The sequence below is a fragment of the Devosia sp. GW821-FHT12F11 genome (genome assembly GCF_058806655.1).
Genome location: NZ_JBXAPX010000002.1, coordinates 452,260 through 508,795, shown reverse-complemented (window position 1 = coordinate 508,795; position 56,536 = coordinate 452,260). Strand labels below are relative to the sequence as shown.

Sequence of the window (56,536 nt, the reverse complement as noted above, 5' to 3'; positions counted from 1 at the left end):
CGATGCTGCACGAGAGCGAACGGTCGGGCGTTGCCTGGACGCTGGAATGGCTGACCCTGCCGGCCCTGCTCGTCAGCACCGGCGCCAGCTTGAGGCTGGCGTCAGCGCTGTTGCAGGAGGTTGTCGGCTTTAATGAGACGGCTCCCTAATCGGTCAACTGAACGACTGTAGCGCCGGCCCAGCTGCCTTCGCTGCGATGACACCCAATCGGCCGGGCCATCGGCAGCGCTGCCGCGCCTTACGCGATCCGCCCGAACCACAGCATCGACAGCGCGGCGGCGGCCATGGCCAGCAAGGCGCCAACGCCGGCGAACAGGAAGGCGATTTCGGTCAGCTTCTTTTCGCTGATCAGCCGGGTGGAGAGCAAGTCGTAGACCCCGGCGAGGTCGGCGGCGCTGGTCGCCTCGTAATACTCGCCTTCGGTGGCATCAGCGATCGCCTGCAGTGTGGTCGCATCGAGCTGCGCCCGCATCGAGCGCCCGCCAAAATCCACCACATCGCCCGAGGCCGAGCCGAACCCGACGGTGAACACCTTCACCCCGTAGTCGCCAGCCAGCCGCCCCGCGGCCACCGGATCGGGTCCGGTGGTGGTGGCGCCATCGGTGAGCAGGATCACCACGGCGCTGTCATACGAGCCGGGCTCGACCGGGATATGCTTGGCCGGCGGCTCGGTCGCTGCCCCGCTCAGCAGCCCGTCGGCCCCGCCGGCCGCGCCGAGGCGTTCGCCGCCGAAGCTTGGCAGCCCAAGCTGGTCGCGCTGGTTGCCGCTGCCGTCGAGGTCGAAATTCTGGTCCGGGAAGATTGTCGCGAGCGCGACCAGCACGCCGGAGCCGACGGCGGTGCCGCGCCTCAAATCGAAACTGTTGATCGCCTGGTACAGCGCCTCGCGGTCGATGGTCGGCGCCTGCACCAATACGGCCGCCGAGGCAAAGGCGACGATGCCGACCTGCACATCGGCCGGTTGCTTGCGGATGAACTCCTTGGCCGCCTCCTGCGCCGCGACGATGCGCGACGGCTCGACGTCGCGGGCCCGCATCGAGCCCGACACATCCATCGACAGGATCACCGTCGCGCGCGACGAAGCGAGTTCCACCACGGCGGCCGGCCGGGCCACGGCAACGATCAGTACCGTGAGCGCCGCCAGCAGCAGGGCAGGGGGCACATGCCGGCGCCAGCCGACGCCCTTGCCCAACGCCTGCTTGACGATGGCGAGGTTGGCGTAGCGCAACGCCGCCTTCTTCCGGCGCCGCAGCAACCAGATGTAGGCGCCGATCAGCAGCGGCACCAGGAGCAGCAGCCAGAGCATGTCCATCCAGATGAAGGTCATCGCATCACCCGTTCGCTAAACTCGCCATCTCGGGCAGGTTGCCGCCACCGCCCAGCCGCGATTGCACCTTGCGCATACTGGCAAAGCGCATCACCGCATCGACCAGATCGTCCGAAGTCGAAAGCTCCAGCACGTCGAGGCCCGCCGCCGCGAAGGCCTCCATCTGTGCTTCCTCGTTGGCTGCCGCCGCGGCGACGAAGCGCCGCCGAAAGCCCTTGTCCACCGTGTCGACGAACAGTTGCTCGCCGGTCTCGGCGTCTTGAAACAGCAGCATGCCGACATCGGGCAGCGCCATGTCGAGCGGGTCGAGCAGCCGTACCGCCACCGCTTCATGCCGCTGGCTGAGCCGGAACAGCCCGCGCTCCCAGCCCGGCTGCGAGATGAAATCGGAGACCACGAAGCAGATCGAGCGGCGTCGCATCACCGACATCGCCCGGCCGATGAAGGCGTTGAGATCGGTCTGCGGCGAGCGCAGCAGCCGCGGGTTGGCCAGCACCTTGTCGATCAGGTGCAGCACATGCCGCCGCCCCGTGTGCGGCGGGATCACATAGTCCGATTGCCCGTTGAACAGGATCGCCCCGACCTTGTTGCCCTGCCGGGTCAACAGCCGCGTCAGCACCGCCGCGAACTCGGTGAGCATCTGCCGCTTGGTCACCTGGTCCGAGCCGAAGTCCACCGACGGGCTGAGGTCGAGCAGGAACCAGGCGGTGACGTCGCGGTCCTCGTTGTAGATCCTGACATGCGGCACCTGAGTGCGCGCCGTGACGTTCCAGTCGATATGCCGGACGTCGTCATAGGTCTGGTATTCGCGCAGGTCGGCGAAATCGAGCCCGAAGCCGCGGAACAGCGTGCGATAATCCCCCTGCAGCAACCCGTCGAGCTTGCGGATCACTGTCCACTCGAGGCGACCGAGGAGCTTTTCAGCCTGCTGCGGCGATGCGGACATGCGCCTCCAGGGGTTTGTCGGGTGCGGGAATGGCCTTGAGCACCTGGCCGATGATCTGGTCCGGTGTGATCGATTCCGAGATCGCCTCGTAGGAGAGGACAATCCTGTGCCGCAGCACGTCGGGGGTGACGTCGAGTACGTCCTCGGGCAGCACGTATTCGCGGCCGCGCAGGAACGCCAGCGCCCGCCCGGCCTCGATCATGTTGATCGAGGCGCGTGGGCTCGCGCCATAGGTGAGGAACCGCTGCATGTCGCCCAGGCCCGCCGCTGCAGGGTTGCGCGTGGCGCTCACCACCTTGACCGCGAACTGGATCAGCGAGGGGTCGACGAACAGGCTGTGGCATTTGGCCTGCAGGGCAACCAGTTGTTCGGTTGTCGCCACTCGCGTCACCGCCTGCATGAGGCCGGTGACGCGCGAGACGATGACGAATTCCTCCTCTTCGCTCGGATAGCCGACGAGGACCTTCATCATGAACCGGTCGACCTGCGCCTCGGGCAGTGGATAGGTGCCCTCGGTCTCGATCGGGTTTTGCGTCGCCATGACGACGAACGGGTTGGGCACCTTGTGCGTTTCGCCGGCGATGGTGACCTGACGTTCCTGCATCACTTCGAGCAGGGCGCTCTGCACCTTGGCGGGGGCGCGGTTGATTTCGTCGGCGAGCAGCAGGTTGCAGAACACCGGACCGAGCGTGGTCGAGAAGTCGCCGGTCTTCTGGTTGTAGATGCGGGTGCCCACGAGGTCCGACGGCACCAGGTCGGGGGTGAACTGCACCCGCTTGAACTTCCCCTGGATCACGTCGGCCAGCGTGTTGACCGTCAGGGTCTTGGCCAACCCCGGCACGCCTTCAACCAGCAGGTGCCCCTTGGCGAGCAGCGCCACCAGCACCCGCTCGAGGAAATGGTCCTGCCCGACCACGACTTTCTTCACCTCGTACAGCACCTGCTCCATCAGTGAAGCGACGGCGGTGCCGGAGTCTTTCGATGTGTCGACCATTTTCTCCGTCGGGGTTTGCGTGAACTAGAGCGGGTTTTCTCCTGCCGCCGCGGCGGCGTTTTCAATCGGCACGGCAAAGCCGATACCGGCAAAGGTCCTGAGGCCGGACGGGTTCAGGATGGCGGTGACGATTCCCACCACCTCGCCGTCGCCATTGACCAGCGGTCCGCCCGAGTTGCCCGGGTTGGCCGCCGCGTCGAACTGAATGAGGTTCTGCAGCTTGGGCTGCCCGTCCTCGGCCAGCGCCCGCCCGAGCCCCGACACCACGCCGGCCGAGGCCGACGGGCCGATGCCGAACGGGAAGCCGACTGCCACCACTTCGTCGCCTGGATTGAGGCCGGCGCTGGTTGCCAGCGTCGCCGGCTCGAGTTCGTCGGGCAGGTTCAGCGGCCGGATGATGGCGAGATCGCTCTCCGGCCGGGCGCCGACGATCATCGCCTCGGATTCGCTGCCGTCCCAGAACTGCACCCGGAGCTTCTTGGCAGCGCCGGCGACGTGCAGATTGGTGAGGATGGTGCCCTGGTCGTCGATCACCACGCCGGTGCCGACCGCGGTGAAGCGTTCGTGGAAATCCTCTTCCACCTTGCCTTCGGCAGGGATCTCGGCCTGGCCCTCGGGCTTGGCCGCAGATGGGTCGTCGGTACTGTCCTCGTAGCCGTCGACCCGCACGACCGACTTGATCACCGTCGCGTAGGCTACCGACTCGATCGATGGCCCACGCGGCCGCTCGTCCACCACCTTGTTGACCGCAGTCATGAACTGCCAGTCGCTGATCCGCTGCGGGTCGGGGGTGACGAGGTCATAGACGCCGATCAGCACAAGCGTCACCAGCGCTCCGGCGCCCACCAGCACCGGACCCTGGTGCCGCTGGTAGAGCCTGCTCCACCATCGACTGGCACGTAACCGCCATGTCAGCTGGGTATCGTCTTCGGGACTGTCGAGGTAGACCGGGCTGACACCATCGCGCCCCACCCAAGCGGAACCGACCCCAGCAGAACCGGCCAAGTTCCGCGGCCTTTGTGACCGGCTATAGAGTGGTCGCCGTCGGGTCACCAAACGCTCCCGCGCTCGAGTACAGGCAATCCCCTCCCTCGATCAGCAGGCTAGTCCCTGCCGCAGCCATGCAGCAAGGCGCAAGGTTGCATCAGCTGTGGTCGCTCTCTGAAATGTGAGAGTTGTGTCAGCCCGTCGGGCGAGCCGCGGCGCGCGCCATTTCCTGTGTGCGGGTCAGCACATAGGCGAGCCCGACCAGGAGCAGCAGGCCAGCGCCGAGCAGCAGCGTATCGAGCAGCAAGCCGCCCGCGATACCGGTCTTTACCACCTGCAGGAACAGGCTCAGCACGGTCCCTGTCGCGAACACCGCCAGCCCCTGCCGTCCCATCAGTCGCAGTGGCGCCATGAGCCGCGATTCGGCGATCCGGTACATCACGGTAAGCGAGGCGACGACATAGAAGAGCGCCAGCGCATGCAGCAGCCGGGGCAGGGCGAGAAAGGTCTTGTCGAACCAGGTGACATAGAACGGCAACCCGAGCTTGCTGAGCAAGCCGAGCCCCTGCCGGCCCACATCGCCCAGTGGTGGGACCTTCACCCACAGCAGCACGAACAACAGGAACGCCGAGGCGAGCCCGAACAGCACAGGGCTTTTCGGCACGAACCGACGCCCCTGCTTCATCGCCATGCCCGACAGCAGGCCGATGACGAACAGGATCTGCCATGAGAACGGATTGAAGAACCAGCCGCCCTGCGTCGGGAAGTTCGGCAGGTTGATGCGGAACTGTCCGGCGATCACCCAGACCAGGATCGAACCAAGCATCGTCTGCACCGGCCAGCGCAAGCCGGCGACGATCACCAGCGGCGTCATGAGCAGCAGCGTCATGTAGAGCGGCAGGATGTTGAGATAGCCCAACTGGTGGGTCAGCAGCGGCAGCCCGATCATCGTCTGCAGCGGGAAGCCGAAGATCGGCGCGATATTGTTCTTTTCCAGCACCTCGTCGAGCCCGAACCACCACGCCGCACCGGCAAAGATGGCGAGCGCGATCATGGTGATGCTCAGGTGCACGAAATAGAGCTGCCGCGCCCGCGCCCACACCTTGGCGATCGCCGGCCATAGCGGCCCGCTGACGAAGCGCCCGGAATAGGCAAGCCCGGCGGCGAGCCCCGACATGAACACGAACGCCTCGGCGGCATCCGAGAAGCCGAAGTTCCGGCTGGTCAGATTCTCGTAGAACGTCCCCGGCACGTGGTTGATGAAGATCATCACCAGCGCCAGTCCGCGGAACATGTCGAGCCGCGCATCGCGTCCTGGGCGCGGCGCCGCAGTGGCCGCATCCGTCGCGGCGAAACCGGCAAAAGCCTTGAGCCGCTCCCGCAGCGGAGCGCGCTTCAGCGTGGCGAGAGTCTCAGGCATGGACGGTGGCCGTTCCGGCAATGGCAGGCTCGGCAAGGGTTGGGCCCGGCTGCGTCCAGCTCAGGAAAATCCGCTGCTGCTCGATGATGATGGGCGCCGGCGCGCTCTCACTGGTGGTGGTGAAGAGGATCGGCTTCCGCCCGCTGGAAATACCATGCGAGGTCGCTGCGATCAGCAAGGGCGCGCCGATCGCCGGCAGCGCCACCGGCAGCAGCCATGGCACCAGGTCGCTCGCGAACGCCGTCGAGATCGCCAGCACCGCGGCGCCCGCCACGGTCACCCACCAACTCGCCGCAAACGCCGTGGAAAGGCTCACCCGGCCTTCGTCGCGGTTGGTCGCGGGCCAGCCGCCGTCAAGCCCGAAGAGGATCTCGATCACCGCCTTGCTCTGGAAGCACAGCATGATCGGCGCCAGCAGCGTTGAGATGACGATCTCCGATATCACCGACAGCGCCGCCCGGATCGTTCCTCCGAACCCCTTGTTGCGACCGCCCAGCGTCGAGCGCATCAGGATCAGGAATTTCGGCAGGAGCAGCGCGATCGCCACCGCCACTGCCAGCACCCAGATGCCGGTCTCGTTGTCGCGCCACCAGTATTTGCTCGGCAGCGCCGCCGCAAGAATGCTCGCCGCCAGCAGCGTCAGCCAGAGCGGTGACGCGGCATAGGCCATGATGCCCTGCACGAACGTGAAGCGGCTCCAGACCTTGAGGTCCGGCGCGCCCAGCACTCGCCGGTGCTGCAGGTTGCCCTGGCACCAGCGTCGGTCGCGCTTGGCATACTCGATCAGGTTCTCCGGGCCTTCTTCATACGAGCCGCCGAGGTAGGGGTCGACCTCGACCTTCCAGCCGGCCCGCGACAACAGCGCCGCCTCGACATAGTCGTGGCTGAGGATGTGCCCGCCATGCGGCGGCTTGCCCGAGAGCACCGGCAGCCCGCAGCTCGCGGCGAAGGCCGGGACCCGCACGATGGCGTTGTGCCCCCAATACGGGCCTTCCTCGCCCTGCATCAGCGCGGTGCCGCGCGCGAAATAGGGCGAGAGATAGGCCGCCGAGAACTGCATCACCCGGCCGAACAGGCTGTGCGCGTGGATCACCTCGGGCACCGTCTGCAGCAACCCGAGACGCGGATCGTCGTCCATGCGCCTCGCCATTGCGGCGATCGTCGCGCCGTCCATCAGGCTGTCGGCATCGAGGATCAGCGCATAGTCGTACGCGCCGCCGGAGCGCGAGATGAAGTCCTCGATATTGCCGGCCTTCTTGCCGACGTTCCGCTCGCGCCGGCGATAGAACATCCGGCCTTCGGCCATCGGTTCGCTCCGCAACTGCTCGAACCAGACGATCTCCTCGGCCGCCACCTCTTCCCGGTTGGTGTCCGACAGGATGGCGAAATGGAAGCGGTCGGCGAGCCCTAGGCTCACGATACTGCGGTTCATCGCCGCGACACGCGAAAAGCTCGCCGCCGCGTCCTCGTTGTAGACGGGCATCAGGATCGCGGTCATGCCCTGCGGTCGCCCGGTGCTGCGCTTGACCCGCTTGGGTGGGGCGAGAATGCCGAGCACTCCGGCGACGCCGCCCCACACCAGCCAGAACCCCACCAGCGTGAACAGCGCCGTGCGCAGCACGTCCAGCAGGCTGGTGCCGTCATTGCCGATGAAGCGCATGTACAGCCAGCCGCCGCCAAGGCTCAGGAGCGCCGAAGCGCCCAGAGCCAGGGCTCGGGTCACGTGGGCTCGTGCCATCTATCGGGGCCCTGCGGACGGCATGGGTGAGGCTCCCTACCGTCAGAAGCGCGGCAACGCGGCGGCGAAGGCGGCGCGCAGCGTCAGGAACAGCGAGCTGCGACGCCGCTCCAGCACCTGCTTGGGCATGGCCATGGGAGCATCGGGAAGCGCGCCCGAGAAAACGTCGGAACGGTCGTGCTTCATGCCAGTGCCCTCCACTGATAGAGCCAAGTTTCGCTGATCGTCCGGCCGGTGCTGACGATGTTGGCCTTGAGCTCGACCGGCTCGCTGCCCTCGATCATCACGTCGAGCGCCAGCCGCCACACGCCATTGGCGTCGACCTTCGACAGCGCCGTCGAGGTGATCTCGCCCGAGCTTGCCGTGGCGACGACATCGAGCTTGGCCTCGGTCGGCATGGCGGTCAGTTCGCCGCCGGCGAAGTCGATGACGAACTTCCTGAGTTTCACGTCATTGGCGACGCCCGACACACCGCCCTGGCCGGCACGGGTTTCCACCACATGCGCCAGCGGCGCATCGTCCCTGGGCAACAGGTCGCCCCAGATCAGCCGGTAGTGGAACTCGCGCGCGTCGCCGGCCTTGATCGGGTCGGACGGCACCCAGAACGCCACGATATTGTCCTCGGCCTCGAGCCGCGACGGCGCCTCGATCAGCCGCACATTGCCCTGGCCCCAGTCGCCGACCGGCTCGACGCGGGCCGACGGACGGCGCTCGTAATGCGCGCCGGCATCCTGGTAGGTCTCGAAGCTGCGGTCGCGCTGGTAGAGGCCAAAGGCCCGCGGGTTGTTCTCCCACAGGTAAGAGTTGCCCAGCTGCGGCGTATTGTTGAGCGGCCGCCAGAACACCTCGCCGCCGTCGCGCTCGACGATCAGCCCGTTGCTGTCATGCACCTGCGGCCGGTAGTCGTCGAAGCTCGAGCGATTGGTCTCGGCGAACAGGAACATCGAGGTGAGCGGCGCGATGCCGATCTCGCCGACATCGGCGCGGAAGAACAGCCGCGCGGTGACATCGATCGCCGTTTCCTGCGCCGTATCGCTCGCCGGGGTGATTTCGAAGCGATATGCGCCGGTGACGCTCGGGCCCTCGAGGCTCGCATAGGCGACCAGCGGCTTGCCCTCGCTCGGGCGTTCCAGCCAGAACGCCGAAAAGCGCGGGAACTCTTCCGGTCCTGCCTGCCAGGAGTTGATCGCGAGGCCGCGGGCGCTGAGCCCGTAGATGTTGTTGCGGCCCAGCGCCCGGAAGTAGCTCGAGCCGAGGAACGAGACCAGCTCGTCCATCTTGTCGGCGACGTTCACCGGGTAATTGATGCGCACGCCGGCGATACCGGGGAATGCCTCAGCCGCGGCCTCCTCGCCCATCGCCTGGTCGTAGAACATGAAATCGGCGTTGGAGAAGCCGAACGGCGATGCCTTGCCGTCAACCACCTCGAACACCCCCACCGGCTCCTTGAACAGCCAGCCCATCGGGAAGGCGTGCACCTGGAAGCCCGAATTGTTGTCGAGCCAGCGTGCGTGCTGCGCGTCGAACTGGATCTTGCGGTAGCCGTCGTAATCGAGGCCCGCGAACAGCTTGGGCAGCTCCGGCACCGCCGCATCGAAAGGCTCGGCCGCCTTCGCACGCATGCGCTCGGTCAGCACATCGTAATCAAACGCTTCCGCTTCGCTCTCCTGAGCGAAGGCGACGCGGGTGAGGGAGGTGGTGGTGAGCAGCGCCGCCGTTACAGCAGCGGCTCGGAGAAAGGCTCGCCGATCGAGCCGATGGTGAGGAACAGAATACATGCACAAACGCTATGGAGGGATCGGGACACCAAACACGAATTCCGCAACGCCGTTGAGCGCCGAAAGTTGTCGCATAGGAGGTATGCACCGGCGGAATGGATATGATTTCGCCGCAATGCGTTAGGAGTTCTGGCTGTTTCCGCACCCGGAATCCTTGAATGAGCGACGCCGTCGCACTGCGTCCCCCCCGAACCCTGCCGCTTGGCGTCGTCCTGATCCTGATCCCGCTGGCTCTGGCCATCGCCGGGCTCGTCATCCGCTACCTGGCCTTTGCCGCCACCGTTCCGGATGCCTCGATCGCCAATTTCGCGCAGGGCATGTGCCGCTGGGATTGCTCCTGGTACGTGAAGCTGTCGCAGACGGGCTACGATCCGTTCCCGGTGCCGACGATGATCAACGCCGGCAATTGGGCCTTCTTCCCGCTCTACCCGATCCTCGTCGCCATCGTCCGCACGCTGACGGGCCTGCAAACCATCGTCGCTGCCACCGGCCTGTCGATCGTCCTTTGTATCGCCTCGGCCCGCGTCGCCTGGCCGCTGCTCGGCAAGGACCTCCGCGCCTACACGCTGTTCTCGGCCTTCCTCCTGGCCGGCCCGTTCTCCATCTGGCTCACCACCTTCTATACCGAGGTGCTGTTCCTGTTCCTCAGCCTCTGCGTCTTCGCGGCGCTGCGGAACAAGCAGTTCCTGCTCGCCGGCATCTTCGCCGCGCTGCTCTCGGCCACCCGCATCGTCGGGGTGTTCATCGTCTTCGCCATTCTCATCGAGATCTGGCAGGCCCACCGCAGCAATGGCGGCAGCTGGCGCGATTTCGTCCCGGCCGTGCTGAAACGCCCCGAACAGCTGCTGGCGCTGTTCATCGCTCCGCTCGGCCTCTTCGCCTACATGGCTTACCTCCACTTCCACATCGGCGACGCCCTGGCCTTCAGCCACGTGCAACGCGCCTGGTCCCGTCCGACGGGCAACCCGGTGGTGTTCGTCTGGAACGCCCTCACCAGCTTCCCGAGGGACGGGTGGGTGCCGACGCCGTCGCAGCAGCTGGCCGTAGCGGTGCTGGTCGGCTACGCCCTGTCGATCGTCCTCCTGGTGAAGAAACGCTACGGCATGGCGGTCTATTCGCTGATCTGCCTGACCCTACCGCTATTCGCCGGCATGGCCTCGGTGCTCCGCTTCACCGCGGCGCTGGCGCCGATGCCGCTGATGCTCACCGAGTTGCTCGCCAGCCGCCGCTGGCTCTTCGCCTTGGCGCTGCTCGGCCTGCTCGCCGGCGGCTACTTCACCACCATCGGCTGGCTGACGGGATATCTGAGCCTTGTCTAGCCCGCTTCGCCTCGCCGCCTACATCCTCGTCGGTCTCCTCGCGCTGTTCGAACTCGGCGTCCTCTGGCTGATGCTGCACCCCAACGTGCCGGCCGATTACCGCGCCTACTACATCGACAAGACCACCACCTGCCTCAACCAGCCGGTCAGCGGCAGCTACACCCTTGGCACCACCGTCCGCTTCACCCCCGAGGACAAAGACGCCGCCAAGCGGATCCGGGTCTGTGGCCTCGAAGGCCCGACCGGCGACGGCAACCATGCCGTCGGCACCAGCGCCCGCCTGCGCTTCACCTATGCCGAGCCCGCCACGGCGCTGACCCTGCAGCTGGCGATGGTCGCGATCCAGAAAGGCGGGGTGACCATCCCGCAACGCGTCGAGATCGTCGCCAACGGCACGCTGCTCGACACCGTCTCGCTCAATGGGCCTGCCCCGCAGCAGTTCTCGCTCCCACTCCCGGCGCCTGCCGATAGCAAGCTCGAGCTGGAGCTGCGCTTCCCCGATGCGGTGCAGATGGGCCCGACCGATCCGGACAACCGCCTGCGCTCGATCAAGCTGCTGTCCGCGGCGCTTCTCCCTACCTGACAGTTTCCTTAACCGATCGGTTGACAACCCTCTTTGTGGGGTGTATTCAACCAATAAGTTATCAACTGAAGGGTTGAGAAATGGACTGCGTCGAACTCACCGGCACCGCGCCGACCAAGACTTCCGCCGTCACCACGCCGGCCAACGATCCTGTTATTCTCATTGCCCGCAGCTTCGAGGCGCCGCGCGCCCTGGTCTGGCGCTGCTACACCGAGCCGCGCCACCTGGTGCACTTCTGGGGCCCCAAGGGCGCCACCAATCCGGTGAGCGAAGTCGACCTGCGCGTCGGTGGCGCCTGGCGCCAGGTGATGCGCTTCGCTTCGGGCAACGAGTATGGCTACACCAGCGCCTATCTCGAGATTTCTCCCGTGGAACGGCTGGTCTGGCGCGATGCCCCCGAGGGTCACCGCTTCGGCGACAAACTGCCGCCGGCCGAGATGGTCACCGAGATGACCCTCACGGAGCAGGGTCGCCTCACCAGCGTCCACATCACCGTCCGCTTCACCTCGCTCGCTGCCCGCGACCAGGCGATCAGCCGCGGCTTTGCCGCCACCGTTTCCGAGGGCAGCGACAAGCTCGACCTCTACCTCTTCACCCTCAGCGCCACCGCGGCGTTCCAGCAGGAGTAAGCGCCATGAACACCTTCACCTCTCGCGACGGCACCCGGATTGCCTACGACGTGCGCGGCTCCGGCCCAGCCATCATCCTGATCGACGGCGCCTGGTGCGGCCGCAATATGGGGCCGATGCCCAAGCTGGCGCCGCTCCTCGCTCCGCACTTCACCGTCTACAACTATGACCGCCGCAGCCGTGGCGACAGCGACGTCTCGACCGACTACTCGCCCGACCGCGAGTACGAGGACCTCGCCGCGCTGATCGACATCGCCGGCGGCTCCGCCAGTCTCTACGGTACCTCGTCCGGTGGTGCGATCGCGTTGTTTGCCGCCGCCCGCGGCCTGTCGGTCGATCGGCTCGCCATCTTCGAGCCGCCTTTCACCGATGTCCCCGGCGGCCGGCCGATGCCGCGTGGTTATCAGGCCGAAGTCGAGCGTCTCGCCGCCGAGAACCGCCGGCCCGACCTCGCCAGGTACTTCATGGTCAAGATGATCGGCATGCCCTCGATCATGATGCCGATGATGCGGCTCAACCCGCACTGGAAGGCGATGCTGCACAACGCCCTCAGCCTGCCGCACGATACCGCGGTGATGGAAGGCTACGGTTTCCCCACCGAGGCGGCCCGCTCGATCCGCGTCCCGACCATCATCATGAGCGGCGACAAGACCTTCAAGCAGCTCAAGGAACCGGTGCGCCTCGCCCGCGAGACTATCCCCGGCGCCCGCTTCGCTTCGCTGCCGGGCCAGAGCCACGATGCGGAGGCCGAGCTCGTCGCCCCCGTGCTGATCGACTTCTTCTCCGGCGCCGAAACCGCGCGCGCCGCTGCCTGACACCAAGAGACCGAAATGACCGACCACCTGTCCACCACGCTTTCCGCCCTCGCCGACCCCACCCGTCGCGGCATCCTGGCCCGGCTGGCGCTCGGCGAGGCCACCGTCAGCGAACTGGCCGAGCCCTACGACATGTCGATGGCCGCCGTCTCCAAGCACCTCAAGGTGCTCGAGAAGGCCGGGCTGATCTCCCGCGGCAAGGAAGCCCAGTGGCGTCCCTGCCGGCTCGAGGCCGCTCCGATGGCCGAGGTCGCGGACTGGGTGGAGAACTACCGCCGCTTCTGGGATGAGAGCCTCGATCGCCTCGGCGATTACCTGGCCGAACTGCAGAAGGGCGACCCCGGCGGCTCCCGGAACTAGCGGAGCGTGATCAGCAAAGGTTGCAGACTTTTGCGGTTCGATCGCGCGACCAACTAGAGACTTTCCCGGGGCTCGCGGAGCCGAAACAAGGATGCAGCGACCCAAGGTCATAGCGCTCTCGGACTACCGCCGGCAGCGCGACGGCGAAGCCTTGCGCCGGAAGCTGGGGCAGGGCGCCGGAACGGAACACTGGTTCGTACTCTACTGGCGGTATTGGGCCGAAAGCCTAGATCGCCTCGACGCCTACCTGATGAAACTCAAGGAGCTGAAAATGGCACTCGACAACTTGAAGATCGAAGCCCCGGCGAACGAACCCATCGTCATCGCCACCCGTGACTTTGCCGCCCCGCGCGCCCTGGTCTGGAAGGTCATGACCCAGCGTGAGCATGTTGCGCGCTGGTGGGGTATGGAGGGACAGAAGAACGTCATCACCGCACTCGACGTCCGCCCCGGCGGCAAGTGGCGCATCGAGTCCCACGCCGGCGACGGCAACGTCTACATCTTCGTCGGCGAGTACCGCGAGGTGAACGAACCCGAGAAGTTCGTCTGGACCTTCGGCATGGAGAACATGTTCTTCGGCAAGACCCTGCTCGAGACCCATACCTTCGAGGAAGACGGCGCCGTCACGCATTACAAGTCAGTCTCGAACTACGACAGCATCGCGGATCGCGACGGAATGGTCGCCTCCGGGATGGAAAAGGGCATGCGCCATGGCTTCGCCGTCATGGACCAGTTGCTCGCCGAACTCATTCAAGAAGCCTGAACCATGCTCTCCGACCCCACCAGCATCCCCAGCGACCGTCGCCTCGAGATCGAACGCGAGTTCGATGCCCCGCGCGACCTGGTCTGGATGATGTTCGCCGATCCGTACCACCTGAGCCAGTGGTGGGGTCCGAAGGGCTTCACCAACCCTGTGGTAGAGCTCGACCTTCGCCCCGGAGGCCGCTGGTATCACGTGATGCGCGGCCCCGACGGCAAGGACTACCCGGCCGATAGCGAGTTCATCGAGGTGACGCCTCCGGAACGCATCGTCTACCGCAACCGCCAGCTCGAGGCGGAAGCCTTCGGCAACAACCCGCCGCCGAGCTTCTTGCGGATCATTACCCTCACCGACCTCGGCAACGGCCGCACCCGGCTGACGCTCGACGCCTATTTCGATACCGCCGCCAACAAGGACGCCGTCGTCCGCCGCGGCTTCCGCGAAGGTGTGCTGGAGAGCTTCGACAAGCTCGCCGCCCACCTCACGACTGGAGCAACGAGATGAAGTTCACCACCACCATCCTCCTGTCCGGCAACAATACCGGCATCATCGTGCCGCCCGAGGTGCGCGATGCGCTCAATGGCGGCAAGAACCCGCTGGTCGTCGTCACCCTCGCCGGCCACACCTGGCGCAGCAAGGTGGCGACGATGGGCGAGTGGCTATTGGTCGGGGTCAGCGCCGAGATCCGCGGCATCACCGGAGTCAAAGGCAACGAGACGCACGAGGTCGAACTGATCCTCGACGACCAGCCCCGCATCGTCGAAGCCCCGGGCGACCTGCAGGCCGCGCTCGACGCCGACCCCGTCGCGCTGGCGGCCTGGAACAAGCTGGCCCCCAGCCACAAGAAGGCCCACGTCACCGCCATCGAAGGCGCCAAGGCCCCCGAAACCCGCCTCCGCCGCGTGCAGAAGGCCATCGAAATGCTGACCACCTAGCCCCGAACACCGGCCTCTCCCTGATCCTCCCCCGCGTGGCGGGGTCCGGATGAGGGCAAACGCCCTCACCGCGGGGGGACCAGCGAAGCTGGTGGAGGGGGCGGCCAAACCCTCAATCATCACCTCCACCAACCCGCCACCCCGCGGGACCGGCGGAGCCATATCCAACCAAGGAGACTTCCAATGCTACGTCGCACCGTCCTTGCCATCGTCCTCCTCACCGGCTTTGCTTCCGCCCTGCCGGTCCTCCCTGCAACTGCTCAAGAAGGAACTGCTCCCATGCTCACCGCAACCACATCCGGCTATGTCCCCGTCACCGGCGGCAAGGTCTACTACGCCACCTATGGCGAGGGCGCGCCGCTCGTCCTGCTGCATGGCGGCCTGATGACCATCGACGCCTTCGGCCCGGTCCTCTCCGGTCTCGCCGCCGGCCATCAGGTGATTGCCGTCGAGGCGCAGGGCCACGGCCACACCGGCCCGCTGGATCGGCCCATGAGCTTCGACAACATGGCTGCCGACGTCGCCGAAGTGATCAAGTCGCTTGGGCTGGAGAAGGTCGATGTCGTCGGCTATTCGATGGGTGGCACCATCGGCCTGCGCCTGGCGCTCGCCCACCCCGAACTGGTCGACAAGCTGGTCATCGCCTCGGCCCCCTTCGCTTTCTCCGGCTGGCACGATTACAACCAGCAGGGCATGCGCGGGCTCAACGCCAGCCAGTTCGAGATGATGAAGCCGTCGCCGCTCTACCAGGGTTTTGCCGCGGTGAACCCCGACCCCGAGGTGAACTTCCCCAAGCTGCTCGACCAGATGCAGTACATGGGCAAGGACTACGACTTTTCGGCCGACGTCCCCAACCTCAAGGTTCCGACCCAGCTGGTTTACGGTGACTGGGATGCCGTTCGGACCAGCCACGCCGCAAAGTTCTTCGAGCTGCTCGGCGGCGGCCTGCAGGATGCGCTGTGGGACGGCTCCGGCATGAACCAGAACCGCCTCGCCATCCTCCCCGGCGTCACCCACTACACCATGATGAACTCGCCCAAGCTGGTTGAGGTGGCGCTGGCGTTCATCGACGCGAAATAGGGCCAGGGCGGTGTTCGCCGCTCACCCCTCCCCAACTCTCCCCGTGAAGGGGAGGGTGTCCGCCGGTGAGTGAGGCACCATCCCCGCCCACTCACCGGCCCCACCTCCCCTTGATGGGGGAGGCAAGCGGAGCTCGTGAGCGTAAGCGAACTAGCGCAGCTCGGAGGGGGTGCGCCGCACGCGCCGCACGCGCCGCACCCAAGGCCCTTGACCCCAAGCCGCAAACTTCCGACTCATTCAGCCATGCTTGAGTCGCTCTTCGACACGCCGCCTCGCGACCCCGCCGAAATCCTGCGCACCGTCTTCGGGCACCAGAGTTTTCGCGGCCAGCAGGAGGATGTTGTCCGCCACGTCACCGGCGGCGGCGACGCGGTGGTGCTGTTCCCCACCGGCGCCGGCAAGTCGATGTGCTTCCAGGTTCCGGCGCTGGCGCGCAAGGGCGTCGGCATCGTCGTTTCTCCACTCATCGCGCTGATGCGCGATCAGGTCGAGGCGTTGAAGCAAGCCGGCGTCAATGCCGCGACGCTCAACTCCTCGGTCAGCTCCGAAGACTCCTCGCGCACTTTCCGCGATCTCAAATCCGGCAAGCTCGACCTGCTCTACGTTGCTCCGGAGCGCCTGGTGCTCCCCGGTTTCAAGTCGATGATGCAGGGCGTCGAGATCTCGCTCATCGCCATCGATGAGGCGCATTGCGTCAGCCAGTGGGGGCACGACTTCCGCCCCGAGTATCGTGAACTCGCCTCGATCGCCGCCGATTATCCCGGCGTGCCGCGCATCGCGCTCACCGCTACTGCCGACCCCACCACCCGAGACGATATCGTCGAGCGGCTCGGCCTCACCGATGCGCGCATCTTCACCACCAGCTTCGACCGGCCCAATATCAGCTACTCGATCGTCGAGCGCGACAATGCCCGGGCACAGCTGAAGAGCTTCCTCGCCCGCCATACAGGCAATTCCGGCATCGTCTATTGTCTGAGCCGTGCCAAGGTCGACTCGACCACCGAATGGCTGAACAAGCAGGGGATACGTGCGCTCGCCTATCATGCCGGCATGAATGCCCGCGACCGGGCCGCCAACCAGGACGCCTTCCTCAAGGAAGAGTCGCTCTGCCTCGTCGCCACCGTCGCCTTCGGCATGGGCATCGACAAGCCCGACGTGCGCTATGTCGCCCACATGGATCTGCCCTCGTCCATCGAGGCCTATTACCAGGAGACCGGCCGCGCCGGCCGCGACGGCCTGCCGGCCGAGGCCTGGATGTGCTACGGCATGGCCGACGTGGCGCAGCGCCGCCGCATGATCGACGAGGGGAACGCGCCCGACGAGGTGAAGCGCGTCGAGCGACTGAAGCTCACCGCGTTGCTCGCCGTCTGCGAAACCCCCGAATGCCGCCGCAAGGCCATCCTCGCGCATTTCGGCGAGCCGCATCCCGGCAACTGCAACAACTGCGATACCTGCCTCGTGCCGGTCGAAACCTGGGATGGGTCGGACGCCGCCATCAAGGCGCTGGCCTGCGTCTATCGCACCGGCCAGCGCTTCGGCGCCGGGCACATCGTCGACGTGCTCCTGGGCAAGGTCACCGACAAGGTCACCCAGTTCAGCCACCAGGACCAGCCGGTGTTCGGGCAGGGCAGGGATCTCGACCAGCGCTCCTGGCAATCGGTTATCCGCCAGCTCACCGCCATGGGTTTGATCACTGTCGATCACGCCTTCGGCGCCCTGCACCTGGGCGAAGGCTCGCGCGAAGTGTTCAAGGGCGAGCGCAAGATCACCCTTCGTCGCGACCGCCCGCGTAAGGCTACCGAAACCCGCCGCGCCCTGCAGAACGCCGTGCAGTTGCCGGCCGCCGCGCACTCCCTGTTCGAAGCGCTCCGTTCCGAACGCGCCGCCCTCGCCAAATCCCAGGGCGTCCCGCCCTATGTGGTCTTCCACGACACGACGCTCCGCGCCATGGCGCTGGAACGGCCGCAGACCATGGCCGAACTTGGCACCATCCCTGGCATCGGGGAGAGCAAACTGAAACGCTACGGGGCGGAGTTTCTGGCGGTGCTGCGGGCGGCTGGACCGGTTTAGCCATACTGATAGAGACGACCCCCTCCCATCCTCCCCCATAAAGGGGGAGGTGCCGCATCGAGTGATTGGCACGATCGAAGACAGAGCCTCGACTCTTCACCTCCCCCTTTATGGGGGAGGACGGGAGGGGGCCGTCTCTATCAAGGATCGCTCACGTCCCTCGCGGCTTTGCCCTTGCCGTCGCCGCTGCCTCCAGCGGGTTCTCCGGCCAGTAATGCCGCGGATAGCGGCCCTTCAGGTCCTTGGCCACATCCTTCCAGCTGCCGCGCCAGAAGCCGGGCAGGTCGCGCGTCGTCTGGATCGGCCGATGCGCCGGCGACAGCAGCACCAGCAGCAGCGGCACCTTGCCGCCCGCGACGCTCGGGTGCTTGTCGAGCCCGAATAGTTCCTGCACCCGCACCTCAAGCGCCGGCCCGTTCTCCGCGCCATAGTCGATCGGCAGGTGCGAGCCGGATGGCGCATCGAAATGCGAGGGCAGCAGCCGTTCGATCTCCTGTCGTCGTGCCCAGGGCAGCAGCCCCTCGAGCGCCCCGCCCAGATCGTCCGCCTCGATCTCGCTCAGCGCCGTCTTGCCGGTGATGTGAAGCACCAGCCAGGCCATGTCCGCCGCGAGGCCGGTATCGGAGAGATCCGGCCATGCCTCGCCCAACGTCGTGCGCAGGTAGCTCGCCCGCGCCCGCAGCGCCTGCTGCTCCTTGCTCCATGGCAGCAGGCTGACCCCGAGCCCGGCGATGCCCTCGGCCAGCGCTGCCGCTGCCTGCTGTAGATCGGCTATCGCCACCGGTGCCTCGTCCAGTCGCAATGCCCCGAGCCGCCTCAACCGCCGCGCCCGTACGCTGCGCGAGCCGCGGTCGAACGCCATCGCCACCTCGTCGACGATGTCGCCGGCGAACAACTCCTCGATCGTCGCCCGCTCGATTGCCGCCGCCGCCCGGATGCGGCCGGTCGCCGCCGCGCCGGTGATATCGGTCACCACCAGGTAGGGCGCACTCGCCAGCCCATCGCTTTCCTCGAGGCTCGCCTGCCGCCCATTGGCCAGCCGGAATCGTCCGCGGGCGCCGGCCTGCTGCGCCACTCGGTCGGGGTAGGCCCGGGCCAGGTGCCGTCCGACCTCGCCGCCGGAACCTGTATTGCCGACCATCCCGGCCCAGCGCCGCGCCAGCCCATGCGCTTCGTCGGCCCGCTTGCCGCGCTCCCGCCCGAAGCGCTCGAGCCGGTGCGTCAAGTCGGTGCCGTCACCGCCGAGCCCGCGCTCGCCGAGCAGCACTGCCAGTTGCGCCGCCGTCAGCGCATCGTCCTCTTCCGCCGCGCGGTGGATCATGTGCCCCAGCCGCGGGTGCAGCGGCAGCCGCGCCAGCGCCTTGCCCTCGACGGTGATCCGCCCGCCGTCGTCCAGCGCCTCGAGGTCCCTGAGCAGGCTCACCGCCTCGCTCCATGCCGGCCCCGGCGGCGGATCGAGGAATTTGAGCTGGGTCGGATCGCTCACGCCCCAGCCGGCGAGGTGGAGCGCCAGTCCCGAAAGGTCGGCCTCCAGCATTTCCGGCGCATCGAACGCCATCAGCGCCGCATTCTGGCCCTCGCCCCATAGCCGGTAGCACACCCCCGGCTCGACGCGGCCCGCGCGCCCGCGCCGCTGGTCGGCCGAAGCCCGCGACACCTTTCGCGTTTCGAGCACTGACAGGCCGGTCGCCGGCTCGTAGGCGGGAGCGCGCCTGAGGCCACTATCGACGACGATCCGCACCCCCTCGATGGTCAGCGAGGTCTCGGCGATCGAGGTCGCCAGCACCACCTTGCGCCGACCCGGCCGGGCCGGCTGCACGGCGCGATCCTGCTCTTCCGGCGTCAGCTGGCCATAGAGCGGCGCGACGTCGACATCGGCCGGTAGCCGCCCGGTCAGCCGCTCCGCCACCCGCCCGATCTCCGCCTGCCCGGGCAGGAACACCAGCGCCGAGCCCGGCTGATCGCGCAACGCTTCGAGCACCACGCTGGTCACCTGGTCCTCGATCTTCACCAGCGGGTCGCGGTCGCGCCAGATCGTCTCCACCGGAAACGCCCGCCCTTCGGAGACCACCACCGGCGCGCCGTCGAGCAGCTCCGCCACTCGCGCCCCGTCGATCGTCGCCGACATCACCAACACACGCAGGTCATCGCGCAGCGCCGCCGCATCGAGCGCCAGCGCCAGCCCCAAGTCGGCATCGAGGCTGCGTTCGTGAAACTCGTCGAACAGCACCGCGGCGATGCCGGTGAGCTCCGGATCGTCGAGGATCATCCGGGTGAATACCCCTTCGGTCACCACTTCGATGCGCGTTCGCCTGCTGACCCTGGCATCGAGCCTGACGCGATAGCCCACCACCCCGCCGACCTCGTCGTCGAGCGATTGCGCCATCCGCCGCGCCGCCGCCCGTGCCGCCAGCCGCCGCGGCTCCAGCATGACGATGCGGCCATCGCCGCGCCAAGGCGCATCGAGCAGGGCCAAGGGTACGCGCGTTGTCTTGCCCGCGCCCGGCGGCGCCACCAGCACCGCGTAGGGTCCGGCCGCCAGCGCAGCCAGCAACCGGGGCAGGGCCTCATCGATGGGGAGGGGCGGCAGGTTCATGCCGCTTCAATCGGGGAAAACGGCAGTGCCGTCAAACCACCGTCTTCAGCATATCGAGCAGCGAGCCGTCGAAATCCTCGACCGGCGCGGCGACCGGGGCGGCGCTCTTGGTGGTGGCGATTTCGGCCCAGCCGATGGTGACGGTGATGCCACCCACCTTGCGATCCGTCGCGAACCACGGCCGGATGATGGTGTTGAAGGCCACTGCGGTGCCGGTACTGGGGCTCATGAAGCTGCGGCGGGTCTTCACCGTCTGGCCCTTCAGCGCCGCCTCGTACTCGGCTGCCTGCTCGGCTGGCATCTCGGGGTAGAGCTGCGCCAGCGTCTTGCCGATCACTTCCCGCCGCTCCACATAGCGGTGCGCCTTCAGCCAGTAGAGCGAGCAGTCGACCACCCGGAGTCTTTCGTCCAGCACGGCGATCGGCGCCGGCATGTCGCCGACGAGATCCTGCACCAGCTTCAGCCGGCCCTGCACCTGCAGCTCGCGCTCCATCTCGGCGGTCACGTCGCGGCTGGCGCCGAACAGCTCGATCACCCGCCCATCCCGGGTGCGGAGGTCCGCGATGGTCTCGATCATCCGGATCTCGCCGTCGCGCCGCTCGATCCGGAGCCGGCAGCGGAAGCCCCGCCGATCCTGCAAAGCCTGCGCGATCAGCGTCAGCAGCTTGCCACGATCTTCGGCGACATAGAGCTTCACCATGTCCTGCAGCGGTACCGGACCATCGACCGCCAGCCCGTAGATCAGCGCCACCCGGTCTGACAGCACCACGGTGCCGGGAAAGATCACCTTCCACAGCCCGTAGCCTTCGTGCAGCTCGTAGAGCTGCAGCACCCGGTCGGCGTCGGTGATCGGCGCCGCCGGCTCGATCTCGGCAAGCGAATCCGACGGCGTGGCGATCAACTGCTTGTCGAACATCGGGGTCCGTGACGGGGGCAGGAGGGAGGTGCCGGGAACGCTAGCCGCAGCCCGGTTAAGTATTGGTATGTATCAGCCGAGCCGCTGTCGGAGTTCGCTCGCTGCGTGAGGTGCCTGGAGGCCGGACTTTGCCAGCGCCCGTGCTTCCGCCTGCTGCAGCGGCGGGCTGAACAGGTAGCCCTGCGCCTCGTTGCAGCCCTCCGCCCTCAGCATCAGCAACTGCTCCCAGCTCTCGACGCCCTCGGCGGTGACCCGCGTCTTCAGCGAGCGGCCGAGTCCGAGGATGGCGCGGACAATCGCTGAGGAGTCCTCGGCCCCCGGCAGATCGACGACGAACGAGCGGTCGATCTTGATCTTGTCGAAGGCGAAACGCCTGAGATAGCTCAGCGACGAGTAGCCGGTGCCGAAATCGTCGAGCGCCACCCTTATGCCCATCCGGTGCAGTTCCTCGAGCGAGGCCAGCGCCTCGGCGCTCTCATCGAACAGCACCGACTCGGTGATCTCGAGTTCCAGCCGCGCTGGCTTGAAGCCGGTCTCTGCCAGTGCATCGGTGACGGTGCGCACCACGGCGCGGTTGCGGAACTGCGCCGGTGACAGGTTCACCGCCAGCGACAGCGCCTCGGGCCAATGTGTCGCCTCTGCGCAGGCCTCGCGTAACACGAACGCGCCAATCGCATCGATCAGCCCACTCTCCTCGGCCAGCGGGATGAACACCATCGGCGAGACTACGCCATGCGCCGCACACTCCCAGCGCAGCAGGGCCTCGAAGCCGACCAGCCGGTTGCTCCCGATATCGATCTGCGGCTGGTACACCACCGACAGCTCGCCCCGACCCAGCGCCAGCGACAGGTCTCGCTTCATCTCGCGCCGCTCGCGCAGCGCCTGGTCCATCGCCGGCTCGAAGAAGCGGAAGTCGCGACCCTTTTCGCTCTTCACCCGGTAGAGCGCCACGTCGGCAAATTGCAGCAGGCTCTCGGTGGTCAGCCCGTCGCGGGGCGCGATGGCAATGCCGATGCTGGCGCCGATGCTCACCGTTTCGCCGTCGATCTCGAACGGGATGGCCAGCGCCGCGAGGATGGCCTGTGCGGTGGTCGCGGCATCCTCCGGGCGCTCCACCGGCATCAGCAGCGCGAACTCGTCGCCACCGAGGCGGGCCACCAGGTCGCGCTTGCTGGCGCACCGGTTGAGCCGCCCGGCCACCTCGCGCAGCAGCACGTCGCCGGCGAGGTGCCCTAGCGTGTCGTTCACCAGCTTGAAGTCGTCGAGATCGATGGACAGCACCGCCAGCGTCTTGCCGGTATGCAGCCCCAGCAGCGCCGCGTCCATCCCCTCCTGGAACTGCATCCGGTTGGGCAGGCCCGTCAGCGTATCGTGCCGCGCCAGGTATTCGAGCCGCTTCGCCCCGGCCACGACCTCGGCCTCGTTCTGCTTGGCTTCGGTCACATCGCGCGACAGCGCCAGCAGCCGGGCCACCTGGCCGTCGGCACCGAGGATCGGCGATACGCTGATGTCCCACCAGCGCGCCTTGCCCTTGGCCGTCGGGCCGAACAGCGTATGGCGCACCGTCTTGCCGTGCTGCGCCGCCGCGATCGCGGCGCGGACGGTCGCGCGTTGGTCCGCCGGCCAGAACTGCTCGAACGGCAATCCCCGGATCGCCTCGAAGTCATCGACCTCCATGATGCGGACGCCCGGTCCGTTCATGAAGATCAGTCGACCCGCGCCATCCAGCACCTCGATCGCCATGGTGCTCGCCTCGAGGATCGAGCGGGCGAACTCCTCGCTTTCGCGCAGCGCCGCCTCTGCCACCCGCCGATCATGGATATCCTCGAGTGTGCCGTACCAACGCACGATCTGCCCAAGCTTGTCGCGCCGCGCCGCCGCCCGCGCCCGCATCCAGCGATAGTCGCCGCTCTTGAGCCGGATGCGATAGGTGATGTCGAGCGGCTCGCCGCTTTCAAGCGAGCGGGTCCAGTCGGCAATGGTCGGCTGGAGGTCGTCGGGGTGCACCACGCTCGCCCAGCCCTGGCCCAGCGTCTCCTGAGTGTTGAGGTCGACCATCTCGAGCCAGCGCGGCCCGAACTCGATGATGTTGCCCTCGGGGTCGGCGAGCCACATTACCTCCGGGTTGAGGTCGACGGCCGTGCGGTAATGGTCCTCGCTCTCGCGCAGCGCCCGCTCTGCCAGCGTCGTGCGCGTCACGTCCTGCACGATCACCTGCACTTCGTTAGGCCCGAGCGGAAAGTGTGCGGCGCTGTATTCGCGGGCCGCCCCGCCGGCCGGCAGGCTGCGGAACCGGAAGACACCAGATTTGCCGCTGCGCACCGCCGCCTGCATCCGCCGCCGCACCCGCGCGCGATCCGAGGCATGCAGGTTGGCAAGCGTCGTTGCAAGCGGCACACCCTGGTCGAGTACTTCGCCGCGAATGGTGGTGGCCGAATGGTAGACCTGGTCGGTCAACGCGTGCCAGGTCCACACCGAAATGCCGGTGGCGTTGCCGATCTGGCGCAGCGTCTCTGCCGCAGCCTCGGCCGGCGGTGTGCCCCTCGACACGGTGCCTGTGTTGCGCATGCGATCCTCAGCCTCAGCTGGATGCTACGCAGCCGAAACGCGCCAAAACATTAATCGCAACACACGGAACGGCGGCGAATCTTCGCCGCCGTGATGACAACTGTGCCCTTGGTTAAGGTTCGCTGAACGCGGGTCCAGCGTATCCTCTCGATCAGGCCCACTCGCCCTTGCGCATCACCGGCACTTTCGAGCCGTCGGCCTTGAGGCCGTCGATGTCGATCTTGTCCGAGCCGATCATCCAGTCGATGTGGATCAGGCTCTTGTTGCCGCCGCGGCTGGCGATCTCATCCGGGCTCATCTTGGTGCCGTTGATGAAGCAATCGGCATAGCATTGGCCGAGCGCGATGTGGCTCGCGGCATTTTCATCGAACAGGGTATTGTAGAACAGCACGCCGCTCTTCGAAATCGGCGACGAATGCGGCACCAGCGCCACCTCGCCCAGCCTGCGCGAGCCTTCGTCGGTGTCGAGCACCTTCTGCAGCACTGCCTCACCCTTTGAAGCCTTGGCTTCGACGATCCGCCCGCCCTCGAACTTTACCTCGATATCGGCGATCAGCGTGCCGTTGTGGCTCAGCGGCTTGGTCGAGCGGACATAGCCTTCGACGCGCTGGCTGTGCGGGGTGGTGAACACTTCTTCGGTGGGGATGTTGGGGTTGCAGGTGATGCCGTTCTTGGCCTCCGAGGCGCCGCCCTTCCAGCGGTGCTCATCGGCGAGTCCGATGGTGAGGTCGGTGCCCGGTCCGGTATAGTGCAGCGAAGCGAACTGCTGGCCATTGAGCCAGGTCCAGCGCTCCTTGAGCCTGGCATTGTGCGCCTTCCAGGCGCCGATCGGATCCTCGACGTCGACCCGGCTCGCCGCAAAGATCGCGTCGGCGAGTTTCTTCACCGCCACCTCTTCCGGATCGTTGGGGAACACCAGTTTGGCCCAGCTGGCATTGGGGTACGACACAATGTTCCAGTTGATGTCGAAGCCGGTGATCTTCTCCAGCGCCGGCTTGTAGGCAATCGAGGTCGCGCGGTTGGCGCGTGCCACCTTGGCCGGGTCCTCGCTCGCCAGCATCATCGGGTTGTCGCCTGAAATGGCGAGCCGCGCCGCATTGCCGTCGAACGCCTTGGCCATGCCCTCGAACAGCCACCCCGGCGCCTTGTCGAAGCTGGCATCCGCTGCGTAGCGGTAACGGTTGAGCGTGATCTCTTCGTCCGAAAAGATCGGCTGCACGATGCCGGCGCCGGCCTTGTAGGCGTGCTCGGTAATCTTGCGCACCAGCGGCAGCGCCGCCATCGGCGCCGTCAGGACCAGGTCCTGCCCGGGCTGGAGCTGGAGCCCCACCTTGATCGCGACTTCCGCGAGCTTGTCGAGTTTGACCGGATCGATTGGGCTATTACCCTGAGCCATTGGAAAACCTTCGCAAAAACAGGAGCGAGAGGCATACGCCTCACGTCGGCCCGCTTCAAGGCGGCGAGATGCCGTAACTCGTCATCGCCGCGCTCGATCCTGGTGCCGACCCCAAGCAGCCAGGCCCGCTTTGCCGCCAACCGCTCCATCGCCTCGTCATCGGGCCACTGCATCCCCATCCGCGTCCAGTCCATGTCCATCTCCTGTGGTTCTCACAGGGATGGTCGAGCTGGCTTTGGAGGATTCGACATTTTGGGAATCGAGCGCGCCAAGCACACCGCTATCAGAGTGTCGCCGCCCGGCCCGGCATCCGGTTGAACGCATCGAGCGCCGCGATCTTGTAGGCTTCGGCGAGGGTCGGGTAGTTGAAGGTGTTCTCGACGAAATAGTCGACCGTACCGCCGAGGTTCAGCACCGCCTGACCGATATGCACCAGCTCGGTCGCCCCTTCGCCGATGATGTGGCAGCCCATGAGCTTGCGATCGTCGAGCGAGAACAACAGCTTCATCATCCCCGATTGCAGCCCCATGATGTGGCCGCGCGAGGTCTCGCGAAACCGCGCCACGCCGCACTCATAGGGGATGCCCTTGGCCTTGAGCTGCTGCTCGGTCAGCCCGACCGTCGAGATTTCCGGCACTGCATAGATGCCATAGGGGAAGTATTCCGGGGCAGGAGGCATCGGCGCGCCGAACGCGTGGCAGGCGGCGATCCGCCCCTGTTCCATCGAGGTCGAGGCGAGCGAGGGAAAGCCGATCACATCGCCCGCCGCATAGATGTGCGGCACCGCGGTCTGGAAAGTCCGCGGGTCCACCGTCAGCCGGCCGCGATCATCCGCCGTCAGCCCGCAGGCTGCGAGCTCGAGCGCCGCTGTCGCGCCCACCCGGCCGGCGCAATAGAGCAGCGCCTCGGTGCGGATCTGCCGCCCGTCGCTCAGCGAACTCACGGCGAAGCCGGCATCGTCGACCTCGACCTTTTCCACCTTCACACCGAGCCGCAGCTGCATGCCGCGCTTCCTCAGCTCGTGCACGAACTCATCGATGATCTCGCGGTCGATGAACTCGAGGAAGTTCTCGCGCGGCTCTACCAGGGTCACCGGCACGTCGAGCGCCGAAAAGATCGTCGCATACTCGATGCCGATCACCCCGGCGCCCACCACGGTGAGGCTCTTGGGCACCCGGGGGTCGGACGCCACGTCGTCGCTGTCGAACACATTGGTCTGGTTGAACGGGATATGGCTGGGCCGGTACGGCGCCGTGCCCACGGCGATAACGAAGCGCTCGGCTTCGTACTCGCTTTCGCTGCCGTTCTTGATGGCGATCCGGTGCGGGCTGACAAAGCGGGCCCGCCCGGCCACCGTCTTTACCCCGTTGCGGGCGAACTGGTGCTCCAGCACGTCAATCTCGTGGTCGAGCGTCATCCGCAGCCGCGCCCCGAGATCCTTGCCCTCGATTTCCTTCTTCACCCGGTAGGCGAGCCCGTAGAAGCCGCGCTCGCGCCAGCCCGAGAGGTTGAGCACCGTTTCGCGCAGCGTCTTGGAGGGGATGGTGCCGGTATGCACCGACACCCCGCCGACCCGCAGCCGGTTCTCCACCACCAGCACGGCCTTGCCGAGCTTGGCGGCCTGAATAGCCGCCCGCCGCCCCGCCGGCCCCGAGCCGATGACGATCAGATCGAATGTGTCCATGCCACTGTCCCCCAGGCACTGACTGTTGCACGCAGCAGATGAAGCGCACATGGCAATGGCCGCATGGCGGGAATGCACTTAGGCGCTGGTGCGCGTTGAGGGAGACGCTTCCACAATGGCCAGTTCTGGTCGCCTTCCCCCTTGCGGGGAGGGACAGGGGTGAGGGCCACAGCCACCGGCCGATCTGCCTCAATAAACCTCCGGCACATAGAGCTCCGGTTTCACCGCGTGGCGCACATAGTCGGCATGCCGCACCCGGTCCGGCAACTGCACGTCCTGCTTGGGCACGTCCTCGTAGTTCACCTGGCTCAAGAGGTGCGCGATGCAGTTGAGCCGCGCCCGCTTCTTGTCCACCGCCTGTACCACCCACCAGGGTGCTTCCTCGGTGTGGGTGCGGTCGAACATCTCTTCCTTGGCCTTGGTGTACTCTTCCCAGTGCACCCGGCTTTCGAGGTCCATCGGGCTGAGCTTCCACTGCTTCAGCGGATCGTGCAGCCGCATCTTGAAGCGGAATTCCTGCTCCTCGTCGGTGATCGAGAACCAGTATTTCACGAGGATGATGCCCGAGCGGACCAGCATGCGCTCGAACTCCGGCACGGTGCGGAAGAACTCTTCGAGCTCGTCCGGCGTGCAGAAGCCCATCACCCGCTCGACCCCGGCGCGGTTGTACCAGGAGCGGTCGAACAGCACCATTTCGCCTGATGTCGGCAGGTGCGGCACGTAGCGCTGGAAATACCACTGGTGCCGTTCGCGCTCGGTCGGCGCCGGCAGCGCCACCACCCGCGCCACCCGCGGGTTGAGCCGCTGCGTCACCCGCTTGATGGCGCCGCCCTTGCCGGCGGAGTCGCGGCCTTCGAACAGCACCACCATCTTGAGCTTCTTGTAGGCCACCCAGTCCTGCAGCTTCACCAGCTCGTGCTGCAGGCGGAACAACTCGCGGAAATACACCTTGCGGTCGATGGTATCGTCGGCCGGGCCGGCCATGCCTTCGGCGACCAGCTCGTCGAGCCGGTCGTCCTCCATCTGCATCTCCAGCTCTTCGTCGAAATCGTCGGCGATCGCCTGCTTGATCCGCTCGAGTTCGGCCGGGGTCTTGGCGTCGTGGTCGTTCATCGGTGCACCCATGGATAGCTCGCCGGGAGGGGTGCCCGTTCCATATGAACCTATTGTGACCGTTTGCCGGGCCGTCCCCGGTGCAATGCGATTACTGCTCGGCGACGCCCGCGAGCCGCAGCCCATCGAGGATCGCCTGCGTCCGCGAGGCATCCTTCTGCGGCTGCGCTGCCCAGACCTGCGCGATCGTTACGCCTGGCGACAGCCGCTTCAGCGTCACCAGGTGGCGCTTGGCTTCGTCCATCCGTCCCAGATGCGCGTTGGCGGCGACCAGCATCCAGTAGGTGCACACGAAGCTCGGGTTGGCCGAGACCGAACGCTTGGCCCAGACCAGCGCCTCTTCGTAGTTCCCCTTAATCATCTGCGCATGCGAGATGGCCGTCAGCGGCCAGTGCGCGCCATCAAGGCTGGGGCTGAGCCGGATCGCGTGCTCGCTGAAGGCGATCGCGTCATCGACATTGCCGATATGCAGGTGCGTGATCCCGGCAAAGATCATCACTGTGAGGTTGTTCGGGTTGGCCTCCACCGCCCGCTGCGTCAGCATCAGCCCGCGGTCGTAATCGCGCAGGTTATGGATCAGCATCATCGAGCTGAGCGACAGCGCCACCGCATCGTCGCGCGCATTGGCCAGCGCCCGCTCCACCAGCTCGATGCCATGCGCCGTGTCGTCGGTGCCGATCGCCGGCCAGCCCATGGTCGAGCGGTGCAGCATGGCGTTGCCCGCATAGACGAGGAAGGTCGGGTTGTTCGGCTCGAGCTCGATCGCGCGAAGCAGCAGGGCGATCGCCTCGGCATTGGCGTCGCGCGTCTGCGACAGGTGCATCGGCAGGGCGCGCAGATAGAGGTCATAGGCCTCGACGCTGTCCGGCCGCTCGCGCCGCGAGCGCTCGATCTCGGCCCAGCGGATCGTCGGTTCGGCCACCGAGGCGACCTTGAGCGTGATCTGGTCCTGGAACTCGAACACGTCGTCGAGCTTGCCGTCGAACTTGTCGGCCCACAGGTGCGCGCCGGTCATCGCGTCCACCAACTGTGCGGTGATGCGCAGCCGGTCGCGAGCCCGCCGCACGCTGCCCTCGAGCACGTAACGCACCCCCAATTCGCGCCCCACCTGCCGCACGTCGACGGCGCGGCCCTTGTAGACGAAGCTCGAATTGCGGGCGACCACCGCGAAATCGCGGAAGCGGCTCAAGGCGGTGATGATGTCCTCTACCACTCCGTCGGCGAAATATTCCTGTTCGCTGTCCCCACCCATATTGTCGAACGGCAGCACGGCGACCGTCGGCCGCCGCGGCGTCACCGGACCGAACTCCGGCGACCGGGTACTTCGGCCGACCCCGGTCACCACCTCGAACACCCGCACCGGCCGCGCGATGTTCTTCAGCTCGCGCTCGCCCAGGTCGCGGAACCCGGTCTTCATCCGGTCGCGGACCTCCTCGAACACCTTGCTCGAAACGTAGACGCCGCCGGGCTCGGCGATCTGCTGCAACCGCGCCGCGACGTTGATGCCGTCGCCATAGATGTGGGAATCATCGTGCACCACATCGCCCTGGTTGACGCCGACGCGGAAGATCAGCCGCTTGTTGGCCGGCACATCAGCATTGCGCTCGGCCATCAGCGCCTGCATGGCGACTGCGGCTTCAACGGCTGAGACTGTGCTGGAGAACTCCGCCACGATGCCGTCACCAGCAAGGTCGACCACCCGCCCGCCATGCCGCTGCAGCAGCTGGAGCACGGCCGTCTGGTGTCCCTTAAGCGCAGCGACGGTGCCGGATTCGTCAGCGCCCACCAGGGCGCTGTATCCCGCTACGTCCGCACACAACACCGCCGCCAGGCGGCGCGACAAAACATGTTCCATTTCCGCTTCCTAGGCGGAGTCACCGCGCCCTGTCTCAGGGTAAAGCGTGGAGTTGTTACTTGGAAGTGGAAACGTAAGCTCACTCTGCTTTCGGGATTAGCCGAAAATCCGGCAGATCCCGCAGTCCGAGCTCGGGTCCGGCTGGCGAATAGACCACGAACAGCTGCATCGGTCCGCTCCCGGTATTGAGCGTCGAGTGGAATCGGTCCTCCGGCACGAACACCGTGCAGCCCGGTCCGACCTTCTGCACCACCGGCACGCCTTCGGGTGTCTCCACCATCTGCTCACCCTCGCCCGAGATCACGAAAATGATCTCTTCGGCCCCCGGATGGTTGTGCCGGCTGTGCCCCTGGCCCGGCGGCAGATCCACCACCCCACCGGAAAACCGCTTCGCCCCATTCACCTCCGGCGCCACCGTCAGCGCCAGCTTTCCCCAGTCGAACCCGAACGCGCTCACATCGCGCGGATAGACGAAATTGTTCTCGGCCATTGTTTGCTCCTCCTGAAATTCGCTACGCCGTGCAACCTGACCCCACCCTTGATCGCTCCCCCTTGCGGGGAGGGGACGTGGTGGGGGGCACAGCCACCGGGCGTTGCAGCCTTACGCCCCGGCCCGCAGCCCCTTGAACCCCTCCACCTGCGCCTTGATCGCCACTTCCACCGGCAGCCGCTCCATCGAGCTCGCCCCGTAGAAGCCGTGGCAGCCCTTCACCCGGTCAAGGATGAATTTCGCGTCGTCGGGCATCGAGATCGGCCCGCCATGGCAGAGGACGATCACGTCATCCCGCACCCGGCGCGCCGCCGCGGCGATCGCCTCGATCTCGGTCGCACACTGCTCCAGCGATTTCGCCGCTGTCGCGCCGATCGCGCCGCCGGTCGTCACCCCCATATGCGCCACGATGATGTCCGCCCCCGCCTTGGCCATCGCCACCGCTTCGTCGGGGTTGAACACATAGGGCGTCGTCAACAGGTCCAGCTTGTGCGCCTCGGCGATCATCTCGACCTCGAGCCCATAACCCATGCCGGTCTCCTCGAAGCTGACCCGCATCACGCCGTCGAACAGCCCGATGGTCGGAAAGTTCTGCACCCCCGAGAACCCCATGGCTTTGAGCTCGGCAAGGAACTGCGGCATCAGCACGAACGGATCGGTGCCGTTCACTCCGGCCAGCACCGGGGTGCGCTTCACCACCGGCAGCACCTCGCGCGCCATCTCCTTGACGATCTCGTTGGCGTTGCCATAGGCGAGCAGTCCCGCCGCCGAGCCGCGTCCGGCCATGCGGTAGCGCCCCGAATTGTAGATGATGATCAGGTCGATGCCCCCGGCTTCTTCGGCCTTGGCCGAAATGCCGGTGCCGGCCCCGCCCCCCACGATCGGCTGCCCGCGGGCCACCATGTCGTGGAATTTGTTCAGGATTTCGGCGCGCGCGATGGCAGCCATGCTGTCTCCCAAGAGGTTATTATGAGGTGATTTCGTGAAAGGCGCGCACAGCGGCCTCGGCAAAACTGGGGTCGTTGATGTGACAGTCGAGCCGGATCAGTTGCCGGTCGCTGCTCCATTGCACCGTCCGCTCGATCGCTTCGAACAACTCGGCATCCGCCTCCGCGTCGCGGAACGCGCCACCTTCGATATCGAGCGCCGAAACGCCCCGCAGCGGCAGCAGGAAGCGCACCGGCCCGACCGCGGCATTGAGCTTGCCGCCGATCCATTCCCCGATCGCCCGGCACTCGTCGGCACTCGTGCGCATCAGCGTCACATTGGCATTGTGCGCGTAGAACAGCCGGTCGGCATAATGCGGCGGCACTGTCTCCGGGGCCCAGAAGTTGACCATGTCGCAGGCTCCGACCGAGCCGACATAGGGCACCGGCCGCCGCGACAGGCAGTCGAGCCGCTCCGGCCCCGCCGGCAGCACGCCGCCGAGCAGGTAGTCGCAGACCTCGGTTGTCGTGACGTCGATCAACGCGCCGACCAGCCCGGAATCGACCAGCATCTCCATGGTCTTGCCGCCGGTGCCGGTGGCATGGAAGACCAAGGGCTCGACCGCCCCGGTCAACAGTTCGACGATCTGCGTCACCGCCGGCGTCGTCACCCCGAACATGGTGAGCCCGACCGCCAGCTTGGTCGCCGGTTCCACCATGGTCGGGTTGGCGCTCATCGCCACTACGGCAAGCGCTGCATTGGAGAGGATAACACGCGATATCCGGTTGAGCCCGGCAAGGTCAGTCACCGACGGCATCATCACGATATCGCTGACCCCGACATAGGGCCCGACATCGCCCGAGGCGAGGGTGGAGACCATCACCTTGGGCAGGCCGATCGGCAGTTTCCGCATCCCTGATGTGACGATCGAGGTGCCGCCACCGCCGCCGATCCCGACCATTCCGGCGATATCATCACGTGTTATGACAAACTGTGCAAAGGCCTCCGCCATGCCGGCCACGGCGACGCCGCGGTCGGTGCCCTCGAGCAGTCCGGGTGGTCCGAACTTCGCCACTTCCGCCGCTCCGACTTCCGGCGGAATGGTCGGCGCGCGGATCCCCACATCGACCACCAGCGGATCGGCGCCGAGCGCCCGGATTTTCTCGGCCAGGAAAGCCAGTTCCTCGCCTTTGGTATCGGCTGTGCCGACGACGTAGATGCGCTTCATCGCACCCCTCCCGACACCGTTCGGGTGACGCCCGCCGGTGCTCTCGCCGCCCTGTCATGGCAGAGGCCCGGCGCCATTGCAAAGCATTTTGAGATGTGCGTATCATTTCGATATGGACGTCTCACAACCCGATGAGCAGCAGGTCTCCGAGCCGAAGGGCGCCAGGGCGCGCACCCGTAAACTCATGCTCGAAACCGCCATCGCGCTGATGCAGCAGGGCCAGACACCCTCGGTCAGCGATGTCGCCGAAGCCGCCCAGGTGTCGCGCGCCACCGCATATCGGTACTTTCCGAGCCAGGCGGCCCTGGTCCACGCCGTCGTCGATGAGGGGCTGGGGCCGATCCTCAACTGGCAGAGCGCCAGCGACGATCCCGAGACCCGCGTGCTCGACCTCCTGGCGCTCACCATGCCGCGCGTGGCCGAGTTCGAGGCGACCTTCAAGGCGGCGCTCAAGCTGTCGCTCGAGCAGTGGGCGCAGCGTCGCGCCGGCACCCTCGGGGCAGAGCCGCCCTTCAAGCGCGGCCATCGCGTCGAGCTCTTGCAAATGGCGATAGCGCCACTCAAGAATAAATTGCCCGAGGCCAAGTTCCAGCGACTCGCAAAGGCGTTGTCATTGGTCTACGGTCTCGAAGTTCTCATTGTTCTCAAAGACTTGTGGGGCCTTGAGTTCGAGGAGACTACCGAGATCGCGACCTGGGCCGCCTCGGCGCTAGTCCGCGCCGCGGTCGCAGAGTCCGCTGCCTGATCCGGCAAAGGAAACTATTTTCCTAAACCGGAACTCGACTTGCATAAATGCTAGCATGTTAGCTTGACGAGGCCGGAAAAACGTTGAATTTGTAGTTCTGACGCACGTCGATCAAGGAGGGAGATCGGAGGCGGGGGAGGAAGAGTTGGGAGACTTTTCCGGTTCGATCCGCGATACGCGAAAGTACTTGGAACTGAGTGCGTTTGAGGAAGCGCATCAGTTTGTGCGACGGGCGCTTGGAGGAGCGCCATAGCTGGTGACCGCGCGGGCCTTGGGAGAGGTCGCCGCCGCAGTCCCGGTGATGAGGGAGGGGCTATCCCGCACGTCGCCAGAGAACGGCCGGCCGTCGAAGCTTGGGAGAGCTTTTGGCCGGTTCGCTGCTGTGAAGGCCCCCGGCAAGGAGGAGGGGCTTCGGCTGGTGCCGCATCTGCCGGCCGTCGGAAGCGCTAGAGGGAGGACCATAATGCGCACTGCTACCAAGGGCATGCTGGCCGGTTTGGGCCTGATGCTTGCGTCGAGCACATCCGTGCTGGCGCAGGAACTGACGATCTTCTGGGCCGAATGGGATCCGGCCAACTACCTGCAGGAACTGGCCAACCAGTACGAAGCCGAGACCGGCGTGAAGGTCACGGTAGAGACCACGCCGTGGGGTGATTTCCAGACCAAGGCGTTCACCGAATTCAACGCCCAGGGTTCCGCCTACGACATGATCGTTGGTGATAGCCAGTGGCTCGGTGCTGCGTCCGAAGCTGGCCATTACGTCGACCTGACCGACTTCGTGAAGGAGAACGGCGTCCTCGACAAGATGGCTCCGGCCACCATGAAGTTCTACGCCGAGTACCCCGGCAATTCCGGCAAGTACTGGTCGATCCCGGCCGAAGGCGACGCCGTGGGCTGGGCCTATCGCAAGGACTGGTTCGAGGATCCGACCGAAATGGCCAACTTCAAGGCCAAGTACGGCTACGACCTGGGCGTCCCCAAGGACTGGAAGCAGCTCACCGACATCGCCGAGTTCTTCCATCGTCCGGACCAGAACCGCTACGGCGTGGCGATCTATACCGACAACTCCTACGACGCCATGGCCATGGGCTTCGAGAACGCGCTGTTCTCCTATGGTGGCGAGCTTGGCGACATGGCGACCTACAAGGTCGATGGCTACATCAATGGCCCCAAGGCCGTTGCCGCCCTCGATGCCTACAAGAAGCTCTACAGCTTCACGCCTCCGGGCTGGGCCAAGACCTTCTTCGTCGAGAACAACCAGGCCATCACCGAGAATCTCGCGGCGATGTCCATGAACTACTTCGCCTTCTTCCCGGCGCTGATCAACGAAGCGTCCAACCCGAACGCGGCGAACACCGGCTTCTTTGCCAACCCGCCGGGTCCGGATGGCGATCAGTACGCTGCCCTCGGCGGGCAGGGCATCTCGATCGTCAGCTACAGCCAGAACAAGGACGAAGCCTTCAAGTTCCTGAAGTGGTTCATCCAGGACGATACGCAGCAGAAATGGGCGGACCTCGGCGGCTATACCTGCTCGGCCAAGGTGCTCGAGAGCGAAGCCTTCCGTAATGCCACCCCGTACAACGAAGCCTTCTACCAGACCATGTTCAAGGTGAAGGACTTCTGGGCGGTGCCGGAATATGCCGAACTGCTGACCCAGATGAACCAGCGCGTCTATCCGGCGATCGTCGGTGGCGAAGGGACCTCGCAGGAGACTCTCGACGCCCTGGCTGCCGACTGGAAGGCGACCTTCGCCAAGTACGGCCGCGGTTCGTAAATCGCGATTTGCCCGGGGAGCTTCGGCTCCCCGGGATCCGCAACCAGAACGGGATGGAGCCTTCACCACCGGGTCATTCCCGCGAAAGCGGGAACCTCCGTTTCGGGACGATCAGCGCCCACCAGAACAGAGTTTCCCGCTCTCGCGGGAATGATCCGGCGGAGATGGCGGCAACGAGCCGGTGGCAGAGCACACCGTCAGGGGAAGGGCCTACCTTGAACAACATGATCACCACGCTCGATCCGCATTCGCGGGCCGCCTACCGCGGCTGGAGCGACATCACGATACGCAACCTGTTCGTGATCCCGACGATCCTGTTCCTGATCGTCTTCAACATTTTTCCGCTGCTCTATTCGCTCGGCTACTCGTTCACCGATTTCCGTGCGTCGACCAAGGACCCGGTCAATTTCGTCGGCCTCAAGAACTACATGGATCTGCTCAGCGATCCCAACATCTGGTCCAATTTCACTATCACCGCGCAGTACGTGATCGTTTCGGTCTCGGGCCAGGTGATCGTCGGGTTCGGCCTGGCGCTGCTGCTCAACCGGAGCTTTCCGCTCAAGGGCCTCATCACCACGTTGCTGCTGCTGCCGATGATGCTCTCGATGGCGGTGGTCGGCCTGTTCTGGAAGCTGCTCTACGACCCCAACTTTGGCATTATCAACTACTCGCTGGGCCTGGGTAAGCTCGAGTGGCTCGGCGACCCCAACATTGCCCTCTATGCGGTCGCCCTCACCGATATCTGGATGTGGTCGCCCTTCGTCATGCTGCTGTCGCTGGCCGGGTTGTCGGCCGTGCCCAAGCACCTCTACGAGGCGGCATCGATCGATCGCGCCAGCCGGCTCTACACCTTCTTCCGCATCACCCTGCCGCTGGTCGCACCGATCCTGCTGATCGCCATCATCTTCCGCACCATGGAGGCCTTCAAGACCTTCGACCTGGCCTACGTGATGTCGGGTCAGCCGACCACCGAGGTGGTGTCGATCCGGCTCTACAAGATGGCGTTCCAGGAGTGGCAGACCGGCAAGAGCTGCGCCCTCGCCTACATCGTGCTGATCATGGTGCTCTGCATCACCAACGTCTACGTCAAGTATCTCAACAAGGCGAAGGAACGCTAGCGATGGCCGTCGTCTCCTCACGCGGTCAACGCGTCGGCAACCTTCTCGCCATTGCGGCGGTGATCGTCGTCACCTTCATCATGCTGGCGCCGATCTACTGGATCGTGTCGACCTCGTTCAAGCCGCGCAATCTTGCCACCACCAACCCGCCGACCATTCTGTTCGAGCCCGAGGTGTCGCCCTTCGTGAAGCTCTTCACCAAGCGCGTGCAGCTCAAGCCCAAGGAAGTCGTCGACTATGAAAACGCGCCGTGGTTCGAGCGGCTGGTCTTCGACGGCGGCGAACGCATCACCCGTTCGGGCAAGGGCGAGATTCAGCTCTCGGGCTATCCGGATCGCTTCATCAACTCGCTCATCGTCGCCGTCACCTCGACGCTGCTAGCCGTCTCGATGGGCACCATCACCGCCTACGGTTTCTCGCGTTTCAAGGTGAAGGGCGAGGCGGACCTGCTGTTCTTCGTGCTCTCGACCCGAATGTTGCCGCCCATCGTCGTCGCCATTCCGATGTTCCTGATGTACCGCGCGGCCGGGCTCAACGATTCACACCTGGGCCTGATCATTCTCTACACCGCCTTCAACGTCTCGTTCGCGGTGTGGTTGATGAAGGGCTTCATCGACGAAATTCCCAAGGAGTACGAGGAGGCCGCGCTGGTCGACGGCTACACCCGCATCCAGGCCTTCTTCAAGATCGTGCTGCCCGAAGCGGCGACCGGCATCGCCGCCACTGCCGTGTTCTGCTTCATCACGGCGTGGAACGAGTATGCCTTCGCGCTGATCATGACCAACCGGCGCGCCCAGACCGCGCCGCCCTTCATCCCCAGTCAGATCGGCGCGGGCCTGCCTGACTGGACGGTGATCGCCGCCGGCACGTTCCTGTTCCTGCTGCCGGTCGCCATCTTCACCTTCCTCCTGCGCAACCACCTGCTGCGCGGCATGAGCTTCGGAGCGATCCGCAAATGAACCTGCGCGTGTTCAACCAGAAGTTCCTCGAGCCCGGCTCGATGACCCTGATGATCCTCGGCATCATCTTCCTCTGCCAGCCGTGGATCGAGGTGCTGCACCAGTACTCGGTGACCATCATGCTGATCGGGCTGATCGGCTTCAATGTCGCCGTCCACATCCCGGCGCCGGAGAAGCAGGTGATCGACGAGGACGATACCGGCCCGCTCTCTGCCGGCATGCATGGGGGCACCCATGGCTGAGATCGAACTCAGGCACATCGACAAGCATTTCGGTCTTGTCCACGTCATCAAGGACGTGAACCTGACGGTGAAGGACAAGGAGTTCGTCGTCTTCCTCGGCCCCTCCGGCTGCGGCAAGACGACGACGCTGCGCGCCATTGCCGGCCTCGAGGAAATCGACAGTGGCGATATCCTGCTCGACGGCAAGCCGATCCAGGGCCTTCGCGCCGCCGATCGCGACATCGCCTTCGTGTTCCAGAACTACGCGCTCTACCCGCATTTTACCGTCTACGAGAACCTCGCCTTTCCGCTGCGCGCCGTCGGCACCGCCAAGGATGTGGTCGATCGCACTGTGCGCTCGGTCGGCAAGTCGCTCGGCATCCTGCACTTGCTCAACGCCCGTCCATCGGCGCTGTCCGGCGGCGACATGCAGCGCGTCGCCATCGGCCGCGCTTTGGTGCGCCGCCCCAAGGCGCTGCTGCTCGACGAGCCGATCGGCTCGCTCGATGCCAAGCTCCGCGAAACCATGCGCATCGAACTGAAGCGCCTGCATTTCGAGAACGGCTCGACCTCGATCTACGTCACCCACGACCAGGTCGAGGCCATGTCGCTCGCCGACCGCATCGTGGTGATGAACGATGGCGTGCTGCAGCAGGTCGGCACCCCCTCCGAGGTCTATCTTTATCCGGCCAACCTGTTTGTCGCCCAGTTCATCGGCTCGCCGGTGATGAACATCGCCGCCACCAAGGTCAGCGAGGCCGACGGCGGCGCCCGCATCGCGCTTGATGACGCGAGCTTCGACCTGCCGCGTGAACTGCTTGGGATGCTCGAACAGAAGCAGGCTGCCTCCGACCTCTCCCTCGGCGTCCGCCCGGAGGGCGTCATCGTCAGCCGCGAGGACAAGCCGGGCTACCGTCCCGCCGAGGCGCACATCATCCAACCCTTCGGCGGCTTCGACATCATCGATCTGAAATTCGGCGAAAAAATCCTGCGCGCCCGCACCGCCTCCGGCTATGTCGACAAGCCCGGCGCCACCGTGTTCGCCCGGATCGACCCCGCTCAGGCGCATTTCTTCGATACCCGCTCGGGCGCCTCGCTCGGCATCCGGCTAGGCAACTGACATGGCCCGCATCCACCTCGAAAACATCACCAAATCCTTCGGCCCGCACGTCGCGGTCGATCGGCTCGATCTCGATGTCGCCGATGGCGAGTTCTTCGTGTTGCTCGGCCCCACCGGCGCCGGCAAGACCACGACGCTCAGGATGATCGCCGGGCTCGAAAAGCCCACCGAAGGGGCCATCCACATCAACCAGGTCAACGTCAACGCCTGGGGGCCGGCCGAGCGCGACGTGGCTCTGGTGCTGCAGCAATATTCGCTCTATCCGCGCCTCACCGTGCGCGACAACCTGGCCTTCCCGTTGCGCTCGCGCATCCGCAAGATGAGCGAAGCCGATATCGACAAGCGCATCGACTACGCCAGCAAAACCCTGCGCATTACCCACCTGCTCGATCGCAAGACCGACCGTCTCTCCGGCGGCGAGATGCAGCGCGTTTCCATCGGCCGGGCCATCGTGCGCGAACCGCAGGTCTTCCTGATGGACGAGCCGCTCTCGGCGCTCGACGCCAAGCTCCGCGAGTCGCTGCGCTCCGAGCTCAAGGACCTGCAGATGCGGCTCGGCGCCACCTTCATCTTCGTTACCCACGACCAGGTCGAGGCGATGACCATGGGGGATCGCATCGCGGTGCTCAACAAGGGCAAGATCGTTCAGGTCGGCACGCCGCGCGACGTCTACACCAACCCGCGCGACACGTTTGTCGCGAGCTTCGTCGGCTCGCCTGCCATCAACCTGTTGCCCGGCAGCCTCGCCGGCGATGTGGCGAGCGTCGCTCAGGCCTTTCAGATGCCCATCACCCGAAGTGCCGCGGTGGAAGGGCCGGTCACCTTCGGCATTCGGCCGGAAGACGTCGAGGTCGCCGCCGGCGCCCCGAACGAGGCGCGCATCCACGATGTCGAGAACCACGGCATCGAAAAGATCGTCACCCTGCGCGTCGGCGACAACCTGATGCGCGCTGCCGTCCCGGCCCGCGTCGAGGTCAAGGTCGAAGAAGCCGTGCGCTTCAGCTGGAACCCCGACAAGGTGATGCTGTTCGATGCCAAGACCGGCCTGAACCTCAGGGGGCAGGCAGCGTGATGATTTCGGCGTCCGGCTCGCACCAGCGCCGCGTTAAGAATTTCGACAAAGTAATAATCCCCAGGGGAGGGGGACCATGGCATCCAACAACTACCCGAAACTCCACAACGCCACCTGGCCCGGCGTGGTCGGCAAGGGCGCTCCCGGCGCTGAGCCGATCATCCCCCTCGATACGCTGCTGAAGCTCACGGCCAATGCTGAGGTCGATGGCCAGAAGTTCGACGGCGTCGATCTGTGGCTAGCCGACCCGCACATCTCGATCGATTCTTCCAAGGACGATGTGAAGCGCATGGCCGACCACATCGCGAGCTTTGGCCTCAAGGTCGGTTCGTTCGTGGCTCCGATCTGGGGCGGCGCCGGCGGCGGCTCCGCCATGGGCGATGCCGATGACGTCAAGCGCTTCCTTACCCAGGTCGAGAAGGCCTGCCGCATCGGCCAGCAGATGCGCGAGCTCGGCATCCGCCCCACCGGCGGTGTCCGCGTCGACAGCTCCACCGGCGTCGAAGCCTGGGACAAGGACCCCACGGGCAACACCAGGAAGATCGCCGATACCTTCCGCGAAGCCGGCCGTATCGCCCAGCATTATGGCGAGTACATCGTCGCCGAAGGTGAGATCTGCTGGGGCGGCATGCACTCCTGGCGCGAGAACGTGAAGCTGCTTGAGCTGGTCAATATGCCCGGTGTGGTTGGCTACCAGGCCGACATGGCGCACTCGATGCTGTTCGTTCTCGGCGCCAATGCCGAAAAGGACCGCATCTTGCCCACGGATTTCGAGTGGAGCGACAAGGCGGCGCTCGATGCCGCCTATCACAAGGTTGCCGACGCGCTCCGGCCCTGGACGCTGGATTTCCACGTTGCCCAGAACGACGGCACCACCTTCGGTTCCGGCGACCACGAAAAGACGGGGCGTCACTGCCAGATCGACGACCCCAATGGCCGGCTCGATGTGGTGAAACACGCCGGCTACTGGCTGCGCGACGACAAGGGCGAGCTGACCAGAAAGATGCGCCACATCTGCTGGGACGGCTGCATGTTCCCCAACGCTGTGATGGAGCAGCAGGAGACCTGGAACAAGATCCTCGGCGCCATGCTCAAAGTCCGCGAAGCCCACGGCTGGCGGGAATAGCCATCGTGGGGAAGAGGCGCTGCACTTTCCCCACCCACCGGGTCATCCCCGCGAAAGCGGGGACCTCCGTTTGCGATCTCTCGGCGTGCGCCCAAACAGAGGTTCCCGCTTGCGCGGGAATGACTCCGTGGGTAGCCGCGAACTAGGAACACTCCAATGACCAAACAACTCAATATCGGCATGGTCGGCTACGGCTTCATGGCCCGCTGCCACTCGCACGCCTGGGCCTCCGTCAGCCATTTCTTCGATACCGGCTATCATCCGGTGCTGAAGGCGGTGGCGGCGCGCAACGACAGCAAGGTGCGCCGCTTCGCCGAGCAGTGGGGTTATGAGAGCGTCGAGCACGACTGGCGCGCCCTGATCGAGCGTCGCGACATCGACGCCATCGACATCTGCGTGCCCAACGACCTGCACGCCGAGATCGCCATCGCGGCCGCCCAGGCCGGCAAGATGGTGCTGACCGAGAAGCCGCTGGCCCGCACCGCCGCCGAGGGGCAGCCGATGGTCGATGCGGTCGAGAAGGCCGGCGTTGCCAACCTCGTCTGGTACAATTATCGCCGCGTCCCCGCCGTCACGCTGATCAAGCAACTGGTCGACGAGGGCAAGCTCGGCCGCATCTTCCACTACCGCGCCAAGTTCCTGCAGGATTGGACCATTTCCCCCGATGTGCCGCAGGGCGGGCAGGGCACCTGGCGTCTCGATGTCGATGCCGCTGGCTCCGGCGTCACCGGCGACCTCCTTGCCCATTGCCTCGACAGTGCGCTGTGGATCAACGGCGATATCGCATCGCTCACCGCGATGACCGAGACCTTCGTCAAGGAGCGTACCCACGCCGACACCGGCAAGAAGCAGACCGTGGGCATCGACGACGCGGCGGCAGTGCTGACCCGCTTCAGCAACGGCGCGCTCGGCACCTTCGAATCCACCCGCTATGCCCGTGGCCACAAGGCCGCCTATACGCTCGAAATCAACGGCGAGAAGGGCTCGCTCGCCTGGGACCTGCACGACATGAACCGCGTGCAGTGGTTCGATCATTCGACCGAGGGGCGGCTGCGCGGCTGGACCAACATCCTCGTCACCGACGGCGACCACCCCTATCTCGGCAAATGGTGGGTCCCAGGCCTGGTCATCGGCTTCGAGCACAGCTTTACCCACACCGCAGCCGATTTCCTCGAGGGGCTGAAGACTGGCAAACCGGCAGCGCCGACATTCAGGGATGCGCTGGCGACCAACAAGCTCTGTGACGCCATCATCAGCTCGGGCAAGTCGGGCAGCTGGGTGAACTTGTAGCCGGGGTGCCACAACCCCTCATCCGGCGCTACGCGCCACCTTCGGGCGAGGGCTGCGCCCTCGTCCCGCGACCCCGACGGGGAGAAGAACCCGGAGGGCGCGGCGATCACCTCTTTTCCTCTCCCCGTCGGGGAGAGGGTGGCTCGGCCGAAGGCCGAGGCGGGTGAGGGGTTGAGCCACCTACTTTCAATCGTGAGAACACCATGAAACTCGGCTTCAATCTCCTGCTCTGGACCACCCACGTCACCGACGAACACTGGCCGATCATCGAGCGCCTCAAGGCGGTGGGCTATGACGGCGTCGAGGTTCCGATGTTCGAAGGGACGCCCGATCATTACGAAAAGCTCGGTCGCCGGCTCCGAGATATCGGTCTCGGCGCCACCGGCATCGGCGTCATGCCCGGCGGTGGCAAATCCGCCGTCTCCCCCGATCTGGCCGAGCGCGCCGGTGCCCTCAGCCACCTGCAATGGCTCACCGATTGCACCGCCGCGCTCGGCGGCACCCTTGCCGCCGGCCCGTTCCACCAGCCGCTCGGCGAGTTCACCGGCCGCGGCGCCACCCCTGACGAGAAGTCCCGGGTCCGCGACATCCACAAGCAGGCGGCGCAATACGCGGCGAAGCAGGGCGTCGCCCTCTCGGTCGAGCCACTCAACCGCTTCGAGTGCTACTTCCTCAACTCGGCGGCCCAGGCCGCTGAGCTGGTGAGGGCGGTCGACGAGCCGAACTACGGCTATCTCTACGATACCTTCCACTTCAACATCGAAGAGAACTCGATCACGTCAGTGATCCCGGCCACCATCAACCAAATCAACCACGTCCACATTTCCGAGAACAATCGCGGCGTTCCCGGCGCCGGGCACATCGATTTCCAGTCGGTGTTCAACGCTCTGAAGCGGGCTGGTTACGACGGCTGGATGACCATCGAAGCCTTCGGCTCCGCGCTGCCGGATCTCGCCGCCGCCACCAAGATCTGGCGTCCGCTGTTCACCTCGGAAGCCGAGGTCTACGAGAAGGGCTTCAAGCTGATGCGAGAGGGCTGGGACCGGGCGCGCTGATCGCCTGAACGCGCCGTTCAGCGCCACGACATCGGCCGAGGCGCACCCTCAAGCCCGACGCGCAACCCGCGCGGGCTCCAATGAGGGACATCGATCATGAAAACGCTTCTTGTTCTTGTTGCTGTACTTGGGCTCACCACCGCTGTCGGTGCTACCGACAATGTCTACCAGACCTCGAAGACCCTGAGCCTCGGCCAGTATGGCGCCAACTGCGCCAGCATAGGCGGCACCTATGAGTCGCACGACGACAATACCGGGACCTGTTCGAAATCGGGTGGCTACAACATCACCTGCTCGCGCGACGAAGGCATCACCACTTGCGTCGGCTACGACCCGAAACAACCCAAGGCGCCGCAATAGATTTCGGCCGGCGAGTCTCGTAAGAAGCTTGCCGTGAACGCGGCGCTCCCCGTCCCGCGGCGAGCGCGAGGAGGAGTGCCGCGTGACCAAGATTGAGCTGCTGTCCGGATCCTATACCGGCCCCAATGGCGAAGGCCTGAAGCTGCTGAGCTTCGACACCACCAGCGGCGACATCGAGCTGGTCCGCAGTTTTCCCGGCACGCCTGACGTCTCGTGGATTGCCTTCGCGCCCACGACGCGCACTGTCTACGTCACCGACGAAATGGCCGAGAAGGCAGGCGCCTTCACGCTGGCCGGCGACAACAGCACGGTCACTGCGCTCGGCTACCAGTCGACCGGCGCCAAATACCCCTGCTATCTCCGCATCAGCCCCAAGGGCACCAAGCTCGCTGTCGCCAATTACGGCGACGACTCGACCCCGGTGTTTTCGATCGATGCCGCGACGGGTGCGCTCAAGGCCGACCCCACCGTACTGCGCAGCGCCCACGCCCACGACAAGGGCCACGCCCACTGGACCCAGTGGTCGCCCGAGGCGGACCGGCTCTACGTGGTCGATCTGGGGCACGATGAAGTGCGCAGCGTCCGCTACGAGGCCGGCAGTTTCGTCGGCGGCCCGGAGACGGCGTTCGCGACGCCCAAGGGCGCCGGTCCGCGCCACCTGGCGTTCCACCCCAACGGCAAGTTCGCCTACCTGTTCACCGAATATGCCGAGACGGTCACCGCGCTCGCCCGCGAGCCGGGCGGCAAGCTCACCGAGCTCAACACCCTCTCGGCACTTCCCGACGACTTCAAGGGCACCTCGACCGGCGCCCACATCCAGATCAATGCCGCCGGCACCGTGGTCTATGTCAGCAACCGCGGCCACAACTCGCTCACCGCCTTCGCCATCGCCGCCGATGGCACGATCAGCCTCAAGCAGAACATCGATTGCGGCGGCAACTGGCCCCGCTTCTTCCTCCTGCTGGATAAGCACCTGATCGTCGCCAACCAGGAAAGCGAAGACCTCGTGGTCTTCGACGTTGCCACCGACGGCACGCTGAGGCCCACCGGCAAGCTGTTCAAGCTGCAGAAGCCGGTGGCGTTGCTACAGATCTGATCGTATCTCTCAGTCGTCATCTCCCCCTTGGCGGGGGAGAAAGTGAAAACTTGGGCTTAGCGCAGCTAAGTCCTTAGTTTTCGCCAGAGAGGGGGTGCGGAGCCATCGTGCCCGCCTCGATCCCCTCTCTGGCGATTTCTAAGGCTTAGCGAAGGGCTAAGCCCAAGAAATCGCTTTCTCTCCCGCAAGGGGAGAGATGAAGGAAGAACGTGCCCTCACCGCACCTTGTGCTGCATCTCGGGCAGGAACACCGTCAGCAGCCCGGCCAGCGGCATGAACGAGCAGAGCCAGAACACGTACTGGATGCCGGTCACGTCGGCCAGCGCGCCGAGCGCGGCAGCGGCGATACCGCCGGCGCCGAAGGCGAAGCCGAAGAAGATCCCGGCGATCATCCCGACCCGGCCCGGCAGCAGCTCCTGCGCAAACACCACGATGGCCGAGAACGCCGACGAGAAGATCAGCCCGATCAGCACCGTCAGGATCACCGTCCAGGTGAGGTCGGCATAGGGCAGGGCCAGGGTGAACGGCAGCACGCCGAGGATCGAGAACCAGATCACGAACTTGGCGCCGAAGCGGTCGCCGATCGGCCCGCCCAGGAACACGCCAACCGCCGAAGCGCCGAGATAGACGAACAGCAACAGCTGCGCGTCCTGCACGCCGACCTGGAACTTGTCGATCAGGAAGAACGTGTAGTAGCTCGAGAGGCCCGCCATGTAGGCGTTCTTGGTCAGCGTCAGCACCGTCAGCACGGTGAGCGCAATGGCGGTGGTGCGCTTGTCGAACAAGAGCGCCGTGCTCACTGGCGCCTTGCCGGCATTGGCCTTGCGGTGTGCCGCGTACCACATGCCGACGCGGGTCAGGATGAAGATGCCGACCAGTGAGCCCGCCGCGAACCAGGCAACGCTCGATTGGCCGCGCGGCAACACGATGAACGCCGCCAGCAGCGGTCCGATCGCCGAGCCGACATTGCCGCCCACCTGGAACAGCGATTGCGCGAGGCCGTGCCGCCCGCCTGAAGCCAGCCGCGCCACCCGCGAACTCTCAGGATGGAAGATCGCCGAGCCCAGCCCGACGAAGGCCGAACCGACGAGCAGCAGCCAGTAGCTCTGCGCGAACCCCAGGATCAGCAGCCCGATCAGGCTCGACGCCATACCCACCGGCAGCGAGAAGGGCAGGGGGCGTTTGTCGGTATACATGCCGATGGCCGGCTGCAGCAGCGACGCCGTGCACTGGAAGGTCAGCGTCAGCAGCCCGATCTGCACATAGTCGAGCCCATAGCTCTCCTTGAGGATCGGGTAGATCGCCGACAACAGCGATTGCATGGTGTCGTTGATCAGGTGGCAGACCGACACCGCGATGATGATCGAGAGCGTGGTCTTGCTGGCGATCGAAGTCGCCGGTGCCGAAGCTGTGGCCGTCAATTTGGGAATCCAGGAATGCAGGATGGTCGGCGGGTGCCGATCAGAAACGAATACTTGTCCCTAACATGTCAGTCGACCCGAGTCGTTAGCACTCAAGCGATTTTCCGTTCGGTTGGGTGACTGTTGTAACCAGCACTCTCCACACCCACGGGGTCACCCCGGCGAAGGCCGGGGCCCATCCTGAGGTGGTGCGGGTCAAGCGCTGGAGCCGGAACATCTCAGGATGGATCCCGGCCTGCGTCGGGATGACACCGGTGGAGTTGGCGCGATCGACGACACTACCCGGGACCGCGGGGGCCACAGTCACTGGACACTGCGGCAAGCCTAAACGCCCCGCCACCCCCTGAACCATTCGCCGAACGCACGCACCCCATCCTCCACTTCCGTCTGCGGCACCTCATCCACCAGTGCTCGCAGCAGGCCTACGTCTGCCGCTGTCTCCGTCACATCCCCCGGCTGCATGGGCAGCAGCTCTTTCTTCGCCTCGCGTCCCATCGCCCTCTCGATCGCCGTGACGAACCGCATCAGCTCCACTGGCCGGCCACCGGCGATGTTCACCACCCGCCAGGGGGCGACCGGCGAGAGCGAGTCAACCGCCGACACCGGTTGCCCTTGCACCGGCGCAACCCCGATCAGCCGATCGATCGCCGTCACCACGTCATCGACATAGGTGAAATCCCGCCGCATCCGGCCTTCGCCATAGATGCTGATCGGCTCGCCTGCAGCGATTGCCTCGGAGAACCGGAACAGCGCCATGTCCGGCCGCCCCCACGGTCCGTAGACCGTGAAGAAGCGCAGGCAGGTCGTTGGGACCTCGAACAGATGCGCGTAGGAATGGCTCATCGCCTCCGTCGCTTTCTTGGTCGCCGCGTAGAGCGACACCGGCCGGTCGGTCAAATCCGTCTCGCGCGACGGCTGACCCCTTGCCATGCCGTAGACCGAGCTCGACGAGGCGATCAGCAGGTGCTTGAGCGGCGTTCGGCGCGCCGCTTCGAGGATGGCGAGCGTCCCCGTCACATTGCTGTCGGTATAGCTGAACGGCGCCTCGAGGCTGTAGCGTACCCCTGCCTGTGCCGCGAGGTGCACCACTACCTCCGGCGCCTCGGAGAACGCCGCATCGATCGCCGCCGCGTCCTCCAGCCGCCCGATCACCGCGCGAAACCTGCTATTGGCCTCGAGCATAGCGTGTCGCTGCGCCTTGAGCCGGACGTCGTAATAGGGGGTCAGCGCGTCGAGGCCGATCACTTCGTGCCCTGCCGCCAGCAGCCGCTGGCTCAGGTGAAAGCCGATAAATCCGGCACTGCCGGTTACCAGAATGCGCACCCCGTCCCCCCTGAAGCCGCTGTCACACAAGGCGTTTCCTGCTGCGGCGCTGTCGAAACTACGCGCTCTCGTTCGACAATGCCAAGACCACCAGTAGCGCCTCCGAACCTGCCCCTTGAAGAATCTACTTGCGCCTCCGATTTGGTGTGCTACATAACTAGCACACTACCAAGGCATCACGCATGAGCCAGTTCAACGACAGCCAGCCGATCTTCGTACAGATCGGCGAAAGGATTGCCGACATGATCCTGAGCAAGACCACCAAGGAGGGGGAGGCGCTTCCTTCGGTGCGCCAGATCTCCGCCGACCTCTCGGTCAATCCTCTGACCGTCACCCGCGCCTACCAGTCGCTCGTCGATATCGGTGTCGTCGAGTCGCGCCGCGGCATGGGCATGTTCGTGGCCGAAGGCGGCCACCAGCGCCTGCTCGCCCACGAGCGCCAGAAATTTCTGACCGAGGAGTGGCCGCGCGTCATGGCGCGCCTCGCCGCCCTCGATCTCGATCCCACACAGTTGTTGAAGCAAGGCGGTAAAGATGAATGATCTGGCTCAAACCACAGCTGCTCCGATCGTCTCGGCGCGTGGCCTCAAGAAGCACTTCGGCCGCACCGAAATCCTCCACGGGCTCGATTTCGACATCCCCGCCGGCCGCATCTACGGCCTCGTCGGCCACAACGGCGCTGGCAAGACCACCACGCTGAACGCGCTGCTCGGCCTCACCTCCTACGAAGGCACCGTGCGTGTCCTCGGCGAGGATCCGTACCAGAAGCGCGCTTCGCTGATGAAGAACGTCGCCTTCATCTCCGATGTCGCGAGCCTGCCGCGGTTTTTGCGGGTGCGTGAGCTGTTCGCGCTGCTCACCAACATCCACCCCAACTTCGATCAGGCGAAGGCCCGCGGTTTCCTCGAGGGCACCGACGTCAAGATGGACGCCCGGATCAAGAACCTGAGTAAGGGCATGATCGCCCAACTCCACCTCGCGGTGGTGATGGCGATCGATGCCAAGCTCCTGGTGCTCGACGAGCCGACGCTCGGCCTCGACATCACCTATCGCAAGCGCTTCTACCGGCGTCTGCTCGAGGACTACATGACCGAGGAGCGCACCCTGCTGATCACCACCCACCAGGTGGATGAGATCGAGTTCATGCTCTCTGACATCATGTTCATTCGTGATGGTGAGCTGATCCTCCACATGCAGATGGAGACGGTCTCCTCGAAGTTCAGCCAGGTGCTGGTTCGCCCCGATCAGGTCGCCGCCGCCACGGCGCTCGGCCCGATCTACAGCGAAACCCGCTTCGGCCAGACCGCCATGGTCTTCGACGGCGTCGATCGCGACCAGCTCGCCCAGTTCGGCGACGTCACCACTCCCACTCTCAGCGACCTGTTCGTCGCCCTCATGCAGCGCGGTCCCGCCAAATGAAGTCTCTCGTTGCCCTTATCAAGCGCGAGTATCTCGAGCATCGGGGTGCGTTCCTCTACGCCCCCGGCGTGATCCTCGGCATCATGACGCTGGTGCTGGTGTTCGGCATCGCCTCGAACCGTTTCCAGATGCACCAGGAAATCGGCGTCCCCTCGGCGCTGAAGTTCTTCGAGTTCGGATTCCTCGCGGTGGCGGCGCTCTGGTCCATGTATCTGCTGGCGGCGCTGTTCTTCTACTACGCCAACGCCTTCAGCGCTGATCGGCGGAACAACGCCATGTTGTTCTGGAAGTCGATGCCGGTCACCGATTTCAAGGTGCTGGCCTCCAAGTCGCTCGCCGGCATGACCATCTTCCCGGCGCTGATCTTTGGCGCGTACCTGATCACCGGCGTTCTCATCTACGTGGTCACCATGATCACCGCGATGATGCTGCCGCGCCTCGGCGTCCCCGGGATCTTCGAGTTTCTCTCCTCGGGTTTCCAGATCGCCGCCTTCGCGCTCGTCTGCCTCGTGACGGCGTTGCTCTGGTATGCCCCGTTCTTCGCCTGGGTCGGCGCGCTGTCGACCGTATTCCGCCGCTGGTCGATCCCGCTCGCCTTCCTCATCCCCGGGCTGATCGGGCTCGCCGAGAACCTGATCTTCAACGATACGGGGCCGCGCGCCGGCTACTTCCTCAACTACCTCAACGAGCGGCTGAAGTTCGGCGCCGACAACCTGCACCTCGAACGCGAGATATTCGCCGATGCCCAGTTCAACGCCACGGCGATGATCCCGCGCTTCCTTGCCACGGTCGACTGGGCGCAACTCGTCGGCGGACTGATCGCCGCCGCCCTGCTGGTCTACGCCGCCAGCGAATACCGCCGCCGCATCGTCGCCACCTGACCTCGGCGCCGTCGGCTGCAGTACGGCCACCACTCCCTCCCCACCATCCATCCCCAAACGGGGATGGGGGTGGTGGTCGTTTTCCGCACCGGCCGTGCAGTGATCCTCCCCCGCGTGGCGGGGCCACCCGTAGCGTGGTGGGCGGCCGCACCATCGGTGTAGCCAATCCACCTGACAACTGCCTCATTCACGCATATCTGTATCGACTGTCCGCCTTCGCGACACCATTGGCTTGCCCCTCGGCCTCCGCCATATCAGGGTCAACACAACGCCCGTCGCGAGACCCCATCATGATCACAGTCGAATCCCAGGCCGCGGTCCGCTCCGCCCCGACGCTGCCGCTCACCACCCATCTCGGCGCTGTCCGTATCGGCGTCACCGATCGCGACAAGGCGCTTGCCGTCTGGCGCGATGTCGTCGGTCTCGAGCTCATTTCCGAGGATGCCGAAGCGCTGCACCTGGGCGCCGGCGGCCGCGAGCTGATCACTCTCGAGCTCGGCGCCACCAGCCCTTTCCCCGATCGCTCGCTCGGCCTCTACCACGTCGCCGTGCACGTCCCGACCCGCAAGGCGCTGGCCGAAATGGTGGTGCGGGCCCTGATGCGCCGCGTCCGCATTTCGCCCACCGATCACCTCGTCTCCGAGGCGATCTACCTGTGGGACTACGACAATAACGGCATCGAGATCACCTTCGAGACGCCGTGGCGCGGTACCATCGGCGACGGCGAGGACGGGTTCTACGTCAAGACCGTCGATGGCTCGCCGCATTCCGGTCGCGAGGCCATCGATGTCGATGACCTGCTCGCCGAACTCGACGACGTCAACGCCGTGCCGGCGCTGATGCCCGAGGGCACCCGCATCGGCCACATCCACCTGCATGTGAACGATCTCGAGCAGGCCATGCGCTACTATCGCGACGGCCTCGGCTTCGGCGGCCTGTTCATCATGCGCCGCTTCGGCATGGGCGACCTTGGCCTCGACTACCCGCCGCACACCATCGCCTTCAACATCTGGTCCGGCCCGAACGCCGCCCAGGCGCCGAAAGGTTCGGCAGGCCTGCGCTGGTTCCACGTCGTGGTGCCGGATCAGGCGACGCTGGACGCCGTGAAGGCCAGGCTGACTGCAATTGGCGCGGGCCACGCGGAAACGAATGAGGGGATCGAAACGCGCGATCCGGCCGGCAACCTGGTGAAGGTGGTGGTGGGCTAGATGTCGCCGCAGCGCATCTCCCCCGCCAAGGGGAGAGATGACCGAGAGGCCGGTGGTCAGAGCGCTGCCAAGAACCTGTCCACGTCCGCCTCGGTCGTCACCCAGCTCGTCACCAACCGCACCAGCGTCTCGTCCGCCGCGAGCCCGTTACTTGGCCACTCATGCGCCGCGCCGCCTGCTGCGCGCACTCGCGCCAGTGCTGCCTTCGAAATCACCGCGAACACCTCGTTCGCCGTGTTTTCCCAGCCAAGCCGCGCCACCCTGCTGGCCCGGATCCCGGCGCGCAGCCGATCCGACATGGCGTTGGCATGCCCGGCCCGACGCAGCCAGTTGCCATCCTCGAGGTACCCCTCGAACTGCGCCGCAACGAACCGCGCCTTGGAGAACGTGTGTCCGGCCCGCTGCCGCCGTGCCTCGAAATCCCCGAGCAGTCCCGGGGTAAACACCACGATCGCCTCTGCCGCCCAGCAGCCGTTCTTGGTGGCCCCGAACGACAGGAAATCTACCCCGGCCTTCCAGGTCAGCTCGGCCGGCGTCACGCCCAGCGCCGCCACCGCATTGCCGAACCGCGCTCCATCCATGTGCACTTTGAGCCCGCCGGCGCGCGCCATCGCTGAGAGCTCAGCCACCTGCGCCACCGAATACACGGTGCCCCATTCCGTCGCATTGGTGAGGCTCAGCGCCACCGGCACGCTGCGCCCACCGGGCGAGTGCTTGCCGAGCGCCGTCGCGAACGCTCCCGCATCGATCAATCCGAGCGGGCTCTGCACCGGCGCCAGCTTCATGCCGCCCGACTGGAACTCCGTCGCGCCGCTTTCGTCGGTGTGCACATGCGCATCCTCACCGCAGAACACCACGCCGCCCGGCCGGCTCAGCGCCGCGAGACCAAGCGAGTTCGACGCCGTCCCTGTCGCCGTGAACCACACCTCCACTTCGCGCTCGAACAGCGCCGAAAAGCGCTCCGTCACGCCGAGGCTCAGCGGGTCCCCGCCATAGGCCGGCGAGTATCCGTCATTGTGCCGCGCCAGAGCCGCCATCACCTCAGGTGTCGCCCCGGCCCAGTTATCGCTCGCAAAATTCACGCTGAAATACCCCACTAAAGACGCGGGGTTTGTAGCCTGCCGGGTGCTTGTGGTGAAGCCACGCCCCGCTATGATCTCTCCAATAGGAGACCCCATGCGAGCCATATCCTGCACCGCGCCCGAGCAGCTGGCGCTGATCGACATCGACCGTCCCGAGCTGAAGCCCGGCTGGGTTCGCGTTGCCATCCGCCACATCGGCATCTGCGGTACCGACTACCACATCTTCGAGGGCAACTTTCCCTACTTCGAGTACCCGCGCGTCATCGGCCACGAACTGAGCGGCGTCGTGGTCGACCCGAACGGCGAAGCCTTCGCCGCCGGCGATCCAGTGGTGATCAACCCCTACCTCAACTGCGGCCATTGCCCGGCCTGCCTCGAAGGCCGCGCCAATTGCTGCGAGACCCTGAAGGTGATCGGCGTCCATGCGCCGGGCGGTATGGCCGAAGAGATTGTCATGCCATCAGGCAACCTCTACAAGGCCGATGGCCTGAGCCTGCGCGATGCGGCCATGGTCGAGTTCCTCGCCATCGGCGCTCACGCCATCCGCCGCACCGCCGAGCTGAAGCCCGGCTCGCGCGCCCTGGTGGTCGGGTCCGGTCCGATCGGGCTCGGCGTCGCTTTCTTCGCCAAAATCGCCGGAGCCGATGTCACCGTCATCGATGCCGCCCCGGACAAGATCGAAGCCACCCGCGCCCTCGGCTTTCGCACCTTCTCGCCGGCCGATCTCGAGGGCAGCGAATTCACGCGCATCAAGTCGACCGGCTTCGACGCGGTGTTCGATTCCACCGGCTCGATCAAGGCGATGAACGCCTCGCTGTTCCATCCCCGCAATGGCGGCAGCTACACCCTGGTCGGCGTCATCAAGGGCGATCTGGTGTTCCCCGATTCAGAAGTGCACCGGCGCGAACTCACCATCCGCGCTTCGCGCAACGCCATCCGCGCCGATTTCGAGCACGTCATGGACTCGATCCGCCAGGGCAAGGTCCCCACCGACAAGCTCGCCACCCACGCCACCACGTTGGACCGCGTGCCCCAGGATATGCCGGTCTGGGCCCATGACCGCACCGGTGTCATCAAGGCGATTGTGACCGTGTAGGGGGCAGGGGAGGTACAGTCGGCGCCTCCTCCCTCGAGGGAGGAGGTGGCGGGCGACTAGGCCTTCCAGCCGACTGCCTTGGGCGTCACGTCGAGCTCGATCTCTTCCATCCCGAGCAGCCGCGCCACCACCTCGGGCGGGTCCTTCACCACGTGCACGCCCGACACCGTATCGATCTTGGTGTCGCGCAACCCCTTCACCACCGCCACCACATGCTCGGGGTTGACGTAAATGATGCCGTCGGGCGTATCGAGCTTCACGAGCCGCATGGAAATCTCCTCAGTGCTGCCCCACATAACCCAGCGCCGTGCGGCCGGTGACATCATGCCCCGCCCATGGACAATGAACCGTGAACCTCTTTCGTCACCTCCCGATATGCGGGAGGCAGGGAGGGGTCGTCTGTCGAAGGTGCGCAGCTCATGACCTCCCCCGATGAAATCCTGAACTTCTGGTTCGTCGAGCATGGCGAGCCGGACTGGTTCGGCGGTAAGCCCGAGTTCGACGCGCTGCTCGCCGCGCGCTTCAGCGAAACTTATGCTGCCGTCGCCCGTGGCGAGGCCGCCTGGTGGCGCGCCACCCCGTCGGGTCGGCTTGCCGAGATCATTGTGCTCGATCAGTTCTGCCGCCAGTTGCACCGCAAGCGCCCCGAGGCCTTTGCCTCCGATGCCATGGCGCTGCGCCTCGCACAGGAGGCGGTTGCCGCCGGCGACGACATGCGGGTCGAGCCACGGCGCCGGATGTTCTTCTATATGCCCTACATGCATTCGGAGGACCTCGCGGTGCACGACGAGGCCGTTCGGCTGTTTACCGCGCTCGGCGACGAGGACACGCTCAAGTACGAGATCATGCATCGCGATTGCATTGCCCGCTTCGGCCGTTACCCCCGCCGCAACGCCGCCCTCGGCCGCACCTCCACTCCCGAGGAGATCGAGTACATCAACTCCGGCGACGGCATGTTCTGACGCGACGCAACTCACAAAGTCATAATACGACTTATGAATAACCACTGAACCGCTGGGTCCGCATTGGTTCAGCCGAACCCGACTAGTCCTCTCCCATCCGCAGGCAACCGAGCCTGCTTTCATGGAGTGGACAAAGTGTTCGCACGTCTCAACCGTTACGCCCGCCCGGCGGTCGCCGCTGTCGCCCTTTCGCTCGTTGCTGTTTCCTTCCAGCCCGCCATGGCCGGCGGGCTGCAGTCAAAACCGATCTACGAGGAGCACTACGACGACGACTACGATTGCCAGAGCGTCAAACAGGCGATCCGCTACCTCAAGAAGCGCAACTACAAGAACATCGAGAAGCTCGAGAAGGAAGCCGAGGAAGGCATCTACCTCTTCTCCGCCAAGAAGAAGAATTACGAGCACGAGTACGTCGCCTACTACATCACCTACGACGCCTGCGACCACGAAATCGTCAGCCGCACCCCGGTGAAGGAAGAGAAGATGCTGTAACGGCCGCTGGCCCTGAATTGCTCCCACTCGGACGTCGCCGGTCGGGTGGGAGCGGTTTTGGACGACGCCGTCCTTCTACCCACGGGCGTCATCCCCGCGCAGGCGGGGACCCAGTGGGATGCTTCAGCTTCCACCAGCGTTGCGAGATCCCACTGGTTTCCCGCCTGCGCGGGAATGACACCGAGTTCGCCCGCTTGACCCCGCAGCCAACTCCCGTTCAACTCGCTCGGGTCATCCGCGCGAGGCTCCCATGGACCATTTCCTGCCGCTTTTCGCCATTCTCGGCGCCCTGTTGCTTGGCGCCATCAGTCCGGGCCCGAGCTTCGTCTTCGTGGTTCGCACCGCGGTCGCCCAGTCGCGTACCGAGGGGCTCGCGGCTGCACTCGGCATGGGAGTCGGAGCCATGGTGTATGGCGCGCTCGCCGTGCTCGGGCTGCGCACCCTGATGCAGGACGGTGGCCTCCTGTTCACCGCCCTGAAAGTCGCCGGCGGGCTCTACCTCGTCTATCTCGCCTGGAAGATCTGGAGCCACGCCGCCGACCCGATCACAGTCGAGGCCGGCGTCGCTCCCGCCGCCAATCCGCGCAAGGCCTTCAGCTTCGGCCTTCTCACCCAGCTCTCCAATCCCAAGATCGTCGCTGTGTTCGGCGCGGTGTTCGCGGCGCTGCTGCCGGCCAACCCCGAGCCCTGGCTCTACTGGGCCCTGCCGCCGCTGATCTTCCTGCAGGAAACCCTGTGGTACAGCATCGTCGCCATCGCCTTCTCGGCGACGAAACCCCGCGCCATTTATCTCAGCGCCAAGCTCTGGGTCGATCGGGCCGCCGCCGCCTTCATCGGCATCCTTGGCATCCGCCTTATTGTCGAAGCCCGCTAGCGCCTCTGCCCAACCCGCAGCTCATGAAAAAGTACGGACGAACCTACCACCTGCCGATCTCGCCTGGGGCGACCAGCGACGACAAGGTCATGGCGAGTCTGGACGGGCTGATGGTCGGCGACCTCCTCGTCACCGAGAAGATGGATGGCGAGAACTCTACCATTCATCAGGGCGGTTCGCATGCTCGCAGTCCCGACAGCCGCTACCACCCGTCACGCGATTGGCTGAAGGCCTTCGCCGCCGGGATCAGCCCGCAGTTGGACGATGGCGAACGCATCATCGGCGAGAATCTCTACGCTCGACACGCCATCAGTTATGCGGAGCTGCCATCGTATTTCCTCGGTTTTGGGTGGATCGTCGGTGACGAAGTCCAGTCGTGGGATGCGACGCTGGCGCGGTTCGAGGAACTGGGTGTCGCGCCGGTGCCGACACTCTATCGAGGGCCGTACAAACCAGGCCTGTTCGAGGATCTCGCTGCAGCACTCGACCGTGCGAGGCAGGAGGGCTTTGTCGTCCGGGTCGCTGGCGCCTTCCCGGAACTCGAGATGCCCGTTCGCATGGGCAAGTATGTGCGGGCCGGCCATGTGCAGGACGAGGAGCACTGGATGAAGGCGGAACTCATCCCCAATCATCTGGTAAAGTGAGATCGGGCGCCGACCCGGCACCTGGCTGATCGTAGCGGCGGCATAGGCCCGAGGAACCCATGAACCAGCGCGTCTACTCGTACAGTATCGCCAAGGTCTATGCGCTCTACGTCGCCAAGGCGGAGAACAAGGGGCGCAGCAAGGCTGAAGTCGATGCGATCCTTCGCTGGCTGACCGGCCACACCCAGCAGTCGCTCGAAGCCGAGATGGCCAGGGGTGTCACGCTCGAAACCTTCTTCGCCTCGGCGCCGCAGCTCAACCCGGCGCGCTCGCTGATCACTGGCGTCGTCTGCGGCGTCCGAGTCGAGAACATCGAGGATCCCACCATGCGCGAGATCCGCTACATGGACAAACTCATCGACGAGCTCGCCAAGGGCAAGGCGCTGGAAAAGATCCTGAGGGCTTAGGTCGGGCCATTCTCGTCCCGCCGATCTCCCATTCTCTCATCGCACTTGCCCGCCTGTTGCGTCGGGCGTATCTGCAAAGCGTCGCGAAAAGCGACCGCCTCCCTTGATCCGCTCAGTGGCGGAGTAAACAGGTGGACGAATAGTCGTCCAGGTGGTCAAGCACACGCCAGTTCATGCCCCGCGCATGGCCTGGTCAGCGTCTCCCAGAACCCCAGTCGCCCGCTTTGTCGGGCATGATCGCGAAGCTGTCGTCGCCTGCGTGGCGCCCGCCTGCTTC

The 56,536-nt window shown here is 65.5% G+C and carries 55 protein-coding genes (1 of these 55 cut by a window edge); 33 read left to right on the top strand and 22 right to left on the bottom strand.

The window, feature by feature from the left end; genetic code table 11:
• Positions 1-149, top strand: partial view of a 3-carboxy-cis,cis-muconate cycloisomerase gene (locus AC1ROK_RS08050; RefSeq protein ID WP_492845597.1) — the final stretch only. Its footprint begins 898 nt before the window's first position; the window shows 149 of its 1,047 coding nt (coding positions 899-1,047); its start codon lies beyond the left edge, outside the window; the stop codon is at positions 147-149.
• A gap of 89 nt (positions 150-238) precedes the next feature.
• On the opposite strand, the gene AC1ROK_RS08045 is transcribed toward AC1ROK_RS08050, so the two are convergent.
• The 8 genes from AC1ROK_RS08045 to AC1ROK_RS08010 form a co-directional block, all read right to left on the bottom strand.
• Positions 239-1,327 carry a VWA domain-containing protein gene (locus tag AC1ROK_RS08045; RefSeq protein WP_492845595.1) on the bottom strand — a complete coding sequence of 363 codons (1,089 nt, stop codon included), beginning with the start codon at positions 1,325-1,327 and terminating at the stop codon, positions 239-241.
• A gap of 4 nt (positions 1,328-1,331) precedes the next feature.
• On the bottom strand, positions 1,332-2,273 hold the full coding sequence (locus tag AC1ROK_RS08040; protein WP_492845593.1) for a DUF58 domain-containing protein: 942 nt from the start codon (positions 2,271-2,273) through the stop codon (positions 1,332-1,334).
• Positions 2,248-3,267, bottom strand: a complete 1,020-nt coding sequence (locus AC1ROK_RS08035) for an AAA family ATPase (protein ID WP_492845591.1) — start codon at positions 3,265-3,267, stop codon at positions 2,248-2,250. The genes AC1ROK_RS08040 and AC1ROK_RS08035 overlap by 26 nt, the downstream gene beginning before the upstream one ends.
• A gap of 24 nt (positions 3,268-3,291) precedes the next feature.
• The gene (locus AC1ROK_RS08030; protein ID WP_492845589.1) at positions 3,292-4,272 is read right to left on the bottom strand and encodes a S1C family serine protease; all 981 of its coding nucleotides are present in this window, start codon (positions 4,270-4,272) and stop codon (positions 3,292-3,294) included.
• 175 nt (positions 4,273-4,447) lie between these two features.
• Positions 4,448-5,674 carry an OpgC family protein gene (locus tag AC1ROK_RS08025; protein ID WP_492845587.1) on the bottom strand — a complete coding sequence of 409 codons (1,227 nt, stop codon included), beginning with the start codon at positions 5,672-5,674 and terminating at the stop codon, positions 4,448-4,450.
• Positions 5,667-7,397: a glucans biosynthesis glucosyltransferase MdoH gene (gene mdoH, locus AC1ROK_RS08020; RefSeq protein WP_492845585.1), complete on the bottom strand. Its 1,731-nt coding sequence runs from the start codon at positions 7,395-7,397 to the stop codon at positions 5,667-5,669. Before mdoH ends, AC1ROK_RS08025 begins: the two co-directional genes overlap by 8 nt.
• Positions 7,398-7,454: 57 nt before the next feature.
• Positions 7,455-7,598 (bottom strand): hypothetical protein, encoded by a 144-nt coding sequence (locus AC1ROK_RS08015; RefSeq protein ID WP_326869293.1) that lies wholly within the window; start codon positions 7,596-7,598, stop codon positions 7,455-7,457.
• Positions 7,595-9,190, bottom strand: a complete 1,596-nt coding sequence (locus AC1ROK_RS08010) for an OpgD/OpgG family glucan biosynthesis protein (RefSeq protein ID WP_492845583.1) — start codon at positions 9,188-9,190, stop codon at positions 7,595-7,597. The genes AC1ROK_RS08015 and AC1ROK_RS08010 overlap by 4 nt, the downstream gene beginning before the upstream one ends.
• 158 nt (positions 9,191-9,348) lie before the next feature.
• Between AC1ROK_RS08010 and AC1ROK_RS08005 the strand changes: the two genes are divergently transcribed.
• The 10 genes from AC1ROK_RS08005 to recQ all read left to right on the top strand — a co-directional run bounded on the left by AC1ROK_RS08005 (position 9,349) and on the right by recQ (position 17,741).
• Complete coding sequence (locus AC1ROK_RS08005) at positions 9,349-10,509, top strand: hypothetical protein (protein ID WP_492845581.1); 1,161 nt, start codon at positions 9,349-9,351, stop codon at positions 10,507-10,509.
• A complete protein-coding gene (locus tag AC1ROK_RS08000; RefSeq protein ID WP_492845579.1) occupies positions 10,502-11,092 on the top strand; it encodes a hypothetical protein in 591 nt (196 codons plus the stop codon). Before AC1ROK_RS08005 ends, AC1ROK_RS08000 begins: the two co-directional genes overlap by 8 nt.
• Before the next feature lie 80 nt (positions 11,093-11,172).
• On the top strand, positions 11,173-11,721 hold the full coding sequence (locus AC1ROK_RS07995) for an SRPBCC domain-containing protein (RefSeq protein WP_492845577.1): 549 nt from the start codon (positions 11,173-11,175) through the stop codon (positions 11,719-11,721).
• 5 nt (positions 11,722-11,726) lie between these two features.
• A complete protein-coding gene (locus AC1ROK_RS07990) occupies positions 11,727-12,536 on the top strand; it encodes an alpha/beta fold hydrolase (protein ID WP_492845575.1) in 810 nt (269 codons plus the stop codon).
• A 15-nt stretch (positions 12,537-12,551) separates the two neighbouring features.
• On the top strand, positions 12,552-12,896 hold the full coding sequence (locus AC1ROK_RS07985) for an ArsR/SmtB family transcription factor (RefSeq protein ID WP_055885411.1): 345 nt from the start codon (positions 12,552-12,554) through the stop codon (positions 12,894-12,896).
• A 91-nt stretch (positions 12,897-12,987) separates the two neighbouring features.
• Positions 12,988-13,659 (top strand): SRPBCC domain-containing protein, encoded by a 672-nt coding sequence (locus tag AC1ROK_RS07980; RefSeq protein ID WP_492845572.1) that lies wholly within the window; start codon positions 12,988-12,990, stop codon positions 13,657-13,659.
• A gap of 3 nt (positions 13,660-13,662) precedes the next feature.
• Positions 13,663-14,160, top strand: a complete 498-nt coding sequence (locus AC1ROK_RS07975; protein WP_492845570.1) for an SRPBCC domain-containing protein — start codon at positions 13,663-13,665, stop codon at positions 14,158-14,160.
• Positions 14,157-14,591, top strand: a complete 435-nt coding sequence (locus AC1ROK_RS07970) for a YdeI/OmpD-associated family protein (RefSeq protein ID WP_492845568.1) — start codon at positions 14,157-14,159, stop codon at positions 14,589-14,591. The genes AC1ROK_RS07975 and AC1ROK_RS07970 overlap by 4 nt, the downstream gene beginning before the upstream one ends.
• A gap of 279 nt (positions 14,592-14,870) precedes the next feature.
• A complete protein-coding gene (locus tag AC1ROK_RS07965; RefSeq protein ID WP_492845566.1) occupies positions 14,871-15,671 on the top strand; it encodes an alpha/beta fold hydrolase in 801 nt (266 codons plus the stop codon).
• A gap of 243 nt (positions 15,672-15,914) precedes the next feature.
• On the top strand, positions 15,915-17,741 hold the full coding sequence (gene recQ / locus AC1ROK_RS07960; RefSeq protein ID WP_492845564.1) for a DNA helicase RecQ: 1,827 nt from the start codon (positions 15,915-15,917) through the stop codon (positions 17,739-17,741).
• Positions 17,742-17,892: 151 nt separating this feature from the next.
• Here the strand turns inward: recQ and hrpB are convergent, their stop codons facing one another.
• The 10 genes from hrpB to AC1ROK_RS07910 all read right to left on the bottom strand — a co-directional run bounded on the left by hrpB (position 17,893) and on the right by AC1ROK_RS07910 (position 32,514).
• Entirely contained in the window at positions 17,893-20,337 is a 2,445-nt protein-coding gene (gene hrpB, locus AC1ROK_RS07955) for an ATP-dependent helicase HrpB (RefSeq protein WP_492845562.1), read from the bottom strand.
• 31 nt (positions 20,338-20,368) lie between these two features.
• Positions 20,369-21,253: a PAS domain-containing protein gene (locus tag AC1ROK_RS07950; RefSeq protein ID WP_492845561.1), complete on the bottom strand. Its 885-nt coding sequence runs from the start codon at positions 21,251-21,253 to the stop codon at positions 20,369-20,371.
• Positions 21,254-21,325: 72 nt separating this feature from the next.
• On the bottom strand, positions 21,326-23,821 hold the full coding sequence (locus tag AC1ROK_RS07945) for a putative bifunctional diguanylate cyclase/phosphodiesterase (protein WP_492845559.1): 2,496 nt from the start codon (positions 23,819-23,821) through the stop codon (positions 21,326-21,328).
• A gap of 151 nt (positions 23,822-23,972) precedes the next feature.
• On the bottom strand, positions 23,973-25,217 hold the full coding sequence (locus AC1ROK_RS07940) for an aminopeptidase (protein ID WP_492845557.1): 1,245 nt from the start codon (positions 25,215-25,217) through the stop codon (positions 23,973-23,975).
• 283 nt (positions 25,218-25,500) lie between these two features.
• Positions 25,501-26,901: a Si-specific NAD(P)(+) transhydrogenase gene (gene sthA, locus AC1ROK_RS07935; protein ID WP_492845555.1), complete on the bottom strand. Its 1,401-nt coding sequence runs from the start codon at positions 26,899-26,901 to the stop codon at positions 25,501-25,503.
• A 189-nt stretch (positions 26,902-27,090) separates the two neighbouring features.
• Entirely contained in the window at positions 27,091-28,014 is a 924-nt protein-coding gene (gene ppk2, locus AC1ROK_RS07930) for a polyphosphate kinase 2 (protein ID WP_492845553.1), read from the bottom strand.
• Between the two features lie 91 nt (positions 28,015-28,105).
• Positions 28,106-29,869, bottom strand: coding sequence for an adenylate/guanylate cyclase domain-containing protein (locus AC1ROK_RS07925; protein WP_492845551.1), 1,764 nt, complete (start codon positions 29,867-29,869; stop codon positions 28,106-28,108).
• 79 nt (positions 29,870-29,948) lie between these two features.
• Positions 29,949-30,359, bottom strand: a complete 411-nt coding sequence (locus AC1ROK_RS07920) for a cupin domain-containing protein (RefSeq protein WP_492845549.1) — start codon at positions 30,357-30,359, stop codon at positions 29,949-29,951.
• 111 nt (positions 30,360-30,470) lie between these two features.
• Entirely contained in the window at positions 30,471-31,307 is an 837-nt protein-coding gene (locus AC1ROK_RS07915; protein ID WP_492845547.1) for a phosphoenolpyruvate hydrolase family protein, read from the bottom strand.
• A gap of 19 nt (positions 31,308-31,326) precedes the next feature.
• Positions 31,327-32,514 carry a Tm-1-like ATP-binding domain-containing protein gene (locus AC1ROK_RS07910; RefSeq protein ID WP_492845545.1) on the bottom strand — a complete coding sequence of 396 codons (1,188 nt, stop codon included), beginning with the start codon at positions 32,512-32,514 and terminating at the stop codon, positions 31,327-31,329.
• A gap of 112 nt (positions 32,515-32,626) precedes the next feature.
• Between AC1ROK_RS07910 and AC1ROK_RS07905 the strand changes: the two genes are divergently transcribed.
• From AC1ROK_RS07905 to AC1ROK_RS07850, 12 genes are all read left to right on the top strand, one after another.
• Positions 32,627-33,259, top strand: a complete 633-nt coding sequence (locus tag AC1ROK_RS07905; RefSeq protein WP_492845543.1) for a TetR/AcrR family transcriptional regulator — start codon at positions 32,627-32,629, stop codon at positions 33,257-33,259.
• A 463-nt stretch (positions 33,260-33,722) separates the two neighbouring features.
• Entirely contained in the window at positions 33,723-35,033 is a 1,311-nt protein-coding gene (locus AC1ROK_RS07900; RefSeq protein ID WP_492845541.1) for an ABC transporter substrate-binding protein, read from the top strand.
• Between the two features lie 224 nt (positions 35,034-35,257).
• The gene (locus tag AC1ROK_RS07895) at positions 35,258-36,151 is read left to right on the top strand and encodes a carbohydrate ABC transporter permease (RefSeq protein WP_492846375.1); all 894 of its coding nucleotides are present in this window, start codon (positions 35,258-35,260) and stop codon (positions 36,149-36,151) included.
• 2 nt (positions 36,152-36,153) lie between these two features.
• Positions 36,154-37,110, top strand: coding sequence for a carbohydrate ABC transporter permease (locus AC1ROK_RS07890; RefSeq protein ID WP_492845539.1), 957 nt, complete (start codon positions 36,154-36,156; stop codon positions 37,108-37,110).
• Positions 37,107-37,352, top strand: a complete 246-nt coding sequence (locus AC1ROK_RS07885; RefSeq protein ID WP_492845537.1) for a hypothetical protein — start codon at positions 37,107-37,109, stop codon at positions 37,350-37,352. Before AC1ROK_RS07890 ends, AC1ROK_RS07885 begins: the two co-directional genes overlap by 4 nt.
• Positions 37,345-38,451: an ABC transporter ATP-binding protein gene (locus AC1ROK_RS07880; RefSeq protein ID WP_492845535.1), complete on the top strand. Its 1,107-nt coding sequence runs from the start codon at positions 37,345-37,347 to the stop codon at positions 38,449-38,451. The genes AC1ROK_RS07885 and AC1ROK_RS07880 overlap by 8 nt, the downstream gene beginning before the upstream one ends.
• A gap of 1 nt (position 38,452) precedes the next feature.
• Entirely contained in the window at positions 38,453-39,523 is a 1,071-nt protein-coding gene (locus AC1ROK_RS07875) for an ABC transporter ATP-binding protein (protein ID WP_492845533.1), read from the top strand.
• A gap of 76 nt (positions 39,524-39,599) precedes the next feature.
• Positions 39,600-40,649 carry a TIM barrel protein gene (locus AC1ROK_RS07870; protein ID WP_492845531.1) on the top strand — a complete coding sequence of 350 codons (1,050 nt, stop codon included), beginning with the start codon at positions 39,600-39,602 and terminating at the stop codon, positions 40,647-40,649.
• A gap of 156 nt (positions 40,650-40,805) precedes the next feature.
• Positions 40,806-41,939 (top strand): Gfo/Idh/MocA family protein, encoded by a 1,134-nt coding sequence (locus AC1ROK_RS07865; RefSeq protein ID WP_492845529.1) that lies wholly within the window; start codon positions 40,806-40,808, stop codon positions 41,937-41,939.
• 203 nt (positions 41,940-42,142) lie between these two features.
• Complete coding sequence (locus AC1ROK_RS07860; protein ID WP_492845527.1) at positions 42,143-42,994, top strand: sugar phosphate isomerase/epimerase family protein; 852 nt, start codon at positions 42,143-42,145, stop codon at positions 42,992-42,994.
• Between the two features lie 96 nt (positions 42,995-43,090).
• On the top strand, positions 43,091-43,354 hold the full coding sequence (locus tag AC1ROK_RS07855) for a hypothetical protein (RefSeq protein ID WP_492845525.1): 264 nt from the start codon (positions 43,091-43,093) through the stop codon (positions 43,352-43,354).
• 82 nt (positions 43,355-43,436) lie between these two features.
• A complete protein-coding gene (locus tag AC1ROK_RS07850) occupies positions 43,437-44,450 on the top strand; it encodes a lactonase family protein (RefSeq protein WP_492845523.1) in 1,014 nt (337 codons plus the stop codon).
• Between the two features lie 215 nt (positions 44,451-44,665).
• Here the strand turns inward: AC1ROK_RS07850 and AC1ROK_RS07845 are convergent, their stop codons facing one another.
• Both AC1ROK_RS07845 and AC1ROK_RS07840 read right to left on the bottom strand, forming a co-directional pair.
• Positions 44,666-45,871 (bottom strand): MFS transporter, encoded by a 1,206-nt coding sequence (locus AC1ROK_RS07845; RefSeq protein ID WP_055887913.1) that lies wholly within the window; start codon positions 45,869-45,871, stop codon positions 44,666-44,668.
• A gap of 324 nt (positions 45,872-46,195) precedes the next feature.
• Positions 46,196-47,194 (bottom strand): NAD-dependent epimerase/dehydratase family protein, encoded by a 999-nt coding sequence (locus tag AC1ROK_RS07840; RefSeq protein ID WP_492845521.1) that lies wholly within the window; start codon positions 47,192-47,194, stop codon positions 46,196-46,198.
• A 182-nt stretch (positions 47,195-47,376) separates the two neighbouring features.
• On the opposite strand from AC1ROK_RS07840, the gene AC1ROK_RS07835 reads away from it, so the two are divergent.
• The 4 genes from AC1ROK_RS07835 to AC1ROK_RS07820 all read left to right on the top strand — a co-directional run bounded on the left by AC1ROK_RS07835 (position 47,377) and on the right by AC1ROK_RS07820 (position 50,702).
• Positions 47,377-47,736 (top strand): GntR family transcriptional regulator, encoded by a 360-nt coding sequence (locus AC1ROK_RS07835; protein WP_291312157.1) that lies wholly within the window; start codon positions 47,377-47,379, stop codon positions 47,734-47,736.
• Entirely contained in the window at positions 47,729-48,613 is an 885-nt protein-coding gene (locus AC1ROK_RS07830; protein WP_492845518.1) for an ABC transporter ATP-binding protein, read from the top strand. The genes AC1ROK_RS07835 and AC1ROK_RS07830 overlap by 8 nt, the downstream gene beginning before the upstream one ends.
• Complete coding sequence (locus tag AC1ROK_RS07825; RefSeq protein WP_492845516.1) at positions 48,610-49,494, top strand: hypothetical protein; 885 nt, start codon at positions 48,610-48,612, stop codon at positions 49,492-49,494. The genes AC1ROK_RS07830 and AC1ROK_RS07825 overlap by 4 nt, the downstream gene beginning before the upstream one ends.
• A 290-nt stretch (positions 49,495-49,784) precedes the next feature.
• A complete protein-coding gene (locus AC1ROK_RS07820) occupies positions 49,785-50,702 on the top strand; it encodes a VOC family protein (RefSeq protein ID WP_492845514.1) in 918 nt (305 codons plus the stop codon).
• A gap of 56 nt (positions 50,703-50,758) precedes the next feature.
• Here AC1ROK_RS07820 and AC1ROK_RS07815 read toward each other — a convergent pair whose 3' ends face one another.
• On the bottom strand, positions 50,759-51,784 hold the full coding sequence (locus AC1ROK_RS07815) for a threonine aldolase family protein (protein WP_492845512.1): 1,026 nt from the start codon (positions 51,782-51,784) through the stop codon (positions 50,759-50,761).
• Positions 51,785-51,878: 94 nt separating this feature from the next.
• On the opposite strand from AC1ROK_RS07815, the gene AC1ROK_RS07810 reads away from it, so the two are divergent.
• Complete coding sequence (locus AC1ROK_RS07810; RefSeq protein WP_492845510.1) at positions 51,879-52,880, top strand: zinc-binding alcohol dehydrogenase family protein; 1,002 nt, start codon at positions 51,879-51,881, stop codon at positions 52,878-52,880.
• Positions 52,881-52,936: 56 nt separating this feature from the next.
• On the opposite strand, the gene AC1ROK_RS07805 is transcribed toward AC1ROK_RS07810, so the two are convergent.
• The gene (locus AC1ROK_RS07805) at positions 52,937-53,149 is read right to left on the bottom strand and encodes a hypothetical protein (protein ID WP_055887892.1); all 213 of its coding nucleotides are present in this window, start codon (positions 53,147-53,149) and stop codon (positions 52,937-52,939) included.
• A 150-nt stretch (positions 53,150-53,299) separates the two neighbouring features.
• Here AC1ROK_RS07805 and AC1ROK_RS07800 point away from each other — a divergent pair, with 150 nt between their 5' ends.
• The 5 genes from AC1ROK_RS07800 (at position 53,300) to AC1ROK_RS07780 (ending at position 56,259) form a co-directional block, all read left to right on the top strand.
• Positions 53,300-53,842, top strand: coding sequence for a DUF924 family protein (locus tag AC1ROK_RS07800; RefSeq protein ID WP_492845507.1), 543 nt, complete (start codon positions 53,300-53,302; stop codon positions 53,840-53,842).
• Between the two features lie 135 nt (positions 53,843-53,977).
• Positions 53,978-54,334: a hypothetical protein gene (locus AC1ROK_RS07795; RefSeq protein WP_492845505.1), complete on the top strand. Its 357-nt coding sequence runs from the start codon at positions 53,978-53,980 to the stop codon at positions 54,332-54,334.
• A gap of 250 nt (positions 54,335-54,584) precedes the next feature.
• Positions 54,585-55,208 (top strand): LysE family translocator, encoded by a 624-nt coding sequence (locus tag AC1ROK_RS07790; protein WP_492845503.1) that lies wholly within the window; start codon positions 54,585-54,587, stop codon positions 55,206-55,208.
• Positions 55,209-55,231: 23 nt separating this feature from the next.
• Positions 55,232-55,852 (top strand): RNA ligase family protein, encoded by a 621-nt coding sequence (locus tag AC1ROK_RS07785; protein ID WP_492845502.1) that lies wholly within the window; start codon positions 55,232-55,234, stop codon positions 55,850-55,852.
• A gap of 59 nt (positions 55,853-55,911) precedes the next feature.
• Complete coding sequence (locus tag AC1ROK_RS07780) at positions 55,912-56,259, top strand: DUF2200 domain-containing protein (protein ID WP_492845499.1); 348 nt, start codon at positions 55,912-55,914, stop codon at positions 56,257-56,259.
• Positions 56,260-56,536: the final 277 nt, after the last annotated feature.

Bases quoted from the DNA above. Each gene is read 5' to 3' on its own strand.
- AC1ROK_RS08045 (WP_492845595.1), bottom strand. From the start codon at position 1,327: ATGACCTTCATCTGGATGGACATGCTCTGGCTGCTGCTCCTGGTGCCG.
- AC1ROK_RS08040 (WP_492845593.1), bottom strand. From the start codon at position 2,273: ATGTCCGCATCGCCGCAGCAGGCTGAAAAGCTCCTCGGTCGCCTCGAG.
- AC1ROK_RS08035 (WP_492845591.1), bottom strand. From the start codon at position 3,267: ATGGTCGACACATCGAAAGACTCCGGCACCGCCGTCGCTTCACTGATG.
- AC1ROK_RS08025 (WP_492845587.1), bottom strand. From the start codon at position 5,674: ATGCCTGAGACTCTCGCCACGCTGAAGCGCGCTCCGCTGCGGGAGCGG.
- AC1ROK_RS08015 (WP_326869293.1), bottom strand. From the start codon at position 7,598: ATGAAGCACGACCGTTCCGACGTTTTCTCGGGCGCGCTTCCCGATGCT.
- AC1ROK_RS08010 (WP_492845583.1), bottom strand. From the start codon at position 9,190: ATGTATTCTGTTCCTCACCATCGGCTCGATCGGCGAGCCTTTCTCCGA.
- AC1ROK_RS08005 (WP_492845581.1), top strand. From the start codon at position 9,349: ATGAGCGACGCCGTCGCACTGCGTCCCCCCCGAACCCTGCCGCTTGGC.
- AC1ROK_RS07995 (WP_492845577.1), top strand. From the start codon at position 11,173: ATGGACTGCGTCGAACTCACCGGCACCGCGCCGACCAAGACTTCCGCC.
- AC1ROK_RS07990 (WP_492845575.1), top strand. From the start codon at position 11,727: ATGAACACCTTCACCTCTCGCGACGGCACCCGGATTGCCTACGACGTG.
- AC1ROK_RS07985 (WP_055885411.1), top strand. From the start codon at position 12,552: ATGACCGACCACCTGTCCACCACGCTTTCCGCCCTCGCCGACCCCACC.
- AC1ROK_RS07980 (WP_492845572.1), top strand. From the start codon at position 12,988: ATGCAGCGACCCAAGGTCATAGCGCTCTCGGACTACCGCCGGCAGCGC.
- AC1ROK_RS07975 (WP_492845570.1), top strand. From the start codon at position 13,663: ATGCTCTCCGACCCCACCAGCATCCCCAGCGACCGTCGCCTCGAGATC.
- AC1ROK_RS07970 (WP_492845568.1), top strand. From the start codon at position 14,157: ATGAAGTTCACCACCACCATCCTCCTGTCCGGCAACAATACCGGCATC.
- AC1ROK_RS07965 (WP_492845566.1), top strand. From the start codon at position 14,871: ATGCTCACCGCAACCACATCCGGCTATGTCCCCGTCACCGGCGGCAAG.
- recQ (WP_492845564.1), top strand. From the start codon at position 15,915: ATGCTTGAGTCGCTCTTCGACACGCCGCCTCGCGACCCCGCCGAAATC.
- hrpB (WP_492845562.1), bottom strand. From the start codon at position 20,337: ATGAACCTGCCGCCCCTCCCCATCGATGAGGCCCTGCCCCGGTTGCTG.
- AC1ROK_RS07950 (WP_492845561.1), bottom strand. From the start codon at position 21,253: ATGTTCGACAAGCAGTTGATCGCCACGCCGTCGGATTCGCTTGCCGAG.
- AC1ROK_RS07945 (WP_492845559.1), bottom strand. From the start codon at position 23,821: ATGCGCAACACAGGCACCGTGTCGAGGGGCACACCGCCGGCCGAGGCT.
- AC1ROK_RS07940 (WP_492845557.1), bottom strand. From the start codon at position 25,217: ATGGCTCAGGGTAATAGCCCAATCGATCCGGTCAAACTCGACAAGCTC.
- sthA (WP_492845555.1), bottom strand. From the start codon at position 26,901: ATGGACACATTCGATCTGATCGTCATCGGCTCGGGGCCGGCGGGGCGG.
- ppk2 (WP_492845553.1), bottom strand. From the start codon at position 28,014: ATGAACGACCACGACGCCAAGACCCCGGCCGAACTCGAGCGGATCAAG.
- AC1ROK_RS07925 (WP_492845551.1), bottom strand. From the start codon at position 29,869: ATGGAACATGTTTTGTCGCGCCGCCTGGCGGCGGTGTTGTGTGCGGAC.
- AC1ROK_RS07920 (WP_492845549.1), bottom strand. From the start codon at position 30,359: ATGGCCGAGAACAATTTCGTCTATCCGCGCGATGTGAGCGCGTTCGGG.
- AC1ROK_RS07915 (WP_492845547.1), bottom strand. From the start codon at position 31,307: ATGGCTGCCATCGCGCGCGCCGAAATCCTGAACAAATTCCACGACATG.
- AC1ROK_RS07910 (WP_492845545.1), bottom strand. From the start codon at position 32,514: ATGAAGCGCATCTACGTCGTCGGCACAGCCGATACCAAAGGCGAGGAA.
- AC1ROK_RS07905 (WP_492845543.1), top strand. From the start codon at position 32,627: ATGGACGTCTCACAACCCGATGAGCAGCAGGTCTCCGAGCCGAAGGGC.
- AC1ROK_RS07900 (WP_492845541.1), top strand. From the start codon at position 33,723: ATGCGCACTGCTACCAAGGGCATGCTGGCCGGTTTGGGCCTGATGCTT.
- AC1ROK_RS07895 (WP_492846375.1), top strand. From the start codon at position 35,258: ATGATCACCACGCTCGATCCGCATTCGCGGGCCGCCTACCGCGGCTGG.
- AC1ROK_RS07890 (WP_492845539.1), top strand. From the start codon at position 36,154: ATGGCCGTCGTCTCCTCACGCGGTCAACGCGTCGGCAACCTTCTCGCC.
- AC1ROK_RS07885 (WP_492845537.1), top strand. From the start codon at position 37,107: ATGAACCTGCGCGTGTTCAACCAGAAGTTCCTCGAGCCCGGCTCGATG.
- AC1ROK_RS07880 (WP_492845535.1), top strand. From the start codon at position 37,345: ATGGCTGAGATCGAACTCAGGCACATCGACAAGCATTTCGGTCTTGTC.
- AC1ROK_RS07875 (WP_492845533.1), top strand. From the start codon at position 38,453: ATGGCCCGCATCCACCTCGAAAACATCACCAAATCCTTCGGCCCGCAC.
- AC1ROK_RS07870 (WP_492845531.1), top strand. From the start codon at position 39,600: ATGGCATCCAACAACTACCCGAAACTCCACAACGCCACCTGGCCCGGC.
- AC1ROK_RS07865 (WP_492845529.1), top strand. From the start codon at position 40,806: ATGACCAAACAACTCAATATCGGCATGGTCGGCTACGGCTTCATGGCC.
- AC1ROK_RS07860 (WP_492845527.1), top strand. From the start codon at position 42,143: ATGAAACTCGGCTTCAATCTCCTGCTCTGGACCACCCACGTCACCGAC.
- AC1ROK_RS07855 (WP_492845525.1), top strand. From the start codon at position 43,091: ATGAAAACGCTTCTTGTTCTTGTTGCTGTACTTGGGCTCACCACCGCT.
- AC1ROK_RS07835 (WP_291312157.1), top strand. From the start codon at position 47,377: ATGAGCCAGTTCAACGACAGCCAGCCGATCTTCGTACAGATCGGCGAA.
- AC1ROK_RS07830 (WP_492845518.1), top strand. From the start codon at position 47,729: ATGAATGATCTGGCTCAAACCACAGCTGCTCCGATCGTCTCGGCGCGT.
- AC1ROK_RS07825 (WP_492845516.1), top strand. From the start codon at position 48,610: ATGAAGTCTCTCGTTGCCCTTATCAAGCGCGAGTATCTCGAGCATCGG.
- AC1ROK_RS07820 (WP_492845514.1), top strand. From the start codon at position 49,785: ATGATCACAGTCGAATCCCAGGCCGCGGTCCGCTCCGCCCCGACGCTG.
- AC1ROK_RS07810 (WP_492845510.1), top strand. From the start codon at position 51,879: ATGCGAGCCATATCCTGCACCGCGCCCGAGCAGCTGGCGCTGATCGAC.
- AC1ROK_RS07805 (WP_055887892.1), bottom strand. From the start codon at position 53,149: ATGCGGCTCGTGAAGCTCGATACGCCCGACGGCATCATTTACGTCAAC.
- AC1ROK_RS07800 (WP_492845507.1), top strand. From the start codon at position 53,300: ATGACCTCCCCCGATGAAATCCTGAACTTCTGGTTCGTCGAGCATGGC.
- AC1ROK_RS07790 (WP_492845503.1), top strand. From the start codon at position 54,585: ATGGACCATTTCCTGCCGCTTTTCGCCATTCTCGGCGCCCTGTTGCTT.
- AC1ROK_RS07785 (WP_492845502.1), top strand. From the start codon at position 55,232: ATGAAAAAGTACGGACGAACCTACCACCTGCCGATCTCGCCTGGGGCG.
- AC1ROK_RS07780 (WP_492845499.1), top strand. From the start codon at position 55,912: ATGAACCAGCGCGTCTACTCGTACAGTATCGCCAAGGTCTATGCGCTC.